54 protein-coding genes (1 of these 54 cut by a window edge) are annotated in these 56,126 nt (G+C 66.0%); 29 read left to right on the plus strand and 25 right to left on the minus strand.

The window, feature by feature from the left end:
- A protein-coding gene (locus AC07SZ_RS09275; protein ID WP_494914016.1) for an alpha/beta fold hydrolase crosses the window boundary here: on the plus strand, positions 1-496 show its 3' portion. Its footprint begins 266 nt before the window's first position; 496 of the gene's 762 nt are visible here — the last part of the coding sequence; the start codon falls outside the window, past its left edge; its stop codon occupies positions 494-496.
- Between the two features lie 21 nt (positions 497-517).
- Here the strand turns inward: AC07SZ_RS09275 and AC07SZ_RS09280 are convergent, their stop codons facing one another.
- The 4 genes from AC07SZ_RS09280 to AC07SZ_RS09295 all read right to left on the minus strand — a co-directional run bounded on the left by AC07SZ_RS09280 (position 518) and on the right by AC07SZ_RS09295 (position 4,286).
- A complete protein-coding gene (locus AC07SZ_RS09280) occupies positions 518-1,447 on the minus strand; it encodes a sigma-70 family RNA polymerase sigma factor (RefSeq protein ID WP_172372969.1) in 930 nt (309 codons plus the stop codon).
- Between the two features lie 205 nt (positions 1,448-1,652).
- The gene (locus tag AC07SZ_RS09285; protein WP_494914017.1) at positions 1,653-2,594 is read right to left on the minus strand and encodes an alpha/beta hydrolase; all 942 of its coding nucleotides are present in this window, start codon (positions 2,592-2,594) and stop codon (positions 1,653-1,655) included.
- 104 nt (positions 2,595-2,698) lie between these two features.
- Positions 2,699-3,580, minus strand: a complete 882-nt coding sequence (locus AC07SZ_RS09290; RefSeq protein ID WP_494914018.1) for an SDR family oxidoreductase — start codon at positions 3,578-3,580, stop codon at positions 2,699-2,701.
- A gap of 118 nt (positions 3,581-3,698) precedes the next feature.
- Positions 3,699-4,286, minus strand: coding sequence for a dihydrofolate reductase family protein (locus AC07SZ_RS09295; RefSeq protein ID WP_494914019.1), 588 nt, complete (start codon positions 4,284-4,286; stop codon positions 3,699-3,701).
- A gap of 107 nt (positions 4,287-4,393) precedes the next feature.
- Here AC07SZ_RS09295 and AC07SZ_RS09300 point away from each other — a divergent pair, with 107 nt between their 5' ends.
- Positions 4,394-4,810 carry a winged helix-turn-helix transcriptional regulator gene (locus AC07SZ_RS09300; RefSeq protein ID WP_494914020.1) on the plus strand — a complete coding sequence of 139 codons (417 nt, stop codon included), beginning with the start codon at positions 4,394-4,396 and terminating at the stop codon, positions 4,808-4,810.
- Between the two features lie 117 nt (positions 4,811-4,927).
- Entirely contained in the window at positions 4,928-6,175 is a 1,248-nt protein-coding gene (dinB, locus tag AC07SZ_RS09305; protein WP_172372961.1) for a DNA polymerase IV, read from the plus strand.
- 64 nt (positions 6,176-6,239) lie between these two features.
- Here dinB and AC07SZ_RS09310 read toward each other — a convergent pair whose 3' ends face one another.
- Both AC07SZ_RS09310 and AC07SZ_RS09315 read right to left on the minus strand, forming a co-directional pair.
- Positions 6,240-6,977, minus strand: a complete 738-nt coding sequence (locus AC07SZ_RS09310) for a DUF6602 domain-containing protein (protein ID WP_494914021.1) — start codon at positions 6,975-6,977, stop codon at positions 6,240-6,242.
- A 147-nt stretch (positions 6,978-7,124) separates the two neighbouring features.
- Positions 7,125-7,967 carry a TIR domain-containing protein gene (locus AC07SZ_RS09315; protein ID WP_056571360.1) on the minus strand — a complete coding sequence of 281 codons (843 nt, stop codon included), beginning with the start codon at positions 7,965-7,967 and terminating at the stop codon, positions 7,125-7,127.
- Positions 7,968-8,282: 315 nt separating this feature from the next.
- On the opposite strand from AC07SZ_RS09315, the gene rsgA reads away from it, so the two are divergent.
- Positions 8,283-9,317 (plus strand): ribosome small subunit-dependent GTPase A, encoded by a 1,035-nt coding sequence (gene rsgA, locus AC07SZ_RS09320; protein ID WP_244494078.1) that lies wholly within the window; start codon positions 8,283-8,285, stop codon positions 9,315-9,317.
- 42 nt (positions 9,318-9,359) lie between these two features.
- Here rsgA and AC07SZ_RS09325 read toward each other — a convergent pair whose 3' ends face one another.
- A complete protein-coding gene (locus AC07SZ_RS09325; RefSeq protein WP_056571356.1) occupies positions 9,360-9,890 on the minus strand; it encodes a sterol desaturase family protein in 531 nt (176 codons plus the stop codon).
- 189 nt (positions 9,891-10,079) lie between these two features.
- Here AC07SZ_RS09325 and AC07SZ_RS09330 point away from each other — a divergent pair, with 189 nt between their 5' ends.
- Positions 10,080-10,544 (plus strand): NUDIX hydrolase, encoded by a 465-nt coding sequence (locus AC07SZ_RS09330; protein ID WP_056571354.1) that lies wholly within the window; start codon positions 10,080-10,082, stop codon positions 10,542-10,544.
- Positions 10,545-10,575: 31 nt separating this feature from the next.
- Here the strand turns inward: AC07SZ_RS09330 and AC07SZ_RS09335 are convergent, their stop codons facing one another.
- Positions 10,576-11,763 carry a Gfo/Idh/MocA family protein gene (locus AC07SZ_RS09335; RefSeq protein WP_056572115.1) on the minus strand — a complete coding sequence of 396 codons (1,188 nt, stop codon included), beginning with the start codon at positions 11,761-11,763 and terminating at the stop codon, positions 10,576-10,578.
- 119 nt (positions 11,764-11,882) lie between these two features.
- Between AC07SZ_RS09335 and AC07SZ_RS09340 the strand changes: the two genes are divergently transcribed.
- From AC07SZ_RS09340 to AC07SZ_RS09380, 9 genes are all read left to right on the plus strand, one after another.
- Positions 11,883-12,776, plus strand: a complete 894-nt coding sequence (locus AC07SZ_RS09340) for a MurR/RpiR family transcriptional regulator (RefSeq protein WP_056571352.1) — start codon at positions 11,883-11,885, stop codon at positions 12,774-12,776.
- Positions 12,777-12,854: 78 nt separating this feature from the next.
- Positions 12,855-13,637, plus strand: a complete 783-nt coding sequence (locus AC07SZ_RS09345; RefSeq protein WP_056571349.1) for an SDR family oxidoreductase — start codon at positions 12,855-12,857, stop codon at positions 13,635-13,637.
- Entirely contained in the window at positions 13,634-15,178 is a 1,545-nt protein-coding gene (locus AC07SZ_RS09350) for a mannitol dehydrogenase family protein (RefSeq protein ID WP_494914022.1), read from the plus strand. Before AC07SZ_RS09345 ends, AC07SZ_RS09350 begins: the two co-directional genes overlap by 4 nt.
- Before the next feature lie 23 nt (positions 15,179-15,201).
- A complete protein-coding gene (locus tag AC07SZ_RS09355) occupies positions 15,202-16,116 on the plus strand; it encodes a sugar phosphate isomerase/epimerase family protein (RefSeq protein WP_056572113.1) in 915 nt (304 codons plus the stop codon).
- An 88-nt stretch (positions 16,117-16,204) separates the two neighbouring features.
- Positions 16,205-17,239 carry an ABC transporter substrate-binding protein gene (locus AC07SZ_RS09360; protein ID WP_056571345.1) on the plus strand — a complete coding sequence of 345 codons (1,035 nt, stop codon included), beginning with the start codon at positions 16,205-16,207 and terminating at the stop codon, positions 17,237-17,239.
- A 241-nt stretch (positions 17,240-17,480) separates the two neighbouring features.
- Positions 17,481-19,031, plus strand: coding sequence for a sugar ABC transporter ATP-binding protein (locus AC07SZ_RS09365; protein WP_056571343.1), 1,551 nt, complete (start codon positions 17,481-17,483; stop codon positions 19,029-19,031).
- Entirely contained in the window at positions 19,028-20,002 is a 975-nt protein-coding gene (locus AC07SZ_RS09370) for an ABC transporter permease (protein ID WP_056571341.1), read from the plus strand. The genes AC07SZ_RS09365 and AC07SZ_RS09370 overlap by 4 nt, the downstream gene beginning before the upstream one ends.
- Positions 19,999-20,985 carry an ABC transporter permease gene (locus AC07SZ_RS09375; RefSeq protein ID WP_056571339.1) on the plus strand — a complete coding sequence of 329 codons (987 nt, stop codon included), beginning with the start codon at positions 19,999-20,001 and terminating at the stop codon, positions 20,983-20,985. Before AC07SZ_RS09370 ends, AC07SZ_RS09375 begins: the two co-directional genes overlap by 4 nt.
- A 28-nt stretch (positions 20,986-21,013) precedes the next feature.
- The gene (locus AC07SZ_RS09380; RefSeq protein WP_056571336.1) at positions 21,014-21,340 is read left to right on the plus strand and encodes a DUF1294 domain-containing protein; all 327 of its coding nucleotides are present in this window, start codon (positions 21,014-21,016) and stop codon (positions 21,338-21,340) included.
- A 58-nt stretch (positions 21,341-21,398) separates the two neighbouring features.
- On the opposite strand, the gene AC07SZ_RS09385 is transcribed toward AC07SZ_RS09380, so the two are convergent.
- A complete protein-coding gene (locus AC07SZ_RS09385; protein WP_494914023.1) occupies positions 21,399-22,832 on the minus strand; it encodes a cryptochrome/photolyase family protein in 1,434 nt (477 codons plus the stop codon).
- Positions 22,805-22,936, minus strand: coding sequence for a hypothetical protein (locus AC07SZ_RS09390; RefSeq protein WP_274534574.1), 132 nt, complete (start codon positions 22,934-22,936; stop codon positions 22,805-22,807). The genes AC07SZ_RS09385 and AC07SZ_RS09390 overlap by 28 nt, the downstream gene beginning before the upstream one ends.
- Positions 22,937-23,829: 893 nt before the next feature.
- Here AC07SZ_RS09390 and AC07SZ_RS09395 point away from each other — a divergent pair.
- Entirely contained in the window at positions 23,830-24,888 is a 1,059-nt protein-coding gene (locus AC07SZ_RS09395; RefSeq protein ID WP_494914024.1) for an aminopeptidase, read from the plus strand.
- 81 nt (positions 24,889-24,969) lie between these two features.
- Here the strand turns inward: AC07SZ_RS09395 and AC07SZ_RS09400 are convergent, their stop codons facing one another.
- Positions 24,970-26,514, minus strand: a complete 1,545-nt coding sequence (locus AC07SZ_RS09400; RefSeq protein ID WP_056571328.1) for a bifunctional AfsR/SARP family transcriptional regulator/alpha/beta hydrolase — start codon at positions 26,512-26,514, stop codon at positions 24,970-24,972.
- 209 nt (positions 26,515-26,723) lie between these two features.
- Here AC07SZ_RS09400 and AC07SZ_RS09405 point away from each other — a divergent pair, with 209 nt between their 5' ends.
- Entirely contained in the window at positions 26,724-27,368 is a 645-nt protein-coding gene (locus tag AC07SZ_RS09405) for a class I SAM-dependent methyltransferase (protein WP_494914025.1), read from the plus strand.
- A gap of 40 nt (positions 27,369-27,408) precedes the next feature.
- Here AC07SZ_RS09405 and AC07SZ_RS09410 read toward each other — a convergent pair whose 3' ends face one another.
- The 3 genes from AC07SZ_RS09410 to AC07SZ_RS09420 all read right to left on the minus strand — a co-directional run bounded on the left by AC07SZ_RS09410 (position 27,409) and on the right by AC07SZ_RS09420 (position 30,714).
- Positions 27,409-28,227 carry a hypothetical protein gene (locus tag AC07SZ_RS09410; protein ID WP_494914026.1) on the minus strand — a complete coding sequence of 273 codons (819 nt, stop codon included), beginning with the start codon at positions 28,225-28,227 and terminating at the stop codon, positions 27,409-27,411.
- A 7-nt stretch (positions 28,228-28,234) separates the two neighbouring features.
- Positions 28,235-29,737, minus strand: a complete 1,503-nt coding sequence (locus AC07SZ_RS09415) for a helicase HerA domain-containing protein (protein WP_494914027.1) — start codon at positions 29,735-29,737, stop codon at positions 28,235-28,237.
- Between the two features lie 317 nt (positions 29,738-30,054).
- Positions 30,055-30,714: a glutathione S-transferase family protein gene (locus AC07SZ_RS09420; RefSeq protein ID WP_494914171.1), complete on the minus strand. Its 660-nt coding sequence runs from the start codon at positions 30,712-30,714 to the stop codon at positions 30,055-30,057.
- Positions 30,715-30,889: 175 nt separating this feature from the next.
- Between AC07SZ_RS09420 and AC07SZ_RS09425 the strand changes: the two genes are divergently transcribed.
- Both AC07SZ_RS09425 and AC07SZ_RS09430 read left to right on the plus strand, forming a co-directional pair.
- Positions 30,890-31,198 (plus strand): hypothetical protein, encoded by a 309-nt coding sequence (locus AC07SZ_RS09425; RefSeq protein ID WP_056571320.1) that lies wholly within the window; start codon positions 30,890-30,892, stop codon positions 31,196-31,198.
- 589 nt (positions 31,199-31,787) lie between these two features.
- Positions 31,788-33,899: an alpha/beta fold hydrolase gene (locus AC07SZ_RS09430; protein WP_494914028.1), complete on the plus strand. Its 2,112-nt coding sequence runs from the start codon at positions 31,788-31,790 to the stop codon at positions 33,897-33,899.
- Here the strand turns inward: AC07SZ_RS09430 and AC07SZ_RS09435 are convergent.
- The 3 genes from AC07SZ_RS09435 to AC07SZ_RS09445 form a co-directional block, all read right to left on the minus strand.
- The gene (locus AC07SZ_RS09435) at positions 33,877-34,707 is read right to left on the minus strand and encodes an aldo/keto reductase (RefSeq protein WP_494914029.1); all 831 of its coding nucleotides are present in this window, start codon (positions 34,705-34,707) and stop codon (positions 33,877-33,879) included. The genes AC07SZ_RS09430 and AC07SZ_RS09435 overlap by 23 nt on opposite strands.
- Positions 34,708-34,850: 143 nt before the next feature.
- Positions 34,851-35,483, minus strand: coding sequence for a Vgb family protein (locus tag AC07SZ_RS09440; RefSeq protein WP_056571316.1), 633 nt, complete (start codon positions 35,481-35,483; stop codon positions 34,851-34,853).
- Between the two features lie 36 nt (positions 35,484-35,519).
- Entirely contained in the window at positions 35,520-36,740 is a 1,221-nt protein-coding gene (locus AC07SZ_RS09445; RefSeq protein ID WP_494914030.1) for a helix-turn-helix domain-containing protein, read from the minus strand.
- A 313-nt stretch (positions 36,741-37,053) separates the two neighbouring features.
- Between AC07SZ_RS09445 and AC07SZ_RS09450 the strand changes: the two genes are divergently transcribed.
- From AC07SZ_RS09450 to AC07SZ_RS09465, 4 genes are all read left to right on the plus strand, one after another.
- Positions 37,054-37,806, plus strand: coding sequence for a DUF899 domain-containing protein (locus tag AC07SZ_RS09450; protein ID WP_494914031.1), 753 nt, complete (start codon positions 37,054-37,056; stop codon positions 37,804-37,806).
- A 109-nt stretch (positions 37,807-37,915) separates the two neighbouring features.
- Positions 37,916-38,173 (plus strand): hypothetical protein, encoded by a 258-nt coding sequence (locus tag AC07SZ_RS09455; RefSeq protein WP_494914032.1) that lies wholly within the window; start codon positions 37,916-37,918, stop codon positions 38,171-38,173.
- 79 nt (positions 38,174-38,252) lie between these two features.
- Positions 38,253-39,257, plus strand: a complete 1,005-nt coding sequence (locus AC07SZ_RS09460) for a zinc-dependent alcohol dehydrogenase family protein (protein ID WP_494914033.1) — start codon at positions 38,253-38,255, stop codon at positions 39,255-39,257.
- 122 nt (positions 39,258-39,379) lie between these two features.
- Positions 39,380-39,652: a hypothetical protein gene (locus AC07SZ_RS09465; RefSeq protein ID WP_494914034.1), complete on the plus strand. Its 273-nt coding sequence runs from the start codon at positions 39,380-39,382 to the stop codon at positions 39,650-39,652.
- A gap of 305 nt (positions 39,653-39,957) precedes the next feature.
- On the opposite strand, the gene AC07SZ_RS09470 is transcribed toward AC07SZ_RS09465, so the two are convergent.
- Complete coding sequence (locus tag AC07SZ_RS09470) at positions 39,958-40,140, minus strand: hypothetical protein (protein WP_494914035.1); 183 nt, start codon at positions 40,138-40,140, stop codon at positions 39,958-39,960.
- Positions 40,141-40,244: 104 nt separating this feature from the next.
- Positions 40,245-40,862 (minus strand): TetR/AcrR family transcriptional regulator, encoded by a 618-nt coding sequence (locus tag AC07SZ_RS09475; protein WP_056572109.1) that lies wholly within the window; start codon positions 40,860-40,862, stop codon positions 40,245-40,247.
- A gap of 285 nt (positions 40,863-41,147) precedes the next feature.
- Here AC07SZ_RS09475 and AC07SZ_RS09480 point away from each other — a divergent pair, with 285 nt between their 5' ends.
- From AC07SZ_RS09480 to AC07SZ_RS09505, 6 genes are all read left to right on the plus strand, one after another.
- Positions 41,148-41,645, plus strand: coding sequence for a (2Fe-2S)-binding protein (locus AC07SZ_RS09480; protein WP_056571303.1), 498 nt, complete (start codon positions 41,148-41,150; stop codon positions 41,643-41,645).
- Positions 41,642-42,700 carry an FAD binding domain-containing protein gene (locus AC07SZ_RS09485; protein ID WP_494914036.1) on the plus strand — a complete coding sequence of 353 codons (1,059 nt, stop codon included), beginning with the start codon at positions 41,642-41,644 and terminating at the stop codon, positions 42,698-42,700. The genes AC07SZ_RS09480 and AC07SZ_RS09485 overlap by 4 nt, the downstream gene beginning before the upstream one ends.
- Positions 42,690-44,948 (plus strand): xanthine dehydrogenase family protein molybdopterin-binding subunit, encoded by a 2,259-nt coding sequence (locus tag AC07SZ_RS09490; RefSeq protein WP_494914037.1) that lies wholly within the window; start codon positions 42,690-42,692, stop codon positions 44,946-44,948. Before AC07SZ_RS09485 ends, AC07SZ_RS09490 begins: the two co-directional genes overlap by 11 nt.
- Before the next feature lie 105 nt (positions 44,949-45,053).
- Positions 45,054-45,527: a (2Fe-2S)-binding protein gene (locus AC07SZ_RS09495; RefSeq protein ID WP_056571296.1), complete on the plus strand. Its 474-nt coding sequence runs from the start codon at positions 45,054-45,056 to the stop codon at positions 45,525-45,527.
- The gene (locus AC07SZ_RS09500) at positions 45,524-46,507 is read left to right on the plus strand and encodes an FAD binding domain-containing protein (RefSeq protein ID WP_494914038.1); all 984 of its coding nucleotides are present in this window, start codon (positions 45,524-45,526) and stop codon (positions 46,505-46,507) included. Before AC07SZ_RS09495 ends, AC07SZ_RS09500 begins: the two co-directional genes overlap by 4 nt.
- Positions 46,504-48,798 carry a xanthine dehydrogenase family protein molybdopterin-binding subunit gene (locus AC07SZ_RS09505; protein WP_494914039.1) on the plus strand — a complete coding sequence of 765 codons (2,295 nt, stop codon included), beginning with the start codon at positions 46,504-46,506 and terminating at the stop codon, positions 48,796-48,798. Before AC07SZ_RS09500 ends, AC07SZ_RS09505 begins: the two co-directional genes overlap by 4 nt.
- Before the next feature lie 163 nt (positions 48,799-48,961).
- Here the strand turns inward: AC07SZ_RS09505 and AC07SZ_RS09510 are convergent, their stop codons facing one another.
- A complete protein-coding gene (locus AC07SZ_RS09510) occupies positions 48,962-49,972 on the minus strand; it encodes a zinc-dependent alcohol dehydrogenase family protein (protein ID WP_494914040.1) in 1,011 nt (336 codons plus the stop codon).
- Positions 49,973-50,070: 98 nt separating this feature from the next.
- Between AC07SZ_RS09510 and AC07SZ_RS09515 the strand changes: the two genes are divergently transcribed.
- Entirely contained in the window at positions 50,071-51,000 is a 930-nt protein-coding gene (locus AC07SZ_RS09515; protein ID WP_494914041.1) for a LysR family transcriptional regulator, read from the plus strand.
- A 172-nt stretch (positions 51,001-51,172) separates the two neighbouring features.
- Here the strand turns inward: AC07SZ_RS09515 and AC07SZ_RS09520 are convergent, their stop codons facing one another.
- From AC07SZ_RS09520 to AC07SZ_RS09540, 5 genes are all read right to left on the minus strand, one after another.
- Positions 51,173-51,931 carry a slipin family protein gene (locus AC07SZ_RS09520; RefSeq protein ID WP_494914042.1) on the minus strand — a complete coding sequence of 253 codons (759 nt, stop codon included), beginning with the start codon at positions 51,929-51,931 and terminating at the stop codon, positions 51,173-51,175.
- Complete coding sequence (locus AC07SZ_RS09525; RefSeq protein WP_494914043.1) at positions 51,928-53,313, minus strand: NfeD family protein; 1,386 nt, start codon at positions 53,311-53,313, stop codon at positions 51,928-51,930. The genes AC07SZ_RS09520 and AC07SZ_RS09525 overlap by 4 nt, the downstream gene beginning before the upstream one ends.
- Positions 53,314-53,458: 145 nt before the next feature.
- Positions 53,459-54,163 (minus strand): outer membrane protein, encoded by a 705-nt coding sequence (locus AC07SZ_RS09530; RefSeq protein ID WP_056571284.1) that lies wholly within the window; start codon positions 54,161-54,163, stop codon positions 53,459-53,461.
- Positions 54,164-54,415: 252 nt separating this feature from the next.
- On the minus strand, positions 54,416-55,297 hold the full coding sequence (locus tag AC07SZ_RS09535) for an EamA family transporter (protein WP_494914044.1): 882 nt from the start codon (positions 55,295-55,297) through the stop codon (positions 54,416-54,418).
- A gap of 138 nt (positions 55,298-55,435) precedes the next feature.
- Entirely contained in the window at positions 55,436-56,122 is a 687-nt protein-coding gene (locus AC07SZ_RS09540) for an aspartyl/asparaginyl beta-hydroxylase domain-containing protein (protein WP_172372952.1), read from the minus strand.
- Between the last annotated feature and the right edge of the window lie 4 nt (positions 56,123-56,126).

Below are 56,126 nucleotides of genomic sequence, written 5' to 3' on the forward strand. Positions count from 1 at the left end.
CGGCCATTCCTGGGGCGGTGTCGTCATCAGTCAGGCGGGCGTGAACGACAAGGTCAAGGCGCTGGTCTACGTCGCCGCCTTCGCGCCGCCAAAGGGCGTGTCGGTGAACGATCTTGGCAAGGGGCAGCCGCCGCTGCCCTGGGCAAGCGCCCTGGAAGCCGATAGCGGCGGCTATGTCAGGCTAAGCGCCGAAGGCGTCGCCAAATATTTCGCGCAGGACCTGCCGCCGAGCGAAATCAGCCTGATCGCAGCCACGCAAGGTCCGCCCTTTGCCGGTATCTTCGACGAGAAGCTGACGGCCGCCGCCTACGAGACCAGGCCGAGCTTCTACATCGTCGCCAGCCACGACGGCATGATACCGCCGGCGGCTGAAGCTGCGATGGCCAAGGCGATCGGCGCCGAGGTGACCGAGCTTGCGACCAGCCACGTTCCGATGCTCTCCAAGCCGCGCGAGGTGGCCGATGTCATTCTGGCGGCCGCCGACTCGATGAAATAGGGCGCGGGCCGGATCGGTCCGTCATCCGTCCGCGAAGACCATCTCCAGGATCCAGGGGCAGGCATAATAGTCTGCGATGCGATCGATGACGCCGCCATCGGCATGGATACGCACCAGATAGGCCGGCCGCCATGCCTGGCCCCGCGGCCTGTCGACGACCAGAACGGCCTCCCCTTGGATCGCATCTTGCCGCATGCGCCAGGGCTCGCCGCGCTCGTATTCGATGAAATAGGGCGAGCGCGAGAGCAGGCCATTGTAGCAGTCCGAAACCCGCAGCCGGGCATCGGCGCTGGTCAGCGCCCGCACCCCGTCCCAGTCCCTGGCATTGAAGAGTTCGACATAGCGGCCGAGCAGCCGCTCCAGTTCCGGGTCGTGCGCGGGTGCCGCGACCGGTTGCGCCGGAAGAGCGGCGAGCTTGGCGCGGCCGCGATTGAGCGCCGACTTGACGCCGCCCGATGTCGAGCCGACCAGGTCGGCGATCTCCTCCAGCGAATGGTCGAGGACATCCTTGAGCAGCACGCAGGCGCGCTCCTTCGGCGGCAGGTGCACCACCAGCCGCTCGATGGCGCGGCCGGCGCCCGCACCGGCGGGCTCGACCGGCAGCACGATCTCATCGCTGGCATAGGAGGCTTCGGCCTTGAGCCGCGTGCGGCGGTTGCGGATGAAGTCGATGCACCTGTTATGGGCGATACGAAACAGCCATGGCCGCAATGCCTGTGCATCGTCGAGCAGCGCGATCTTGCGGTAGGCCTCGAACAGCGCCTCCTGCATGATGTCCTCGCCGTCGAGAGCCGAGCCGGTCATGCGCGCGCAGTAGCGGTGGAGACGGACGCGCAAATGCGAGACCGTCTCCAGGAATGCCCTGTAGCGCAGGTCGAACAGGCCTTCGGGATCGAGGCGCGGCTCGATGCCTTGCCTCGTTTCACGGGATGCGCGGATCTGCTGGTTCATCGCGGCACGTCGCTTAGAGCAATTCCAGGAAAAGTGTGTAGCGGTTTTCCCGGGACAAGCGCGTAGCGCTTGCCCTTGGGAATTGCGTCAAGACAAAGAGTTAGAGCAGTTCGCCGTTTCCGTGAAACGGTGTACTGCTCTAACGTCATGGCAACATCGCGCAAGCGCGGCACTTCCACAAGCGCCAAGCCCAGCCGGCGCATGGTCACGCCGCCCTTTCGCCGGTCGCCATGGCGACGGCATCCGGCAGGCCCAGCCTCGGCCGCACCCAGGCGGCGAAGCGGCCGATCGCGTCATCGGCCTCCGGCGCCCGGCCGGCCATCATCTGGAAGGAGTGCAGCATGCCGTCGAAGACATCGAGGCGCGTCTCGATGCCCGCCTGCCGTGCGCGCTCGGCGAACATGCGGCTTTCGTCGACCAGCGCCTCGTCGGCACCGGCCTGCAGGAACACTGGCGGAAAGCCGCTCAAGTCGGCGTAGAGCGCGCTGACCTCCGGATCGAGCCGGTCGCGGTCGCCGATGAAGTTGGTCACCAGCCAGTCGACGGCCTCCCTGGCGAAGGCCGGATCCTTCTTCCGGTTGGTCTCGTAGCTGGCGCCGGTCAGTGCCATGTCGAACCAGCCGGAGATGATCAGCGTGGCGGCTGGCAACGGCCGGCCTTGCGAACGCAGCCGCTGCAGCACGCCATAGGTCAGCACCGCTCCGCAGGAATCGCCGGCAAGCGCGATCGATTTTGCGTCGACGCCCTGGTCGATGAGCCAGTTCCAGGCGGCCATCGCCGCCTCGAGCTGCGCCGGGTGCTTGGCCTGATGCGCCAGTGGATAATCGTAGGCCAGTGCCCGGCAGCCGACGGCCTTGGCCAGATGGCCGACCAGCTTGCGGTGCGTGTAGATCGAACCGCCGATGAAGCCGCCGCCATGGGCGTAGAACAGCACGCGCCGCGCGTCGGCGTCCTTCGGCACGATCCACAGCGCCGGCACGCCGCCGGCATCCACCTCGCTATAGTCGACACCGCCCGGCTCGCCGGTCAGCGCCGTCCAATGCGTGTCGTTGTAGTCGATGATCGCCTGCGGGCTGGTCAGCTTGCCCGCATTGGCTGCGATCGCCGCGTAGTGGTTCCTGTTTGCCTCGCTCTCAGTGCTCGCCATGATGGTCTCCCGGGGTTGCCGATCGCCGACTGCGACCTTCGAGAAGCAGAGACGGACGGGCGGGCAAAAAGGATACGCCGCCGATGCTTTTTCCCGAAGTTCGGCTAAGCCTCGCCTCTGAACATGGCCGCGTGGCGTTGGGCGAATTCGACGAACGGCGTCGGCCGCACGCCGAACATGTCGTGAGTCGCCAGATGCACCCGCGATTTCGGCCGCCGCAGCCGCTCGGCCAGTTGCTCGTCCAGCGCATCGGCGAAACCGGCCGGAATGCCGGCGGCCAGCAAATTGCGCCGCCGCTCCGCGGGGCTGATATCGACATAGCGGACCGGCTTGCCGATCGCCTGCGATATGCGCGCCGCGATGCCGGTCATGGTCAGCGCTTCCGGTCCGGTCATGTCGAGGCTCTCGCCTTCATGGCCGCCATCGCGCAGCAGCCGGAAGGCTACCTTGGCGATATCCTCGACGTCGACGGGCGACAGTTCGGTGTCGCCGAGCGCGAGGTGGAAAGCCCCCTCGGCGGCAATGGTCGGCGCGTCGCGCAGGTACACCTGCATGAACTGGCTGGGGCGCAGATGCGTCCAGGCCATGCCGGCCGCTTCCAGATAGCGCTCGACCTCCTCATGCATGCGCGTGAAGCGGAACTTCGTGGCGTCGTAGCCGATGTTGGATTCGGCACCGGAGAACTTCACCACATGCGCGACACCGGCCTGCCGGCAGGCATCGATGAAACGGCACTGCGTCTCCCTCATGTCTTCGGCGGCGGTCGAAATCATCAGGACGCGGTCGACGCCGTCGAGTGCCGCGCCCAGCGTTTCCGCCCGGCGCATGTCGCCCTCGACCAGTTCGACGCCGGCAAGTCCGCCGAGCCCCGCCATGGACGCCCGCTTCGGGTCGCGAACCAGCGCCCTCACCTCGTGTTTTTGCCGCGCGAACTCGCGCACGATCGCTTTGCCGTTCAGGCCCGTGGCGCCTGTCACCAGGATCATCGTCTTCTCCGTCTGGGATTGAGGCGGCCGCCACGCCGGCAACCGCACCTTGAAGACGAACAGGCGAGGGCAAAGGATTCTGGCCAAACGGTTTTTTTAGGAACCTCGCCGTACCCGATCACCGCGCCGGGGCGTAGCGGTTGACCACCATGCCGCAGGCATAGGCCTTCGAGCCGAGCAGGAGCAGGTTCTGGAAACCGCCCTGCTCGAAAATGCGGCGTCCCGCACCCAGCACCGCCGGGTTGATGAACAGCTGGAACTCGTCGACCAGCCCGGCCGCGATCAGCGCCGACGCAAAGCCGGCACCACCGAAGACGGCCATGTCGCCGCCCTCGCCCGCCTTCAGCGCGGATACTTCGCGCGGCAGGTCGCCGCTGACCACCGTCGTGCGCTCCCAGCGCGAGGTTTTCAGCCTGCCGCTCGGCACCACCTTCCGGGCCTCCACGATGCGCTGGGCGAAGGCGTGGAACGGATCGGCCGGAAACCTCTTCGCCGCATTGCCCCAATGGGTCAGATACCCCTCCTCGGCCATCTTGCGGCTGAGCAGGATTGTGTCGATCCCGGCGAAGATGGTGTTGAAGTCGCGCTTCAGCTCCTCGTCCCAGGCGCTGTCGTCGCCCCATTCCCAGAGCTGCCAGCCATGATCCTCATAGGCGCCGACGAAACCGTCGACCGACATCTGCATCTGAAGGATGAGCTTCTTCATCGTCGTCTCCCCGCGGGATCAAAAGAAAATTGCTTTACTTTTGGAACCATTGACGCGAGCCAAAAATGATGTCAATAGTAAAGTGATTTAAAAATGGAAGCATAGAGATGTCGACGCGTGAAAGATCCGGCTGTCCGATCAGCCTGTCGCTGGAACTGCTCGGCGACCGCTGGACGCTGCTCATCATCCGCGACCTGGCCTTCGCCGGAAAAAGGCATTTTCGCGAGTTCCTGCAGTCCGATGAGGGCATCTCCTCGCGCACGCTGGCGGAGCGGTTGCAGACGCTGCAGGACGAAGGCATCCTCACCCGCAGCGACGACCCGAGCCATGGGTTGAAGGCGATCTACCGGCTGACCGAGGCCGGCATCGACCTTTTGCCGGTGCTGGCCACGCTCGGCGCCTGGGGCAGCAAGCACCGCAAGGCCGACGGCCACCTGGCCCGGATTGCCGACGAACTGGCGGTCGGCGGCGAGCCGGCGCTGGAACGGATGAAGGCCGCGCTGCGGGCCGAGCATATTGTCTAGGCGCCGCCCCTCCTTCCCTCATCGGAACGGGTTTCAGCAAACGGTTTCCCTTGACAGAAATCACCTTTTGTTCTCTATTCGTTCGCATCTATCAGCAACTGCGGATGAGCGGTCGGGATGGAAACGACAGCCACCATCCTGCATGCCGATCTCGACGCGTTCTATGCCTCGGTCGAGCAGCTGCTCGATCCATCGCTGCGCGGCAAGCCGATCGCGGTCGGCGGCGGTGTGGTGCTCGCCGCCTCCTATGAAGCGCGCGCCTTTGGTGTGCGTGGCGGCATGCCGGGGCGCAAGGCCCGCGAGCTTTGCCCGCAACTGATCTTCGTCGGCGGCAATTTCAGCCACTACCAGCGGCTGGGCGACGCGGCGATCAAGGTGCTCGACGATTTCACGCCGGTGGTCGAGCGCATTTCCATCGACGAGGCCTTCGCCGATGTCGCCGGCTGCACGCATCTGTTCGGGCAACCGGCAGAGATCGCCACGGCGATCCGCCACCGCGTGCGCACGGAACTTGGCCTGCCGATCTCGATCGGCGTGGCCCGCACCAAGCATCTGGCCAAGATCGCCTCGCAGGTCGCCAAGCCCGACGGGCTGGTGGTGGTCGATCCCGGCACCGAGCTCGCCTTCCTGCATGATTTGCCGGTTTCCCTGATGTGGGGCGTCGGCCCGGCGACCAAAGCGCGGCTGGCCGAGATCGGCGTGGAGACCATCGGCCAGCTGGCCAGGACGCATAGCGGCGCGCTGACGCGGCTGCTCGGCCCCGCCGCCGGCGAAAAGCTTGCCGCCCTGTCGTGGAATCGCGATCCGAGAAAACTGGAGACCAGGCGCCGGGCACACTCGGCAGGCGCGCAATCGGCGCTTGGCCAGAAACCCGCCGTGGCGCGGGTGATCGTGCCCACCTTGCTCCACCTGGCCGACCGCGTCGCCAGCCGCCTGCGCGCCAAGGCGCGGCCCGGCCGCACGGTGACGGTGCGCGTGCGCTTTGCCGATCTCAGCGCCGTCACGCGCTCGATCACGCTAAAGCAGCCGATCTCCGCGACCACCATGCTGGCCGAGATCGCACAGGACCTGGTGCGCGGCGTGCTCGCCGATCATCCCCGGGAAAAGACGATCTCGCTGCTGGCGATCTCGGTTTCGCATCTGGAGGAGAGCGCCGAACTGCAGCTCGACCTGCCGCTCGGCCTCGCCGACGAGAAGCGCCGGCCGGGCAGCAAAAAAGGCCTTGCCCGCTTCGGCGCCGACCGCGCCATCGACAAGATCCGCGAGCGCTTCGGCAAACAGGCCGTCGGCTACGGCACCGTGGCGTTGGAAGCGGCGCGCTCCGTGCCCGACGAATTCAGGGAACTGGCGGAGAAGGAACTGTGAGCAGAAGAAAGCTCCAACGTCAGCTACGGTAGGTGGCCGACGCTAGATGTCAGCAATCTCAAAACTACATAGTTAGCAGTATTTGATCTCCTGAGCGATGAGGCGGAGAAAGCGCATCGGCGACCTTGGGAGTTGCGGCATAATTCGCGCCATTGAATGTTGAGTAGATTAAACGACCAGTAAATTCATATAGAAGAGAGATCGCAAGCCAAACGGATTGTTCGCCAAATTCCGCTAAGCTACCAAACTCTGATGAGGTAGCAAAAATTCCATGTTCGACAATCAAAATCGCGTCAATAGCACTATTATCAACTAATTTCTGCCTGACAATATCTGCACGCGACCATCCCTTGAAACCAATAGCTATAAAAGGAATGCGAGGCGATGGTCGAGATCCTATTATTAAGCCAGAGGGAGAGCTCCTTTTTATTTTTGAAAGCGAGTTCGCAGTGTGAATAACTTCTTTCCATTGCGCCTGTATATCGGATTTTATTTCGAGGGTCGCGGCAACAGTTTCAGCAAGATAGAGTCGATGATGCGGACTGCCAACAGCGGGCAGTGATGGCCCGAGGGGAAACTCTACAACGACATCTATTTGACCTGATTGATTGCCTTCCAAGTCCACGACATCGCCAGAACCAAATCTGTAAATTGGTGGAAATACATCCTTAAGAAATCCATCTACAAAGGTTTCGCGCTCACGCCCTTTCGTAGCAGCAGACATAGGTGCACTTGCTTCGTAGCTGGCCATCAACTGCTTTCTAATACCACCGAGGCGACGCAAGACATTATCAACGGGCACACCAGCCTCCAGACAGTTGACAGGATTGAGTGTCGAAATTTCACAATGGAAATAGACCGCCTGACAGGTAAATCATCTTGCAGCCGGATAATGAGATATCGTACGTTCCGATTTACAGTTTATGCTCACTTAATTCATTCAGATTGGCTACAGCGCCTTGTTAAGATCGATCAAATATCCAGCCGCCTTCAGTTCCTTCGCAAGTAAAACCTTCCAAATTCCGGAATCGTCAACCTTCGTGTAGATCACACCATCGAAATCACTCGGGGTTTCGACATCACCTCTTACTAGGGCAGCCACATTGGAGGGCCCCAATCGGCCAAGAAAGAAGCCCAATTCGAGGATTACATTTTGGCGGGCGCGTTTCATTCCCGATACCAGCTCATCGTCCGGTGACATAAGGACAATAGCGAACCCAATACTGTCCGCTTCGTCTCGAAATTTCTCAATTATGGTCCGCCCTTTATTGGCCTGCTCGTGGAGAATGATAGGCTCATAACCAAGTCTCGTCACAAAACGGGCGACAGATTCCTTCGTTCCGTTATCATGGCCATGGACGATAAAGATCTTGTTTGACCGATTCCCATCGAATACAGCCTTCTGAAGCCGCTCCCCACCAGATAGATCCGCCGCCTCCTCTATTCTTTCATCAAGTAGACGGATTGCCGCCTGCAGCAATTGAATAGAACGATTTCGATCTTCCGCAACATGCTTTACCTTGTCATGGTAAGCAACATCACCTCCCAATATAAGCGGCCAATCGAACTTAGAAGCCGGGAAATACCGATTATACTCGATACTTCCTTTTCCAAAGGTCTCGTCAAGAGCGGTTTCTACCGACGTCGACAATGGTCGCACTGTGGCCCAAGGGTCATTTTGATCAAGGGTCTTGGGATCGAATTCCGTAACCTCGGCCAGGCGCTTCTCCAGGCGGCGCTTTCCACGTCGCATGTCGTCGGGGGTTAGGTGAGCAGACTTTGGAGCGTCCATGCTAGGTTTTCGTACCACTACCGAATCCTTCGAAAAACAGATGAACTCGAAGCAGAGAAAGCAAAGATGTCACGCTGAGGCAACAGACCTCGCCCTGCCAAAAGCGTAGTACACTGGATTAAGTTATCGCGGGGCACCAGAAAAGGTGATGACACGACCACCCAAGCCCGGCCGTCGCCGTGAAATGCTTGCCAAACCGCGCCATGCCGCCCATACAGCCTCTCGGGCGGATCGCGCATCCTGAGAGGTCCTCGCCTCTCCCATCTCGCCGGGATACTGTCCGATGTCCGCGACGCCGTACCCTTGGTCGAAGCCTTGACGGCCTCCTCCCCAGCCTCGTCACCATCGCTTGTCCACCTTGGCTGGTCGGATTTCTTCGCCGATCAGCTTGAACTGGGCGAGGCAAGCCTGATCCCGACCCGCATCGCCATGGTCCACCGTGACCGGCTGAGCGGCCTGTCCCAGGCAGGGCAAACCGACCTGACGCTGGCGCCGCAGGCCACCACCGGAGACTATGCCGTCGGCGACTGGGTGCTCGTCGAGCCGCATGATCAGCTTGTGAAGCGTCGCCTGACCCGCAAGACGGTTCTGGAGCGCCGCACCCAGGGCGGCCGGGTGCCGCAGCTGGCCGCGGCCAATGTCGACACGCTGTTCATCGTCACCTCCTGCAATGCCGACTTCAACATCGCGCGGCTCGAGCGCTATCTGGCGCTGGCCAACGAGGCCGGAACGACACCCGTCATCCTGCTGACCAAGGCCGACACGGCTGAAGACGCCGAGGCGTATCAGCGCCAAGCCGCCGCGCTGCAGCGCGGATTGACCGCGGTGACGCTGAACCCGCGCATAGCGGGTGCCGCGACCGCCCTCGCCGCCTGGTGCGGCGCGGGGCACACGGTGGCGCTGATCGGTTCCTCCGGCGTCGGCAAATCGACGCTGGTCAACACGTTGGCCGGATCAGCGCGGCAATCGCCGCAGCAGACCGGAGCCGTTCGCGAACACGACGACAAGGGACGCCACACCACCACGGCACGGTCGCTGCATGCCATTGCCGGCGGCGGCTGGGTGATCGACACGCCGGGCATGCGCACGCTGCAGGTCAGCGACGTCGGCTACGGCATCGACACGCTGTTTGCCGAGATCACCGAGCTTGCCCCACTTTGCAAGTTCCGCGACTGCACCCATGTGCACGAACCGGGCTGCGCGGTGCAGGCTGCCATCAAGGCCGGCACGCTCGATCCCGAGCGCCTGGCCCGCTGGCGCAAACTGTCCGGTGAAAACCAGCACAACACGCCGGTGCGGACAGGACCACGCGGCGCCAAGTCCTCCGCCGGCCGCGGCAAGCGGCGCTGAACGGCCGCCCTACTGCCCTACTGCCCTACTGCCCTACTGCCCTCAAAGCCGGGCCGTGCCGAAAACCCTGTCCCAGAAAATCGACGTCACACCGAAATTGGCGGTGTCGTCGATATGGTGGTGCACGGCATGGCGGCGCTTGAGCGTGTAGAGGTAGCTCGGATGCGAGGGATGCCAGTGATGGATCATGTGATGAACGCTGATGTACCAGAGATAGCCCAGCATCAGCCCGCAACCGACCGCGCTGGCGATCGCGAAATCCGAGAGCATCCAAACGGGCAGTACGATCAACGCATGCACACCGAGACTGAGCCAGGTCGGCGTGCCCACAGAACTGCGCTCCTCGACATGATGACGATCGTGCAGATCCCTGATGTAGGGAACGTGATGAAGGACGAAGCGGTGCAGGACGTATTCGATCAGCGTCCACAGGCCCAGGCAGATAAGCACCGTGCCGATCCAGTCCGGGGCGCTCTCTTCGCCTGCCTCGATCAGCCCGGCGATCCCCAGTACGGCGATCACCAGCGGATAAACCACGAAATCGCTGTAGTAGCCGATCAGACCCAGTTGCATTTCGGACGTCCCACCTGACTTCGACGCAACCCAAACCATGCTGTCAGATTGCAAGCCCCCGCAATGGGGTGCAATGCGGATGCACCTGACATAACGTCGCAATCTCCCGGCGCAAGACCGGCGCCCATGATCCACGCAGAATCAGGTGAGCGCCGACTTCGCACCGGCGCCGCAAACGGACACACAAAAATGGCAAAACGCAGTGCAGGCCTGCTGATTTATCGCCGAGGCGATGGCGATGTCAGCGTGCTTCTGGTTCATCCCGGCGGCCCGTTCTGGGCGAAGAAGGACGACGGCGCCTGGTCGATCCCGAAGGGGCTGGTCGGCGAAGACGAGGACGAACTCGCCGCGGCGCAACGCGAGACCGCGGAAGAGCTAGGCATCAAGGTCGGCGGACCTTTCACGCGCCTCGGCGACTACAGGCAGCCGGGCGGCAAGATCGTCATCGCCTGGTCCGTCGAGACCACAACCGGGATCGATGTGGCCGCCATCAGCAGCAATACCTTCACCATGGAATGGCCGCCGCGATCCGGGTCGATGAAGGAATTTCCCGAGGTCGACAGAGCCGGCTGGTTCAGCCTGCCCGAGGCCGAGGTGAAAATCCTTGCCGGGCAGCGCCCGATGCTGGCTGACTTGGCGAAGCAACTGGGCTGAGTGATCTCCCCGCTTGTCGAGAGATCCGCTGTCATCCTCCAAACCGTGCCGCCGTCCAGGCCCCGCCTGCGGCATTCGACTCCACCGCCGCCGCGACAAACTTCACTCCCCGTGCGCCATCGACCACGTCGGGCACCTGTGCCGCGCGTGCCGGATCGACCGTACCGCCAGAGCGATGGGCGCGGATGATATCAGCGGCGTCGCGATAGAAATTGGCGAAGGCCTCGATATAGCCTTCCGGGTGCGCCGCCGGCATGCGCGACACGCGCCGCGCCTCCGCCGTCGATCCGTGGCCGCCGCGCACCAGCGTGCGGGTTTCCTCGCCATAGGGCGAAAAGCGCAATTCCTCCGGCCGCCCACCCGACCATTCGAGCCCGGCCTTGTCGCCATGGATGCGCACGGAGAGATCATTGTAGTGGCCAGGCGAGGTCTGGCTGGCCAGGATCGTGCCGCGCGCCCCGTCCGTCCAGCGCACCAGCACATGCGCGTTGTCGTCGAGCCGGCGCCCGGGCACGGCGGTGAACAGGTCGGCCGAGACCGCCTCGGCCTCGCGCCCGGAGATGAAGCTCGCCAGGTTGAAGGCATGCACGCCGATATCGGCCAGGACGGCGGACTGCCCTGCCCTTGCCGGATCGGTGCGCCACTCCGCCTGCTTCTGGCCCTCGGCGTCGATCGGCTTGGTCAGCCAGTCTTGGATATAGGCGCCATGCACCGACACGATCCGGCCGAGCTCGCCCGCCATCACCATTTCGCGCGCCTGGCGCACCATGGCGTAGCCGGTGTTGTTCAGCGTGACGACGAAGCGGCGTTTTTTCGCCTTCGCCAGCGCCACCAGCGCCTCGGCATCGCCGAGCGTCGTCGACAGCGGCTTGTCGCAGATGACGTCGATGCCGGCCTCGAGGAAGGCGGTGGCGATCGGCGCATGCAGATGGTTGGGCGTGACGATGACCACCGCCTCGATACCGTCCGGCCGCGCGGCTTCGGCCTTGGCCATGGCATGGTAGTCGGCATAGCTGCGTTCCGGCGCGATGCCGATCTCGGCGGCCGAAGCGGCGGCGTTCTCCGGGTCGGACGACAGCGCGCCGGCCACCAGCGCGATCTGGTCGTCGAGGCGCATCGCCAGCCGGTGCACCGCGCCGATGAAGGCATTGCGGCCGCCGCCGACCATGCCGACCCTCAGGCGCTTGCCCGCCGACCCATCCGATGTTGCGTAGACCATGTTATTTCCTCCGGGCAGATCATTGGCGACGCGCCAAGCCTCAAGCTCGGCTACCACTTTCGAACATAATTTCCAATTTCCATATTGTAATACGATCGTGCCGCGCTAGCCTGAACATCATGAGTGGGGCGGGCAAATCATCGGGACGGTCTCTCAGCGACGAGGCGGCGACGCGCAAGCGCGGGCGCTCGCTGGCGGCATTGGGCTATATCCAGCCGCAGACCTATGAGGAGCTGCGCGCGGTGCTGTCGTCCGGTACCGTGCATTTCCCCAAGCGCCTGCGCCAGGTGGCGATTTTCCTTTGGCAGCATCCGAGCGATGTCGCGCTCGGCACCATCGCCCAGGTGGCCGCACAGGCCGGCGTGCAGCCGTCGACCCTGGTGCGCTTCGCGCAGATCTTCGGCTATTCCGGTTTTTCCGATTTCCAGGGCCTGTTCAAGGAGCACATCAAGGGGTCGTGGCCGGATGGGCGCGGCGAGCCTCGGACCGAGGCCGAACCCAATGCTCTCCTGCATTTCCTGCATGGCATGGTCGGCGCCTCGCAGGCCTCGCTTGGCCGCGTCGAGGCGGGCTTCGACGTCGGGAGTTTCGAGAAGATGGTGGAGGTGCTGGCGGCCGCCGACCTGATCTATGTCATCGGCTCCAAGCGCGCCTTCCCTGTCACCACCTATCTGTCGCTGACGCTCTCCCAGCAGGGCGTGCGCAACGTGCTGGTCGACAATGTCGGCTCCACCGCGCTCGACCAGGTCGGCTGCATCGGCGGCCGGGATGCGGTGCTGGCGGTGTCCTTCAGCCCTTACAATTCGATCACGCCCGACCTCGTCGCGGTGGCGCATGAGCGCAAGGCCCGCATCGTCACCATCACCGACAGCACGTTCAGCCCGCTGATCCGGCTGTCGGACAGCTGGCTGGAGGTGGTGGAATCCGACTTCGCCGGCTTCCGCTCGCTGGCGGCGTCGCTGGCCGTCGGCATGGCGCTGGTCCAAGGCGTCGCGGCAAAGCGCGGCACATGAGGTGGTGCTGGCACAATTGACTATCGGGAATTGTCGTTCCATATTTCAAAAAATAGAAACTTTGTTCCGGGAGGAGGAATGGAGATCAGGCTCGACGGCAAGGTGATATTGGTCACCGGGTCGACGCAAGGCATCGGCCGCGCCATCGCCGAGACGCTGGCGCGCTCCGGCGCGGCCGGGCTGCTGGTCACCGGCCGCGAGAAGTCGCGTGGCGATGCGGTGGCGGCCGAGCTTTCGCGGCTGGGCACGCCGGCAGTCTTCGTCGCCGCCGACCTCGGAGACCCGGCGACCCCTGCCCTTTTGGCGCGGGCCTGCGTCGAGCGCTTCGGCCGCATCGACGGTCTCGTCAACGCGGCGGGGCTGACCGACCGCGCCTCCTTCCTCGATGCCAGCCTCGACGATTGGGCCTCGCTGTTCGCCGTCAACGCGCGCGCGCCCTTCTTCCTGATGCAGGCGGCCATCGCCGACATGAAGAAGCGCGGCGAGCGCGGCGCCATCGTCAACATCCTGTCGATCAATGCCCATTGCGGCTCGCCCGAGCTTGCCGTCTATTCCGCCACCAAGGGCGCGCTGGCGACGCTGACCAAGAATGCCGCCAACGCGCATCGTTTCGACCGCATCCGCGTCAACGGCATCAATGTCGGCTGGACCGACACGCCGGCCGAACGCACCATGCAGTCCGAAACGCTCGGCCATGGACCGGGCTGGCTCGACGCCGCCAACGCCGCGCAGCCTTTCGGCAGGCTGCTCGAGCCGGGCGATATCGCCAGCCTCGCGGTCTTCCTGCTTTCCGACGCGGCCGGGCCGATGACCGGCGCCGTCATCGATCAGGAGCAGTCGGTGATCGGGGCGAACCGGTGAACGCTGCTCCCAACTCGCCGGAAACGCTCGGGCCGGCCTTGCTTGACCGGCTTCCGTCCGCGGTCCAGACACCGTCCTATGACCGGGCGGCGTTGACGCCCGGCATCGCGCATCTCGGCGTTGGCGCCTTCCACCGCTGCCACCAGGCCGAATACACGGACGACCTGCTCTCGCTCCAGTTCGACCGCTGGGGCATCGTCGGCATCAACATCCGCCCGCCCCGCCTTGCCGACACGCTTGGCCGTCAGGGCGGGCTCTATACGCGGCTGATCCGCGAGAACAGCCATGTCGAGGCACGCGTCATCGGCAGCATCGTCGAAGTGGTCGACAGCCAGGACAGCGCCGCGCCGGCGCTCGACGTGCTGGCCTCCCCCGACATCGAACTGGTGACGATGACGGTGACGGAAAAGGGCTATTGCCACATCCCGTCCAGCGGCGCGCTCGATCTCGGCCATCCCGATATCGTCCATGATCTCGCCAACCCGCAAGCACCGCGCAGCGTGCCCGGCATATTGACGCGGGCGCTGGAACTGCGCCGCGCCACGCATGGCCGGAAGCTGACGCTGCTCTCCTGCGACAACATCCCGACCAATGGCGTCATCCTCGAAAATGTCGTGCGGACCTTTGCCGAACGGCGCGGCAATGGCCTGGCCGACTGGATAGCGGCCAACGCCGCCTTCCCTTCGGCCATGGTCGACCGCATCGCACCGGCGGTGACCCAGGACGATCTCGACAGCGTCGAACAATGGTTCGGTTACCGCGATGCCGCCGTTGCCGTCGGCGAGCCGTTCCGGCAATGGGTGATCGAGAAGAAATTCGCCGGCCGCATGCCGCGCTGGGATCTGGCCGGCGCGACCTTCGTCGAAGACGTGACGCCGTTCGAACATCTCAAGATGCGGGTGCTGAACGGCGCCCAGACGACGCTTGCGACCCTCGGCGTGCTGGCCGGACTTGAACACACATTCGATGCCGTCGCCGACCCGCTGCTGTCGGTCTTCGTGCACCGCATGCTCGTCGAGGAAACGCTGCCGACGCTGATGCCGGTACCCGGCATGGAGCCGCTGGCTTATGTCGAGCAAAGCCTTGGCCGGCTGAGGAACACGGCGATCCGCCACCGCAACCACCAGATCGCCACCGACGGCTCGCAGAAGATCGTGCAGCGTCTGCTCAACCCGATCCGCGACCGCTTGCGGCAGGGCCAGGGCATCGGCCTTCTGTCGGTGCCGGTCGCCGGCTGGATGGCTTACCTCGTCCAGGCCTCGGCCCGCTTCGGCAAGCGCTGGCCGGTGTCGGACCCCTATGCCGGCAAGGTCGCCGAGATCGCGGACATGACCGGGCGCGATGCACCGGCGCTGGCCTGCGCCATTCTCGCGATCGACACGATTTTCGACCCTGGCCTCGCCGCGAACGCTACCTTCCGCGAGGCCGTGACCTCGGCGCTTGGCGCGTTGCTGTCGGACGATCCGATGGCGGGTGTCAGGCACAGTCTTGAACAAGATGAGATCGCGAGGTTGAAGCGATCCAAACAATCGGCATTATAGGCACTGGCTTTAGGGGAGGCATGATGAAACTTGGTGTGCTTACGGCACCGTTCGCGCAGACGCCGCTTGGCGAGGTTGCCGGCTGGGCGAATTCCGTCGGCTTCGAGGCGCTGGAGATCGCCTGCTGGCCGAAAACATCTGGCGCGACCCGCCGCTATGCCGGCACCAGCCACATCGACGCGGATGGCACCTCCCCCGCGCAGGCCAAGGAAATCGTTGCCTCGCTGGCGCAGAAGAACCTCACTGTCTCGGGCCTCGGCTACTATCCCAACCCGCTGCATCCGGATGCCGCGCACCGCGAGGCGGTCATCGGCCATCTGAAGAAGGTGATCGTGCTGGCCGCCAATATGGGCGTGCCGGTCGTCAACACCTTCTGCGGCGGCGATGCGTCCAAGACGGTCGACGTCAACTGGCAGGACGCGCTGAAGATCTGGCCCGAAATCGTCGCCTATGCGCGCGGGCACGGCGTCAAGCTCGCTTTCGAGAACTGCCCGATGATCTTCAGCCATGACGAATGGCCGGGCGGGCACAACATCGCCTATTCGCCGCAGGTCTGGCGCCGCATCCTGGAGACCTGGGGCGGCGATGTCGGCATGAATTTCGACCCCTCGCACCTGGTCTGGCAGATGATCGACCAGGCCCGCTTCATCAGGGAGTTCGGCCCCTACATGCTGCATGTCCACGCCAAGGACCTGATGATTGATCATGATGGTTTGTACGAGCGCGGAATCCTTTCGGCTGGCATAGGCTGGCAGGTGCCGCGCATGCCGGGGCTGGGCGATGTCGACTGGAGCGGCTTCTTCTCCGGCCTTTACCGCGCCGGTTATGATGGATCCGTCATCATCGAACACGAGGACAGGCGATTTGAAGGCAGCGACGACCAGGTGAAGCGCGGTTTCCTGCTCGCCCGCGACGTGCTGCGCCCCTTCGTCAAATGAATGAGAGCGCGCCGCATGACTCACTTTGTCAGCGGCGTGTTCCAACAGGTTGAAACTGAAACTGAAAACAATGTGGAGGAGTATTGAAATGAAGAAAATCCTGACCATGGTCCCGCTACTGGCGGGCGCGGCCTTGCTGGCCTCGGTGGGCGTCTCGTCGGCCGCCGGCAAATACACGATCGGCATTTCCAACACCGTGCAGGGCAATGGCTGGCGCGAGGAGATGGTCTGCGCCATGAAGGCGCAGGCGCTGGCTTCGGGCGAAGTCGCCAAGCTCAACATCGCCCACCGCAACACCGACGCCGCCGGCCAGTTGGAAGATATCCGCAACCTGATCAGCGCCAAGGTCGACGCCATCGTCGTCAACCCCGCCGATCCGGCCGGCATCAAGGCGGGCCTGGAGGAAGCCACCAAGGCCGGCATCGTCGTCGTCGCCGTCGACCAGGCGGTCACCGAACCGTCGGCCTACATCATCTCCAACAACCAGGAGCAGTATGCCTATCTCGGCGCCAAGTGGCTGTTCCAGCAGATGGGCGGCAAGGGCGAGGTGTTCTACATGCGCGGCGCCGCCGGCGCTTCCGCCGACTCTGATCGCGACAAGGGCTTCAAGAAGGCGCTGGCCGAATTCCCCGATGTGAAGGTCGCGCAGGAAGTCTTCACCGGCTGGCAGCAGGACCAGGCCAAGCAGCAGATGCTGTCTTTCCTCGCCACCGGCACGCCGTTCAACGGCGTCTGGACGTCGGGCATCGACAACGTCATCGTCGACGCGCTGGTTGAATCGCAGGCGCCTTTGGTACCGGTGGTCGGCGCCGACAATGCCGGCTTCGTCGGCCAGTTGAGCTCGGTCAAGGGCCTCGTCGGCGCTGCCGTCACCAACCCCGGTTCGATCGGCGGCGCGGGTGTGACGCTGGCCTTGCAAATCCTCGACGGCAAGAAGCCGGCACAGCAGACCGTGCTGGTCGACCCGCAGCTGTGGGAAAACGCCACCGAAGAAGGCAAGGCCAAGCTGAAGGCCGCCGCCGACCCCTCGCTCAGCCCCGAATGGCCGGTCTCGATCTCCATCCCGGACTGGACGACGTACACGAAGGACCAGATCGTGGCGTGCAAGGGTCCGGGCGAGTAAGGGCTGCGCCTCTGCCTTCTCCCCTTGTGGGAGAAGGTGGATCGGCGCGCTAGCGCCGAGACGGATGAGGGGTGTTCCAGGGAACGCCGACGCCTCACTCCGCTGGAACACCCCTCATCCGTCGCCTTCGGCGACAGCTTCTCCCACAAGGGGAGAAGGTGGAGCTTTTCAGCAGTACGCCGCGCACAAGCCTGGCGTACTGGTGCATTGAGCAGATCCCATAAATCGAGACCCGAACCATTTGACCACCAGCCCCCTCCTCGACGCGTCAGGCGTCGCCAAGAATTACGGCGCGGTCGCCGCATTGCGCAACGCATCGCTCTCCGTGCTACCGGGCGAGGTGCATGCGCTGATGGGCGCCAATGGCGCCGGCAAGTCGACGCTGGTGAAGATCCTGACCGGTGCTATCCAGGCCAATGCCGGGCGCATCCTGATCCGGGGCGAGGCGCGTGACATACGCTCGCCCGCCGCCGCCCGCCGCGCCGGACTGCTGCCGGTCTACCAGGAGCCGTCGCTGATCCCCGATCTCGACGTTCTATCCAATCTGCGGCTCACCGGCACGCCGGTGGAGCCGTTCCGCGCCTGGGTGCGCGAGCTCGGCATAGCCGACCTCGACCTGCGCGACACCGCGCGCGACATTCCGCTGGCCGTGCTGCGCGTGCTTGACCTTGCCCGCGCGCTGGCCGTCGAGCCCGATGTGCTGCTGCTCGACGAGATGACGGCCGCGCTCCCGGCCAACCTCGCCGAAAAGGTGCTCGAAGTGGTGCGCCGCCAGGGCGACGCCGGCCGCGCCGTGATCTTCATCTCGCACCGCTTCGTCGAGATATCGGCGCTCTGCGACCGCGCCACGGTGCTGCGCGACGGCGAGACCGTCGGCGTCGTCGACATCGTGCCGGGCATCGAGGAGAAGATCGTCGAGCTGATGCTCGGCACCCGCATCGTCAAGACCCATGTCGCCGCCCGCAGCGCCGCCGAGAAGGCCGCGCCCGCCCCTGCCCAACCGCGCATCGCCGTGAAGAACCTGCGCGTCGGCACCAAGCTCAACGACGTCTCCTTCGATCTTGGGGATGGCGAGGTCGCCGGCGTGGTGGCGCTGGAAGGCCAGGGCCAGGACGAATTGTTTTCCGCCCTTGCCGGTTCGATCCGGCCCTCCGGCGGCACGATCGAGGTCGACGGCCATCAGGTGAAATTCTCGCATCCGATCGACGCCATCCGCTCGGGGATCGCCTATGTGCCGGGCGACCGTTCCGAGGCGCTCGCCATGCAGCGTTCGGTGCGTGAGAACATCGCCCTGCCCTTCAGCGCCGCGCTGCGCAACTGGGGCCCCATTCCCATGCGCCGCGAGCGCGCCAAGGTGCTCAGCGCCATCGAGCGGCTGCAGATCGACACCCGCGCGCAAGGCGAGGTGCAGCGCCTGTCGGGCGGCAACCAGCAGAAGGTGACCATCGCCCGCTGGATCGCGGCCGACGCCCGCACCATCCTGTGCTTCGACCCGACGCGCGGCATCGATGTCGGCACCAAGCAGGAGATCTACAAGCTGCTGCGCGAACTTGCCGGCCACGGCAAGTCGGTGCTGTTCTACACCTCGGAACTCGAAGAGGTGCAGCGCGTCTGCGACCGCGTCATCGTCATCTTCGGCGGCCGCCTGGTCGACATCTTCCCGGTCGAGGAGGCCGACGAACCGGCGCTGATGCGCGCCGCCTACGGCCTGCCGCGCGGCGCCAAGGCCGATGTCGGCATCCTGGCGGCCCCCACCGCCAATGCCTCCGATGCGCCGGAGGCGAAGCCATGAGCCATTTCCTGCGCCGCCAGGGCTGGGTCATCGGCCTGTTCGCCCTCCTCGTCGTCCTGTTCATCGCCACCAAGCTGATCCAGCCCGGCTATGGCAGCGGCGATTTCGGCTCGCTGGCGCGGGCCGTGCTGCCCTACGCCTTCGCCGTCGCCGCGCAGACGGTGGTGGTCATCGCCGGCGGCATCGACCTGTCGGTCGCCGCCATGATGGCGCTGACCAGCGTCACCGCCGCCTCGATGATGGCGGGCGCGTCGGAAGAATACGCGCTGTTCGTCGTGCCCTTCGTGCTCGCCATGGGTTTCGTGCTCGGCGCGCTCAACGGCCTGTTGATCGTCGTCACCCGCGTGCCCGACATCGTCGTCACGCTCGCCATGCTGTTCGTGCTGCAGGGCGCGGCCCTCCTGGTGCTCGATGCGCCGGGCGGCGCCGCCGCCGAATGGCTGAAGGCGCTGATCTCCGGCACCGTGCCGATCCCAGGCCTGCCCGACGCCATCGACGCCTGGCTGCCCAAGGCGCTGCTGGTGCTCATCGTCTGCCTCGCCATCATCTGGATACCGCTGCGGCGCTCGCGCCTCGGCCTCTCCATCTACGCCATCGGCTCGAGCGAGCTGGCCGCGTTCCGCTCAGGCGTGCCGGTCAAGCGCACCCGCATCATCGCCTATGCGCTGTCGGGCCTCTTCGCCGCCTTCGGCGGGCTGGCGCTGACCATGAGTACCGGCATCGGCGCGCCCATCCCCGGCCCCTATCTCCTGGCCAGCGTCGCGGCGGTGGTGCTGGGCGGCGTGGCGCTCGGCGGCGGCAAGGGCGGCCTGCTCGGCCCGATCATCGCCGTCTTCGTGCTGCGCCTGGTGCGCACGGATCTCACGCTGCTAGCCATCGACCCCAACGTCACCGCCATCATCGAAGGCGCCATCATGGTCGCCGTCGTGATGTTCGGCGCGTTCATCACCATGCGGAGCCGGCAACAATGAGCAACGCCGCGACTGTTCCCCAAACCATCCCCTTCGGCCGCCGCCTGAAGCGCTTCATGGCCGACCGGCCGCTGGTGCCGCTGATCATCCTGCTCGTCATCCTGGTGGTGATCCTGCAGATCCTGCGCCCCGGCATCGTCAACGAGCGCTGGATCGCCAACACCATCAAATTCGCCATTCCGCTGGCGATCCTGGCCGGTTGCCAGACCATGACCATGCTGACCGGCGGCATCGACCTGTCGGTCGGCACGGTGGCGACGATGAGCGCCTTCATCATGGCGACGCAGATCGTCAACCAGGACCCTTCCATCGCCTTCCTGCTGGCGATGATGCCGGCCCTGCTGATCGGCCTCGTCAACGGCATCGGCGTCGGCGTCTTCCGCGTCCATCCGCTGATCATGACGCTGGGCACCAGCCTGATCGGTACCGGCTGCCTGCAGGTCTACCAGCGCACGGTGATCGCGTCGGGCGCCAAGATCCCCGACTTCCTGGCCTGGCTCGGCACCGGCGTCACCTACGGCTTCCCCAACGCCTTGCTGCTGTTCATACCGCTGGCTGCCCTCATCGTCTTCACGCTGGCCCGCACCGGCTTCGGCCGCCTGCTCTACGCCGTCGGCGACAATGAGCGCGCAACGCGCCTGTCGGGCGTGCGATACTGGCAGGTCATCACCGCGCTCTACATCACGTCAAGCGTGCTCGCCGGCATCACCGGCCTGCTCTATATCGGCCTGATCAAGGCCCCATCGCTCTCGCTGGCCGAACCCCTGGTCCTGCCCTCGGTCGCCGCCGCCGTCATCGGCGGCACCTCCATCTTCGGCGGCCGCGGCGGCTACACCGGCACCATCATCGGCGCCCTGATCCTCACCGTGCTGACGACGCTGCTGACGATCCTGCAGATGCCGGAGGGGGCGCGGCGGATCTTGTTCGGGCTGATCGTGCTGTTTGTCACGGCGGCTTATTTGCGGATTGTGGAGGAGCGGTGAGAGTTGATAAAGCCCGCAGAGGGAGCGCATGCCGGGCCAGTTCACAATCGGTGTCGTCGGCTACGTCCTGGCGGTAAACCTGCTGGCACACGCCGCCATGGCGTTCAACAAGTCCAGGGCCAGGAACGGTTTACAACGCATTCCCGAGGCGACGCTTCTGACCCTTGCCATGATCGGCGGCGGCATCGGAACCATGATCGCGCAGCAAACGATCCGGCACAAGACGCGCAAGGAGCCGTTCCGCTCCACGCTCGTTGTCATCGCCCTGCTCCAACTCCTCGCCCTGATCGCGCTTATAGTCGGATTGCTCACGACGGGATCGCCCGAAGCGCTCTGGCAATTCCTTACGTCGTGACGGCCGCTTATCCGCGGATTGTCGGGGCGCGGCATGTCCCGTTTCGACTTGATGCGCTTCAGCCTTCTCGCGTGCCGCGATACATTTCCAGGGCTCGGTCCCTGGCCATGGCGTGGTCCACGATCGGTGACGGATAGTCCTTTCCGAGGCAAAGCCCGCAATCCCTGAGGACGGCTGCCGGCGCTTCGAAGGGGCGATGGATGTAGCGGTCGGGCAGCCTGGCCAGTTCGGGAACATAGCGCCTGATGTAGCTGCCTTGCGGATCGAACTTTTCGCCCTGCAGCACGGGATTGAAGATGCGGAAATAGGGCGCGGCGTCGGCGCCCGATCCGGCCACCCATTGCCAGCTTGCCGGATTGCTGGCGGCGTCCGCGTCCACCAGCGTGTCCCAGAACCAGTCCTCGCCGGTGCGCCAGTCGATCAGCAGGTCCTTGACCAGGAAGGATGCCGCGATCATGCGCACGCGGTTGTGCATCCAGCCGGTCTGCCACAGCTCGCGCATGCCGGCATCGACGATCGGATAGCCGGTCAGTCCGCGCTGCCAGGCCTTCAGCGCAGCGGGCGCGCTTTGCCATTCGAAGGCTTCGAAGGCCGGGCGAAAATTCTCCTTGTGCAGGCGCGGCCGGTTGAACAGCAGATGGTAGGAGAACTCGCGCCAGCCGACTTCCTTGCGGAAGGTGTCGGCGTCCTTGCCGCGCCTGCGCCGCAGCGCCGCCATGATCTGGAAAGGCGTTATCTCGCCATGCGCCAGATGCGGCGACAGGCCCGACGTGCCATCAATGCCGGGCAGGTCGCGGTTCTCGGCGTAGTTGTGGAGGCCATCCTCGACAAACCGCGCCAGCCTTTCCCGCGCGCCCTGTTCGCCGGGCTGCCAGCGTTGTGCGAGGCCCGACGACCAATCCGGATTCCTTGGCAGAAACCCGAACGCGTCGAGCCTGTCGGAGGCAAGCTTGCCCTTCCATCCCGTGAGCGAGGCCGGCGCATCGATCGGATCGCGCACATCGTCCTCGGCCAGCCTTCTGTAGAAGGGCGTGAACACCTTGTAGAAATCGCCGGATTGCGTGGCGAGGCGTGACGGCTCGTGCAGCAGGAACCCGTCATGGCTTTTCGCTTCCAGCCCTTGCTCGCGCAGGCCGGACTTCAGCGCCTTGTCGGCATCGATGCCGGCTGGAGAATACCGGCGATTCCAGTACACGGCGCCCGACCCCGTCTCCTTGACGGCCTCGGCCACGATCTTCTCAGTCGCCCCCCGCCGCAGGAAAAGCTTGCCGCCAAGCTGCTCCAGCGACCGCTCCAGCGCCGCAAGCGAATGGTGCAGCCACCAACGGCTGGCTCCCCCAAGCGGCCGCGCGTCCTGCCCGCTCTCATCCAAAATGAAAAGCGGCACGACCGGCCTGCCCGTAGCGCCCGCCGCCGCCAGCGCCCCATTGTCCGCAACACGCAGATCGTCCCTGAACAGGACGATTATCGGGCCTGCTTGATTTCGCTCCAAACCTGCTCCTTCCAGACAAAAGAAATGGCAACCAGCGATGCGAGGCAGCCCTGCGACAGCCACCGGCTTGAAAACATGCCGGCGTCGTCGATGTCCTTCATCATCTAGAGCGCCGGCCGGTCAGTGACCAGCACGATTGCGGTGTGGGAGGTTTCGGCGGGCGCTGTGTCGAGACGGGGGAGAAGGCCGTGGTGGGCGGCGCGTCCATCTAAGCTGCTGCGCCAGCTTTTGCCCGTACCGGCGAAGGTGGCCACTGCGATAAAGATAGGGATCATCGAATAGATATGTCGTTAGCGCTGCGTAGTGGACGATCGCCGCTCCCAAGCCTCATTTCCCTGCCGGAATGTCTTCCGAACCACGACATGCCGTCAATGGTGCCAGTGAACAGAGCGGGCAGCTACCAAGCTCAGTGAAATCTTGCGATGGTACGTTGCCATCGTAACGCCGCCGAAAAGCGTCGGTTGAAGCAAAGAATTACGTGACCAAATTACGGTGACAGACAGCGCACTCTTTACGTCGCCTGTCGGCCAATCACCCACCCCGCACCATCCCCCAATCCCCGCCACCAACACCCCCTGCTCACCCACCCAGAACCAGTGGTCCTCCGCCTCCACCTCGACAAACCGCGCCTCGGCTATCCTGCCCGCCAGATACCGCCGGGCTTCCACCCGCACCGCCCGGTCACCTCTGCGGTGCAGCACCAGCGTCTTGGCCGAGACTTTTGACAGCAGCGGGCGGACATTGGCGTCGCGCAGCGCTTGCGGCAGGCAGGCGACTGCGCCGGAGCTGGAGGCGGCCCTAGGGAGGCGGAGCGCCAGGCGCGCCTGGCGGTCGGCGACGACGCCCGGCGCAAAAGTTTCGCCTGGCCGCCTGCCAGTCCTGCCAGTTCGAAAGTCCGACCTGTTGCCACCGCCAGCTCTTGACGAAAATCGGTGCGCCTGACACGAGGGCAAATGAGCATTCGCGCCATGGACGACAAGCAGGCGGTGGGCAAGCTGTGAAGCGCTTTTTTCGATTGCTTGCCGCTGTGGTGACGGCGTCCGGCGTGGCCGGGTGCACCAGCGTTTCCTACTACGCGCAGTCGCTGGAAGGCCATGTGCGGATCATGGCGGCGCGCGAAAATGTCGGCAGGCTGATCCACGATCCATCGACGCCGGAGGCATTGCGCGCCAAGTTGACGTCGGCGAGCGCCATACGCCGCTTTGCCACGGACGAGCTGGCGCTGCCCGACAACAGCAGCTATCGAAGCTATGTCGACATCGGCCGGGACAATGTGACCTTTGCCGTTTTTGCCGCGCCGCAATTCTCGCTCACGCCCATGACATGGTGCTTTCCGGTCTTCGGCTGCGTTCCGTACCGGGGTTACTTTTCCCAGAAATCAGCGGCTGAAAGCGCCGGCGACCTGCGGCGGAAGGGGCTGGACGTTTACGTTTCGGGCGTCACCGCCTATTCCACGCTGGGCTGGTTCAGCGACCCGCTGCTCAGCACCATGCTGCGTCAGGACGACACCTATATTGCGAGCCTCATCTTCCATGAGCTGGCGCATCAGAAAATCTATGTGAACAACGACTCCGCGTTCAACGAGGCGTTCGCGGTCGCCGTCGAAACCAGCGGCGTCCGAAAATGGCTGCGGGTCACCGGCAATCGCGCCGGATTGCGCCGCTACGAAGCCGGCCGCAAGCGCAGCGCGGATTTTCTCGGACTGATCGCGCAAACGCGCGAAGAGTTGCGGCAGGTCTATGGAAGTCCCCGCGCGCCCCAACAGATGGCTGCCGCCAAGACAGCCACGATCGACAGGCTGCGGGTGCGCTACCGGCAGATGCGCGACGGGCGCTGGGCCGGATACCGCGGATACGACGCCTGGTTCAACAGCCCCATCAACAACGCAAAGCTCGCCGCGACGTCCGTCTATGGCGAGCAGGTCCCGGCGTTCCTTCGCCTGTATGATTTGTGCTCCGGCGACTATCCAATGTTCTACGCTTCCGTTCGGCGCATCGCGGAGTTGCCCGCGGCCGCGCGCGCCCAGGCGCTGAAGACCGCGACGACCTGTAATTGACGTCGGCGAATACGGCGGCCGGCCTCGCATACTCGGCCCCGACCCATGCCTGATATGGCCGACACGCGCGCAAGCGGGCCCTCACCGTCCGCCCGCCATCGCCGCGATCGTCTCCAGCAGCGCCCGCTGCTCCCCCACCCAGAACCAGTGATCCTCACCCTCCACCTCGACAAACCGGGCTCCCGCGATCCGCGCGGCCAGGTACCGCCCGGCCTCGATGCGCACGGCATGGTCGCCGGCGCGGTGCAGGACCAGCGTCCTGGCCGAGACTTTTGACAGCAGCGGCCGCACATCGGCATCGCGCAGCGCCCGCAGCAGGCCCGCCACCGCGCCGGGACTGGAGGCGGCCCTGAGCAGGCCGGCCCACCAGGCACGCGCCTGGCGGTCCTGGGCGACGCTGGGCGCGAAGGTCTCGATTTCCGCCGGGCCGCCCCAGCCGGCAAGCAGGCGCCGCTGCCACAGATCGTATTGCGCCGATGTCAGCGCGAAGGGGTAGTCCGGCGCGTGGCTGCCCTTGGCGAGCGAACCCCACAGAACCAGGCCGGTCAGGCGGTCGGGGTGGTCGACGGCAAAACGGATGCAGCCCGGCCCGCCCTCCGAGGCGCCGACCAGCAAGGCTTTGCGGCTGCCGGCCGCGTTCATCACCGCCAGAATGTCGCGCGCCGTCGCCTCGACGGTCGGGCGGGCGCCGACCCGGTCGGACAGGCCCATGCCGCGCCGGTCGAACAGGATCAGACGGCCGAGGCGCGACACCGCGCTGAGCCAGGCGCGGCAGCTCCTGTCTTCCCAGATCCGCTCGACATGCGAGATGAAGCCCGGCACCAGCACGATGTCGGCCGGGCCGCCGCCGACGGTCTGGTAGGCGACATGGATGCCGTCCACCTCGACATAGCGGGTCCTGGGCATCTCCAGTTCGGGGTCGGGCATCGGCGCGCGCAGCAGGGCGAGCGTGGCCGGGTCCGGCGCCACACCGAGTTCGTCGCGCAGCAGCCGCGTGCAGGTTTCGCCCTGGCGCTCGGCCGCCGCCCTGTCGCCGGCCGCCAGATGGGCGCGGATGAGGTGGCGGTGCGCGCTTTCGCTCAGCGGGTCGAGCGCGGCAAGCCGCGTGGCGTGCGGGACAGCGCCGCGCGCATCGCCGCCGGCGATCCTGGCTTCCACCAGCCGCTCCAGCGCCTGCACCAGCCGGCTGCGCAAGGCCTCGCGCCGGAAGAACACCCATTCCTCGAATTCGGGACAGTCCGGCAGCGAGAAGCCGGCGAGGTAGTCGCTGGTGTAGAGGCCGGCGGCCGCGTCGAGCAGTCCGGCGTCGCAAGCATGGTCGAAGGCCCGGGAATCGGCCTCGACCGAGAGCGCCGGGCGCAGGCTCAGCGATGCCGCGTTGGCGACGATGATCTCCTCACCGAAGGCGACGCGGATCTTGTAGAGCGTGCGCCGCAGGCGGGCGCGGGCGGCTTCCACGTCGGCCTCGGGCCACAGCAGCGTGGCGGCGACGTCGCGCGCCACCGGCCCACCGGCCTCGGCGAGGTAGATGACGAGCGCGGCCGCCTTGCGCAGGGCGAGCTCCACCCGCCGGCCGTCCAGCCGGAACTCCGGAAACCCCAGCAATCTGAGTTGTATCAGCTCCATCGATCCGCACGCGGCCGCGCAAGGATGCCGAGAGGACGTTGAGGGGACGCCGGCCATCTATCCATCCCCGCGACGTCGGGCCAATGGGGCCCGATCAGGAGACTCCCTTGGAGCGAGAAATGTCACCGGTCAATACGTCAAGCCATCGCATGTCGGAACCGCTTGCTGGCGGCGGCACCCCTGCCAACACCGGGCACGGAGGCTGAGCCATGTGCCAGACCTGCCTCTCCTGGTACGCGCGCTGCGTTGCTCCCTACCTCGTCCACGCCGGCTGTTCGGCCGGCGCCTTCGCGCGGATGCGCGGGCGCGTGATCCCGCGCGCAAAGGGGATTGTCGTCGAGGTTGGCTTCGGGTCCGGCCTCAACCTTCCCTATTACGACCCCACCAAGGTGGAATGGCTGATCGGCGTCGATCCCGACGGCACGATGCTCGGCCTTGCCGGTCCCAGGAGCCGTGCCTTGCCATTCCGGGTCGAGTGCCTGCGGGCGAGTGGCGAAAGCCTGCCACTGGCCGATGGCCTCGCCGACACGGTCGTCGTCACCTATGCCTTCTGCACCATCCCGGACCCCGAGGCGGCGCTCGGCGAAATCCGGCGTATCCTGAAGCCGACGGGCCAGCTGATCTTCATCGAGCACGGCCAGGCCGAAGGAAAGTGGTGCCGCAGCTGGCAACGGCGCCTCAACGGGCTGTGGGGGCGCCTCGCCGGCGGCTGTCACCTCGACCGCGATCCGCTCAGCCTGATCCGCGCCGCCGGCTTCAGCCTCACCGAACAGCAGCACGGGCGTTTCGCCCTGCCCTTCTGGCAATTGGGCAGCCATCACGCCGGCATTGCGGCGCCCCCCGCGGCGGCTTGATGGGCGGGTGACGTCAAGCTTGCCGGCGTCCGCCCACCTCTCACCAAAAACCCACCAGCGACCTCAGTATCGCCGCGGGACCAATCGCCTTCCGGCAGGTTTTGCGGAATCCGGCCCGGCCCGTCGCCTCGAGCACGTCATCGTCGATGTCGCGCAGGATGCGGCGCGCATTGCGCCATCCGATCCTGGCAAGCGCCGATGCCAGGTCCGCGCGCGCGGGATCGAACGGGCCCTGATTGGCGGCCGGATCGGCGGGCCGGTCGATGTCATTGCTTGCGCCAATCGCATAGCGGGGGACCGTCACCGGGGCGCCGGCGTCGAAAGGCGAGGCAAGATCGAGAAAACGCGACATCGAACTCAGGCAAAGGGCCGGCGTGGAAACGAGCTGCTCATAACAGACGAAATGCACCGGCGCGCCGGTGCGGCGCAGGGCTTCCATGGCGAAATAGAACTGGTTCCAGTAGTCGGCGGGCGTGCGGAACCTGTACTTCATCTGGCTCGGCTGCGTAAAATCCTGCCTGATTTCCAAAGGCCTGTTCAGGAACGGACCGAGATGTCTGGCAGGCCTGAAAATGCTGCCGTTCCTGGTGAAACGGAACCATGACAGAAGCTGGGTAATGGGGTCCTTGCTCATCACGATGATGGGCAAGCCGCCATATCCGAGCTCGCGCCCGCTCATCAGCGCTGGAAAGATGCCATGCTTCCAAAAGCCTTGGTCGAAGACGACTGGCACGCCGAGATGCGTTTCGACAAGGTGCTTGGCGAGATTTGTGCCGGATCTCGGCGTTCCCATGATGCGCACCCGGGCAGCATTGCCGCCAGGCTGCCTCTGTGATCCGTCGGGGGCTGAACGCGTCATGGTCGTCTCACAGTGCCAGGCTCCCCTGCTCCGCCTCCTCGGCATTGGGATCGCCGGGCGCCGTGGCCCAGGCGAGTTCGACCAGCGTCACCGTGCGCTTTCCCGTGCCGTCGAGCTGGCAGACGATGAGGCCCTGCTCCTCGATATAGGTCAGGAGGCGCCGGGCGCGGCGCAGCGAGTGCGAGCCATAGGCGCGCGCGATCGCGGCGTCGCTCGGGCACGGCCAGCCCTCCTTCGCCGCACGCGCGATCATCATGAACACGCCTTGCATGTCGTCGGGCAGCAGCGACGCGCGGACCGAAACGTCCCGCCACGCGTCATCCTGCGTCGTCTCGGAGCCGAGGCCGGCGCGCGCGCGCGTCAGCATGCGGCGGAACTCCGGCAGATCCGGCACCACCGAGGCGAGGCCCTCGATGCGGCAGCGCACCACGAATTCCTGGTAGAGCACGCCGATGACGCGGAAACCCGCGTCGGGTTGCGCAAGAATGGCGCTCAGCACGCGATCGACCCGTTCGCGCCGATCGGCCAGGTCCTCGGCGCTGATTTGCGGCTCCGCCGGTTCGGGGCGGATTTCCAGCGCCGCCGACTTCGCCGCCATCAGCTGGTCGAGCAGGTCCGGCGACGCCACACGGCGCGGCGCGCGTACCGCCTCGGGCGGCGGTGCCGCCAGGATAATGGCGCGGGCGTCCTCCAGTGCCGCTTCCGGCAGCGGCATCAGCCGCGGCGTGCCGTTGCGCGGGCTGGTGTCGGTCGGCCCGATACGCAGGCCGAGCGGCCGGCGCGACAGCGCCGGCCCCAGCGCCATGAACTGCCCGCGCTCCAGATCGCGAAAGGCTTCCGCCTGGCGCCGCTCCATGCCGAGCAGATCGGCGGCGCGCGCCATGTCGATGTCGAGGAAAGTCCGGCCCATGAGGAAATTCGACGCTTCCGCCGCGACGTTCTTGGCGAGCTTGGCCAGGCGCTGCGTGGCGATGATGCCGGCCAGCCCGCGCTTGCGGCCACGGCACATCAGATTGGTCATGGCGCCAAGCGAAAGCTTGCGCGCCTCGTCGGAAACCTCGCCGGCCACAGCCGGCGCGAACAGCTGCGCCTCGTCCACCACCACCAGCATCGGGTACCAATGGTCGCGGGCGACCTCGAACAACCCGCCGAGGAAGGCGGCGGCGCGCCGCATCTGGTTCTCCGCGTCGAGCCCTTCGAGGTTGAGCACGGTGGAGACGCGGTGGATGCGTGCCCGCTCGCCGGCCGCCTGCAGGCCGCGCTCGGTATGCTCCTCGGCATCGATCACCAGATGGCCATAGCGCTCGCCGAGCGAGACGAAGTCGCCTTCGGGATCGATGATGGTCTGCTGCACCCAGGGCGCGCTCTGTTCCAGGAGCCGGCGCAGGAGATGCGACTTGCCGGAACCGGAATTGCCCTGCACCAGAAGGCGGGTCGCCAGCAGTTCCTCGAGATCGAGGTTCGCTGGGGCGCCCGCCGTGGTGTGTCCCATCTCGATCGCAACGGTCATGTCTCGACTCAAAAAGGTCTCCTGCGCGGCATGGGGCTTACCAACCCAGGCGCCGCCCGTCGAGCACTGATGGCCCACTGCCCGGCGTTGCACACAGTTGCGAGAGACGGTGAAGGCCGGGCGAAGAGCGTGCCATCGCCCGGCCGGCCTGTGGATAGTAACCGCTCATTCACCATGGGCGGTCGTTCCGATTGAAGATGCCGGTCATCCGTCTAGCCTGACCCTGCATCGAGCCCCAACGAGATGCACCCAACGCCCCAAATGGCGGCCGGCGTCTTCAAGTTCCCTCTCTGTATGCGCCGGCCGTCGGTTTCACCTTACATCGTCACTTCCGCACCTTGCCCCGGCACCGGCGGCAATTCGGGCGCGTCGAGCCCGTTGAACGGATCACGCCAGGCCTCGATGCCTTCAAGCTGGCGATACCACCCGGCAAGCACGGGATAATCACCGAGCGGCAGCCCCCCGACATCGTTGAAGGGCAGGAACGTTGCCATGCGGAAGTCGGCGTAGGAGACCCGATCCCCGACCAGCCATTGCCGGCCCGCGAGTGCGGCCTGAAGGATCGCGGCCATCTTGTGGAACAGACCCAACCCCTCCTCGACCAGCTGATGGTCGATCGGGCCCAGATGATAGCGCTGCTTGGTGCCACGCTCGAAATGCACCATGTCGCAGGCCCTGGCGAAATTCTCCTTGCCCCAGCTCAGCCAGCGGATCATCTCCGGTTCGTCATCGCCGGAGCGCCAGAAATCCGAACGCATGTCGCGCGACAGCCGGCAGGCTATGGCGTCGGTCTCCCACAGGCTGCCGCCCGGCCAGGCCAGTATGGGAAGGGAAAGATTGGGATTGAGCGGCCGAAATCGTTCCGCTTGCCCCGGCGCGAAGGGCGACGCGAATTCGAAGGCCACCCCCGCCTTGAGGTGACGCGCCACCGCGACCGCCAGGCGCGGATTGGGGTTGCGGCTGAAATACAGTTGCATTTCGCCCGCGGCCGGCACCGGCTCGACCTTGTCACTCATGAATGCCTCTCCTTGTCCTGGCCAACGTCGCCAGACCAAGGACGAAAGCGGACGGTGCAATCCGACAAAGTTTGGGTTGACCGGCCCCGATGGCGAGGCGACACTTCCCATCGCACCAAAGGCAGGAGGAAATGCGATGGACGAGCCCGAACGGTGGCGCCACATGTCGACAGCGCCCAAGGACGGCAGCCGGATCCTGGTCACGGTGCGCCCCTCCGAACAGGGCCCGGCGGAAGTCGACCTCGCCTATTGGTCGCGCGGCGACCAGTTCGCCGGGGAAGGCTGGCGGGCGTCGGATTCCTCGCCCGGCCGCGTCGTCGAATATGCCGAGCCGGAGCTGAAATGCTGGATGCCCCTGCCCTCGGCCAATCTCAGCCGGGGCGGCTCGATGCCTGCCCCCTGGCAAGGCGACGATGCGCAACAGTTGGACGGTTCGGGGATTTGACGCCGCTTCATCGTCGCGATACCCCAGGGAGAAAGCGGGGAGCTTCGCCATCCACGTCAGGAGTGCAGCGGCGGTGCTGGCCTTCTTTCAAACGCCGGCCAAACAGGCGCACGACGATCCGCGCTGTCGATAGCACCAATGGCTCGAGGGCCTTCCCCCAATCAGTCCTGGATATCGCCAATGCCCGGCTGGCTTTTTGCCGTTCGAGGTAGCGTTCAAGCGCGATGCCGTGGCGCAACCGTGCTGGCGCGGGCGCCGGATAGAAGTCCGGCCGTGAGCCATCATCGAGCCGAAGCGGCCAATCAGTTGACCTTGAGGGCAGCATGGCATCCTCCCGAGGTTGCTCCCGTCGGCAAACTGTCGGCTGCCTGCGTGACGAAGCAGATGAAAGCCGCGTGATGGAATCGTGAAAAACGGCGCTCTTGGCAGATGGCGGTTGAAATAGAGGCCGCTACACCGGACAATCGCGTTCGACACGTGGCTGGGGCGGGATCCGATGACGGGGCCTCATCTTTATCTTCTGGGCGGTTTCGACTTTGCCGGTGTCGGGGCCGTGGTCCCGGCCTTCAGCCGCAAGGCGCGGGCGATGATGGCTTATCTCGCGCTGCAAGCGGGCCATTCGCAGTCGCGCGAGAAGCTCGCGACACTGCTTTGGAGCGCCAACAGCGAGGCACAGGCCCGGATGAGCCTCAGACAGGCGGTGTCGGCCACGAGGAAAGCCCTGCAGGCGTCCGGCGGCCGCCTCCTGACCGACGGTGACAACGTCGTCCTCCATCTCGATGAACTTGATTTCGATGTCGCCCGGTTCGAGGCACTGGCCGCCAGTTCAACGGCTGCGGATCTCGAACAGGCGCTTCTCGTCTATCGAGGCGACCTGCTCGAAGGATTTGGGCTGAAGGAAGAGCCCTTCGAAGACTGGCTGCGGGTCGAGCGCGAGGGCCTGAGGGCGATGGCGGTCGCGGCGCTGGACAGGCTCGTTGCGCACTACTCGGCGCTCGATCCGGCATCATGTGTACGTGCTGCAACGCGTTTGCTGACCATGGAGCCCCTGCGGGAAGACATCCACCGAGCCCTGATGCGAGCCCTTGCCGCTCAGGGCCGGACCAATCTTGCGCTGAAACAATATGAAGATTGCCGTCGTGTGCTGCAGCGCGAGCTCAATCTGCAGCCCGAGCCGGAAACCCGTTCCCTGTACGAAGAGCTGCGAAGGCGCCGGATGGCGCCGCAAGTTCAGTCCAGGACGGCAGGCCCGGCCTCGCCGGCCGGGGCGTCACCAGCGACGCATGCCGACGAGCGGCCGGCATTCGGCGGCGAGCAGCAGCAGGCCTCGACCCACTATGCCAAATCGGCCGGGATCAACATCGCCTATCAGGTAACCGGCGATGGACCGATCGACCTGATCTATGTTCCAGGGTGGGTGTCCAACCTCGATCTTGCCTGGTCGTCGCCGCGGCTTTCGCGTGTGCTTCATCGCCTCGGCACCTTTTCGCGCCTGATCCGCATGGACAAGCGCGGCACAGGATTGTCAGACCGCAGCGTTGGTTTGCCGACCCTTGAGGAACGTATGGAAGACATGCGGGCGGTGCTGGATGCGGTCGGCTCGAAGCGAACAGTTTTGTTCGGCAGTTCCGAAGGCGGACCCATGTGCATGCTGTTCGCGGCGACCTATCCGGAGCGCACCGCGGCACTCGTGCTCAACGGAACCTATGCCAGGGGCACGTGGTCGAGGGACTACCCATGGGCAAGGACGAGCGAGCAGGTGGAAGAAGACTTGGCCGCTGTCGAAAGACAATGGGGCGAGCCTGCGGACATGAGCAATGCGGCACCGAGCCTGATGAATGACAGCTTCGAGAAAGAATGGTTCGCCGCGTATCTCAGGAATTCAGCCTCGCCCGCCGACGCCATCGCGCTCTGGCGCTGGGGGACAGAAATCGACGTACGTGACATTCTGCCTGCCATTCATGTTCCAGCACTGATCGTGCAGACCACCGGCGACCGCTGGGTAAACCCTGAAGAAGGACGCTACCTGGCGACGCACATCGAAGGCGCCAGATACATCGAACTCGCCGGCCGCGATCACGTGATCTGGGGCGAGAATTCCGATCGTCTCGTCGACGAGATCCAGTCCTTCGTTACCGGCACCCTGCCGGCGGCGCCAGACGAACGGATCCTGGTGTCGGTGCTGTTGCTGGAGATGGGTAACCCACCCTACTGTGACGGCGTGGATCTTGTCGAACGCCATACTGAAGAGATCCGTGCCCAATTGCTCACTGCCGAAGGCAGGCAGATCAGGCACTCGGAAAATAGATTTCTCGCCGTGTTCCAGAGGCCGACCCAGTCGATCCAGTGCGCCATCGCGATCCGTCATCGCCTGCGACAATCCGGCGTCGATATCCGCTGCGCGGTCCATACCGGCGAATGCGAGGAGCGCGGCGACGATCTTACGGGGATCGCGATCGAGCTGGCATCGCGGCTGCTCGATCATGCCGAACCGGGTGATATCATCGCATCGCGAACCGTGCGCGATCTCGTGGTCGGCTCCAGCCTGATATTCCAGGAGCGGGGCGACATCGAAGCAAGCGGCCTGCCGGGCATACTTTCGTTTTTCAGGGTCAGCAAATCGCCTTCAGACCCTGGGGCAGGACGTGCCCTCCTCTGTGAGGGAGAGCACGCGATCGTCAGAACAAGAACGACGCCGTAGCCGGGTTCGGTCCGTCGCGGCCGTCGGCCGAATCCATGCCGGCGATCGTCTTCAGGTCCTCTGCGTCCAGTTCGAAATCGAAGACATCGAAATTGGCCGCGATGCGGTCCTGGTGGATCGACTTCGGGATGACGATCAGCCCTTGCTGGAGGTGCCAGCGGATGATCGTCTGCGCGGCGGATTTGCCGTGCTTGCCGGCAATGCCCGCTATGGTCGGGTCGCTGAGCAGCCGGCCGCTGCCGAGCGGGCTCCAGCTTTCGGTATGGATGTTATGCAGGGCATGGAAATCCCTGAGCGCACGCTGCTGGAAGCGCGGATGCAGTTCGATCTGGTTGGCCACCGGGACCACGCCGGTCTCGCCGATGATGCGCTCCAGGTGATCCCGGTTGAAATTCGAGACGCCGATCGATTTGATGCGGCCGGCTTGCTGCAGCTCGATCAGGGCCTTCCAGGCCTCGACATATTTGTCCTGGCTGGGTACCGGCCAGTGGATCAGGAACAGGTCGAGTTGCTCTATGCCGAGCTTCTTCATCGTGTCGTCGAAGGCGCGAAGGGCCGCATCGCGCTTATGCGCGCCGTTGCGCAGTTTCGAGGTGATGAACAGCTCGCTTCTCGGCACGCCGGCGGCGCGGATCGCCTCGCCGACGCCTTCCTCGTTCTGGTAGCCCTCGGCGGTGTCGATCAGCCGGTAGCCGGCCTTGATCGCCCAGCCCACCACTTGCGCGGTGATGCCGTGATCGACCTGCCAGACGCCAAGGCCAAGCTGCGGAATGGTGGCGCCGTCGTTCAGCGTGATCTGTTCGGGCATGGTCGATTCCTTTGCGAAGAGATGTCCGGGCGGTCGCCCAACGCAGCCTATCTAGGCGCGCGCCGGGGCGACGGCCAGTCACCGATGGACAAATTCGCGCGACTCGACTTCGCGGCCCTGATGCCTCCGTCAGAGAAAGCGCCTCACTTCGGCCGGCGCACCGCTCGCACCACCCCGTCGGACGTGCTGCCGCAGTAGAGGCGCTCGCCGCCATCCGATTCCATCCCCGAGACACCGATGCCATCGGGCATGTCGAGCGTCTCCAGGACCTTGCCGGTTCTTGGATCAACGCGGCGCAGATCGCTCTGATCGCCTTCCCAGGTGGCGTGCCACAGCTCGCCGTCCACCCAGGTCACGCCGGTGACGAAGCGGTTGGATTCGATGGTGCGCAGGATTTTCCCGGTCTCGGGATCGATCTGGTGGATTTTGCGCTCGCGGTACTGCCCCACCCAGAGCGTGCCTTCGGCCCAGGTCAGCCCGGAATCGCGGCCGCCGCCGGGCGCCGGGATCGTGGCGAGCACCTTGCCTGTATCGGGATCGATCTTCTGGATGCGATCATTGGCGAGCTGGAAGAAATGCCGGCCGTCAAAGGCGGTGCCGGCATGTGCGGCGACATCGATCGACCGCAGCGTCTGCCCGCTTTGCGGATCGAAGGCATTGAGTTTTTCGCCCGAGGCAAACCAGACGTTCTCACCGTCAAAGCTCACCCCATGCACCCGCTCCACACCGGGAAAGGGTCCGTATTCGCGCAGGATCTCGGCCGCTGCATGTTTCATGTCTCTCTCCTCGTGTGATGGTGGAATGACCCATTCCTAACCATTTGGCAGCGGCGCCGGGAGTAACAAGGTGGTCGTGAAACCGGCCACCGGCGGCGTCATCCAGCGGCGCGCCCGGCCATGGCCGAAGGACTGTACCTTGCCTGCCTCGGCAAGCGGCTCGAGCGCCCGCTGCACGCTGCGCTGGCCGGTGCCGAGCGCCAGCGCCAGCGCCGAGCTCGACCAGGCCTCGCCATCGGCGAGCAAGGCCAGCACCGCCGCGTGCCGTTCCTCGATCGGCCGCGCCAGCACCATAACCGCGCGCGAATGGCGCGGCGCCAGCGTGAAGCCGCGCTTGGTGGCGCTGATATCCGCCAGCGCGGCAAGTTCGGCGCGCAGCCGGCCGATTTCGACGCGCAGGCGCGCGCGGTGCGATTCATCGGCGTGCTTGCCGCCGAAGGCCCGCGCCACGAGATCCTCGCGCGATACATCCCCGGGCCACGCTTCGGCGAGCGCGCGCGCCAGCGCGAACAGCACCGGCCGGTTCGCCAGCGAGACGGTGCTGTCGCCAGCGCGCACGACATAGCGAATAGCGTCGACGACCAGCGCCGGCGATGCCTGCAGCGCCTCGACCTCTTCGAGCAGCAGCGGCCGCTCCGCACCTTGCGTGATCAGCCGCGCCGCCGGTGTTTCGAGCGCCAGCGATGCGCTGGCGACCTCCGCCATGAGGCCCGGAATGCCGGCCTGGCGGGCGGCGTTGCGTGCCCATTCCAGCGCCGCGCGCGCCGGCCGGATCCTGAGGCGCCGCATGGCGATGCCGGCGACAGCGAGCTCATGGGCGGCCCTCGCGGCCGGCGGCAGCGGCGTCGGGTCGAGCCCCGCCAGCACATGTTCGGCCTCATCGAGGCGGCCGATCAGCAACAGGCGCCGAACCTTGAGTTGGCCGGCATGCGCCGCGTTAAGCCGGTCGCCATGCTTTTCCAGCGCGGTCCGCGCCGCGTCGAGCGCCTTGGCCGGCCAGCCCAGATCGCGCGAGACCAGCGCGATCTCGGCCTCGGCGACGACGCATCTGGCGCGCGCGACGGCCTCTTTCGGGCTGAAGGCGCGCGTGGCCCGCCGCAACAAAAGCTTGGCGCGGTCGAAGTCGCCGAGTTGCGCCATGGCAATGCCGCGCAGCGCCAGCGCCGGCGCATCCTCGCGCAGCGCGACGCGGTCGAGCGCCGCGAGCGGATCGCCCGCCGCCAGCGCCAGTGCCGCCGCCGTGATCAGCGAGTCCATTCAAATCCCGTCACACTTGTAACTCCCACCTCGAAAAACACCGCCCTAACTTAAGTCACCACGGCCAAGCAGCAAGCCGCATCGGCAACGGGCGGCACACCAAGGAGAACGCGATGACTGTCTCAACCGACCTTGCTCTCGACGCACCGAACGACGCCACCGGGCATGCCCGGCGTCACCCCTGCTGCGCCGGACCGGACGATGCGGACCCAACCGCTTTCGCAACACCTGTCCCTCACCGCCCCACCCTGGCTCAGGATCCCCGGGCGATCACAGGCCGCGACGGCCCCATGACTGGCAAAGGAGAAGACCAATGACCAAGCACTTGACCATGAAGACCCCGCCGATCGTTTCGAGGCAGGAATGGGACGCCGCGCACGAGAAGATGCTGGTGAAGGAGAAGGCGACGCTGCGCGCCAAGGACGCGCTCGCCGCCGAACGCCGGCGCATGCCATGGATGGAAGTGGACAAGGCCTATGTGTTCGAGGGCCCCAACGGCAAGGCAAGCCTGCTCGAGCTGTTCGAAGGCCGCCGCCAGCTGATCGTCTACCGCGCCTTCTTCGAGCCCGGTGTCTATGGCTGGCCCGATCACGCCTGCCGCGGTTGCTCGCTCGGCGCCGACCAGGTTGGCCACCTCGCCCATCTCAATGCCCGCAACACCACGCTCGCCTACGCCTCGCGCGCCCCGCAGGCCGATATTGCGCGGCTGAAGAAGCGGATGGGCTGGGAAATGCCCTGGTACACCATCACCGACAGCTTCGACAAAGACTTCGGGGTCGACGAATGGCATGGCCACAACGTCTTCATCCATGACGGCGACCGCGTCTTCCGCACCTATTTCATCAACAGCCGCGGCGACGAGGCGATGGGCACGGTCTGGAGCTATCTCGACGCCACCCCGCTCGGCCGCCAGGAGATCTGGGAGGACTCGCCCGAAGGCTATCCCCAGACCCCGCTCTACAGCTGGTGGAACTGGCACGACAATTATGAAGCCGGTGCCGACAAGAAGTGGGCCGAAGTGGCCGCCGCCGGCGAAGCCGCCTTCCGCGACAAGGGCGAACAATAGGACCGGTGGATCGACGCCCCATCGAGCTTGGGTTCCTCTTCCCCACACCGTGGGGCGAAGAACCCAAGCCCTGGCCTCGTCACTGGCATGATCATCAGGGAAAAGGACCATGACCGACATCCATTCCGGCACCGGCGGCGCGACCCCCGAAAATACCGCCTCCCTTGGCGTCGCCGACTGGCTGTGTCTCGCGGCGGCACCGACCTTCGCCCTGATGGCCCTGCTCTCATGTCTTCAAGGTGGCGGCACGGCCATGCTGTGCATGGGCGGCTCGCCGCTGACCGGCATGGCGGCCATGTACCTGCTGATGAGCGCCTTCCATCTCGCACCCTGGCTCAGGCTGATCTCCGGCCGGCAGGTCCGATAGGCCTGGCTCGGTTAGACTTGGCTCACTTAGACCGGGCTCGCTGTCGCCATATCAAGACATCCACACATCGGAGAAGACAATGAAGCTGGTCAGGCTGAGAGCGCCGGGTGGCCTGGACAGGCTCGAACTGGTCGAGGAAGATCCTCCCCGGCCGGGGCCAGGTGACGTGCTGGTCAGGATCCGCGCCTGCTCGTTGAACATGCGCGACGATTTCGCGGTGCAGGGCAAGACACCGCTCGCCGACGGCCGCGTGCCGCTGTCCGACGGCGCGGGTGAAGTGATCGCCGTCGGCGGCGATGTCGATGCGCTCCGGCCGGGCGACAGCGTGGTCAGCGTTTTCTATCCCTGGTGGCTGGACGGAGACATGACGCCCGCCACCAGACGCGACATTCCGGGAGAGAATTTCGACGGCTTCGCCAGCGAATATGTGTGCATGCCGGCGCATGCCTTCACGAAAGCCCCGGCGGGTCATAGCCATTTGGAGGCGGCGGCGCTCACCTGCACCGGCGTCACCGCCTGGCGAGGCCTGGTGGTGCGCGGCAAGGTGAAGCCCGGCGACACGGTGCTGGTGCTGGGCACGGGCAGTGTTTCGCTGTTCGCGCTGCAATTCGCCAAGGCCGCCGGCGCCCGGGTCATCGCCACCTCGTCCGACGAGGAAAAGCTGGAGCGGCTCGCAAGCCTCGGTGCCGACGCGACCATCAACTACAAGGCCGCCCCGGATTGGGGCCGCAAGGCCCGGGAGTTGACCGACGGGTGCGGCGTCGATCACGTGATCGAGGTCGGCGGCCCCGCCACGCTGGCGCAATCCCTGGTCGCCTGCCGGACAGGCGGCCACATCGCCCTGATCGGCGTCCTGACCGGCTTTGCAGCTGATGTCTCGATCCCGGCCGTGTTTTCGAACCAGATCCGCATCAGCGGTATTTCGATCGGCAGCCGGGCGGACCAGGAGGACATGATCCGCGCGATAGAGGTCAACGGGTTGAAGCCCGTCATCGACCGCCGCTTCCCGCTGCGCGACATTGCCGCCGCCTTCACGCATTACGGAGCGCGAAAGCACTTCGGCAAGGTTTGCCTGGAGCTTTGAGCCATTCCATCAGCAATGGCTAATTGACAGCCTCCAGGAAACGGCGCTCAGTGCCTTGTACAGGTGGATCGCAGCATCAGGCGGGCGATTTCGGCCGCCGGCGTCACCCTGGGGAGGATGCCATGCCAACCGTAATCGGCCATCACAACATCTCGAAAGACAGCAAGCACTGGCTCGCTTCACCCAAGCGCAAGGAGCTTTTCGGCTCGCTGGGGATCACCAACATCCGCACCTTCGTCGATCCGCAGAACCCGAAACGGGTGGCCGTGATGATGGACGTGCCGGATATGGACAAGATGGCCGCGCTGATGCAGAGCAAGGCGGCCGCCGAAGCCATGTCGCACGATGGCGTGGTGCCGGAGTCCCTGGTGATCCTGGTCGAAGCCAAAGCGTAACCGCGCCAGGTCCGGCACTTCAGGTCGCGATGTCGTTGACCGGCAGCAAGGGCTTGGGGAGGTCAGTCTCGCCAAGCCCGGCGCGCAACTCGATCTCGATGTCGCGGCATATCCGCGAGATCGGAACGTCGTTGGCGTTGCCCTCGAACGGGTTGGCGCTGCTCTCGCCGACTGGTCGAGAGACATGTAGGCCAGCCAGCAGCGTGCTGAACGGATCGTCAGCCAGATGCCGATCGTGCCCAGCATGCCGCCAGGTTTGCCCATGTCGGCAAAGACCGGAACGACGCCGAACGGCAACAGCGAGATCATGACAAACATGGAACTGACGATGGGGTACTGGCGCGGATAGGGATTGTTCTTGATGCGGTCGCGGCGCGCCGCTGATCGCGGAAATCGCGGATCAGCTTCGTCAGTTCGCCATGGATCTGCGGGGGAATCGTGGCGTCCTTGAGCAGTGCGTTGACCTGGACCGATTGCATTTCGAGCAAGGTGATCGCCGGCTGCGATCAGATTGCAGGAACGGCCCACATATATCGGATCCCCTCAAAGATCGTGGATAGGCATGGTTGTCACCCGGCCGATATCCAGATCCTCAACCCGCGCTGTTTGCCCCGAACCGCAAGCCGTCCATCAACAGCTTGACCAGCCGACGCGAGCGGTCTCGCCACTCCGGCGTGTCGGGGGCGGAGTAGATTCCCGACAGCGCATGCAGCACGTCGGAGGCATCGACGTCGCCCCGGATCGTGCCGTCGGCCACCGCTGCCTCGACCAATTGCCGCAAGGCCTGGGAGACCCTGCCCGACGTGTCGGAAAACAGCGTCGAGTTGGTGGTGAGGAGGATGCGCAGGCTGGTTGCCAGGCCGCGCTTGGTGGCGATGTAGTCGACGAAGCGCCGCATCCATTCTTCCAGCGCGACATCGGACGGATGCTTTGCCGCAAGCTCGCCGGCGGCCGCGCACAGCGCCTCCGCCTCGCGGCGGTAGACCACCTCGACCAGATGCTCGCGCGTCGGAAAATGCCGGTAGAGCGTGCCGATGCCGACACCGGCGCGGCGCGCAATGTCCTCCAGCGAGGCATCGATGCCGCGTTCGGCGAAGACCGATGCGGCCACCTCGACCAGCCGGTCGCGGTTGCGTCGCGCGTCCGCGCGCAGCGGCTTGGTGTCCGCGGCGGTCTTCGTTTCGGCGATGACGGACGGCTCGACGGCCAATTTTTTCTCCACGGTCGAAATATGGGGGCTTGAACCCGGCCGGGCCAGCCCCCACGTAATAAACGGAGGCGCCTCCGCTTTAGTGGAGTGCTTTCATCATATAAGAAGGGGAACGCTTATGTCACGCCTTTCGAACCTGCAAGCCGACATCTCCCCTGCCCGCCTGTCTCCCCGGAGATCCGCTGTCACTTCCTCCAACACCTGACCAAGAATTTACCTTGCCGTTCTCCGGCAAGGCACCAGTTCACCTCCCATCCGCGTCAAGCAAACTGGAGCCAGACGCCCATGACCAGTCTTCCCATCACGCTTACCATCAACGGACACCGACACGAACTGGAAGTCGATCCGCGCGTAACCCTGCTCGACCTCCTCCGCGAGCGGCTTGACCTCACCGGCACCAAGAAGGGCTGCGACCGCGGCCAGTGCGGCGCCTGCACGGTGCTGGTCGACGGCAATCGCATCAACTCCTGCCTGGCGCTGGCGGTCAGCCATGACGGCGCCAATGTCTTGACCATCGAGGGCGTCGCCCGTGGCGAGGAGCTGCATCCGGTGCAGGCCGCCTTCATCGCCCATGACGGCTTCCAATGCGGTTTCTGCACACCGGGCCAGATCATGAGCACGCTCGGCCTGATCGCCGAAGGACAGGCCGGGGACGATCCCGAACGCATCCGCGAGGGGCTGAGCGGCAACATATGCCGCTGCGCGGCCTATGGCGGCATCGTCGAGGCCGTCCTGGAAGCTCAGGAGCAACTTGCCAAGGCCGACCGGAGGACCGCGGCATGAGGGACTTCGATTACGTCAGGCCCGCCACGATCCCGGACGCCATCGCGGCGGCCGCGCGGCCGGGTTCAGCCTATCTCGCCGGCGGCACCAATCTGCTCGACCTGATGAAGGGCGGCATAACCAGCCCCGAGCGCGTCGTCGACATCTCGCGGCTGCCGGAACTCAACCGCGTCGAACGGCTGGACGATGGCAGCCTGCGCATCGGCGCGCTGGTCCGCAACGCCGATCTCGCCCACGACACGGCATTCGCCAAGGCCTATCCGGCGGTGGCCGAGGCGCTGCTGTCGGGCGCCTCCGCGCAGCTTCGCAACGCCGCCACCGTCGGCGGCAATCTCCTGCAGCGCACGCGCTGCAGCTATTTTTACGACACCGCCAGCGCCTGCAACAGGCGCGAACCCGGCACCGGCTGCGACGCGATTGGCGGCGAAAACCGCCTGCACGCCGTGCTTGGCTGGAGCGATGCCTGCATCGCCACCCATCCGTCGGACTTCTGCGTGCCTCTGGTGGCGCTCGACGCCGTGGTCGAGATCGAGGGCAAGCAGGGCCGGCGCCATGTGACGCTGGAGGAATTCCACCGGCTTCCCGGCGAAACGCCGCATCGGGAGAATGTGCTGGAGCCCGGCGACCTGATCGTGGCGGTGCGGCTGCCGGCCGAGGCGGCCTCCTTCGCCGCCAACGCCCGTTACCTGAAAGTGCGCGAACGCACCTCCTTCGCTTTCGCCGTCGTCTCGGCCGCCGCGGCACTTGTCGTCGACAGCGGCAAGATCCGCGCCGCGAGGCTGGCACTGGGTGGCGTCGCGGCCAAACCGTGGCGGGCGCGCTCGGCGGAAGCCGTGCTGCTTGGCGCGGATGCCAACGAGGCGACCTTCGCCAGCGCGGCGGACGCGGCCCTGGCCGATGCCAGCCCCTCCGGCGACAATGCATTCAAGATCGAGCTTGCCCGCCGCATCGTGGTCAGGGCGCTGACGTCTGCCCTGGCGGGGACGCCCGAGCGGCTGCCGGCCCTTCCGGCTTCTCCCTTTTCCTCCATTCCCGGAGCGCGCCATGACGCTTGAACTCAGCCTCAACCAGCAACCCGCCCACGCGCGGCAAGGCTCCAGCATCGGCCAGCCGCTGACCCGCCGCGACGGCTTTCTGAAAGTCACCGGAGCCGCGCGCTACGCGGCCGACAACCATCCGCCCGGCATGCTCTACGCCGTGCTCGCCGTCTCCAGCATCGCGCGCGGCCGCGTTGCCTCACTGGATGTCGAGGCGGCCAAGGCGCACGAGGGCGTGGTCGAGGTGATGACGCCCTCGAACCGGCCGGCGCTCGCCGCCGATCCGGATGCCAAGGACCATCCCTTCATGTTCCGGCTCGACCTGTTGCAGAACGAAGAGGTCCGCTACCCCAACCAGAGCATCGCCGTGGTGATCGCCGAGACGCTGGAAGCGGCGACCGAAGGGGCGGCGCTGCTGTCGCCGCGCTATGAAGCACTGCCGGCGCGCGTCGGTCTCGACGGTGCCGAAAGCTTCGTGCCGCGCGGTGTCGGCGTCGGCGGTCCGGCGGTGCAGCACAAGGGCGATGTCGAGGCCGGCCTCAAATCGGCAAGGACGCGGATCGAGGCCACCTACGAGACGCCGGCCCAGTACCACAACGCCATGGAGCCGCACGCGATCGTCGCCGCCTGGGATGGCGACCGGCTGTCGATCGACACGCCGAGCCAGGGCCTTGCCATGGCGCAGGGCCGCATCGCCGGCCTGTTCGGCATCGCGCCGCAGGACATCCACATACGCAGCCCCTTCCTCGGCGGCGGCTTCGGTTCGAAAGGCATGATTTCGGGGCCGCAGGTGCTAGGCATCCTGGCGGCGCGCCTCGTCGGCCGTCCGGTCAAGCTGGTGCTGCGGCGCGAGCAGATGTACGGGCCGGTCGGCCACCGTGCTCCGACGCGCCAGACCTTGCGCATGGGCATGGATGGCGAGGGCCGGCTGACGGCGATCGACCATCACGCCAAGACCGCGTCGAGCACGTTCGACGACTTCTTCGAACCGGCGGCGGATGCCTCGCACACACTCTATGCCAGCCCGGCCATCGCCACCTCGCACGAGGTGGTCCGGCTCGACACCGGTACGCCGCTATTCATGCGGGCGCCAGGCGAAGCCACCGGCTCGATCGCGCTGGAGAGCGCCATCGACGAGGCGGCTCACGCCTGCGGCATCGACCCGCTGGAATTCCGGCTGCGGAACTATGCCGAGGTCGAGCCGATGACCGGCAAGCCGTTCTCCTCCAAGGCCCTGCGCGAATGCTACGCACAGGCGGCCGGGACGTTCGGCTGGGCGAGCCGCCCGCCGCGGCCGCGGCAGATGCGCGACGCCGATGGTTTCCTCACCGGCTGGGGCATGGGTACGGCGACGTTCCCCGCCCTGATGTTCCAGGCCGAGGCGCGTGCGGTGTTGAGGGCCGATGGCAGCGGCCTGATGGAGACCGGCGCGCAGGACATGGGACAAGGCGCCTGGACCGCCTTCGCCCAGATCGCCGCCGACGGGCTCGGGCTCGACATCGGCCAGGTCGATTTCAGGGCCGGCAGCTCCGACTTGCCCAATGCGGGCATTGCCGGCGGCTCCGGCCACACGGCGACGGCCGGCATGGCGATCCACAATGCGGGCGCCGACGTCATCGCCAGGCTGGCCGATCTCGCCACCGGCAACGAGGCCTCGCCATTGTTCGGCGCCGGCAATGAGGGCGTCGTGGCGCGCGGCGGCCGGCTGTACCGGCGCGACGATGAAAGCCGCGGCGAAAGCTATGCCGAGATCCTCACGCGCGCCGGCCTCACGGAGATCGAAGGCCGTGGCAAGGCCGCCCCGGACCCGACGTCCCAGGAGACCTATGCCAAGCATGCGCATGGCGCCGTCTTCGCCGAGGTCAAGGTCGATCCGGATTTCGGGCAGATCCGCGTCACCAGGCTGGTCGGCGCTTTCGCCGCCGGGCGGGTCATCAACCCCAGGCTGGTGCGCAGCCAGTATTATGGCGGCATGATCTGGGGCGTCTCCTTCGCGCTGCATGAAGAAGCCAGCACCGACCGGCGCTCGGGCCGGATCCAGAACGCCAATCTCGCCGAATACCATGTCCCGGTGAATGCCGACGTGCCGTCGGTCGAGGCGATCCTGGTCCATGAGGACGACCCCTACGTCAACGCACTCGGCATCAAGGGCGTCGGCGAAATCGGCATCACCGGCACGGCCGGCGCGGTTGCCAACGCGGTCTGGCATGCAACCGGCGTGCGGCCTCGCCGCTTTCCGATCCGCATCGAGGACCTGCTCGGGTGAGAAATGACGAACGCCCGCAGCGAAAGCGCCGGACGGACAGGTGGGCCTCCACCTGTCCGACATGAAATAATTCCACCAGCGTCAAGCAACTGGAGCCCGACGCCCATGACGAAAATCCCCATGCATCTCGACATTAACGGCACCCATCATCACCTGGAACTCGAACCCCGCGTGACGCTGCTCGATGCCTTGCGCGAGCGGCTCGGCCTGACCGGCACCAAGAAGGGCTGCGACCACGGCCAGTGTGGCGCCTGCACGGTGCATGTCGACGGCGAGCGCGTGCTGGCTTGTCTCACCCTGGCGGCGCAGGCCGAGGGCCGCGCCATCACCACCATAGAGGGGCTTGCACGGGAGGGCGAACTGCATCCCGTGCAGGCTGCCTTCCTCGAGCAGGACGCCTTCCAGTGCGGCTACTGCACGCCGGGCCAGATCATGTCGGCGGTCGCCTGCATCCGCGAGGGCCATACCGGCTCAGATGAGGAAATCCGCGAATACATGGCCGGAAATCTCTGCCGCTGCGGCGCCTATCCGCACATTGTCGCCGCTGTCCGCCAGGCAGCCCTGGAGGTCACATCATGAGGGATTTTTCCTATTTCCGCGCCGGCTCGCTTGATGCCGCACGCCAGGCAGCGGCCCTCCCCGGCGCCATGCTGCTTGCCGGCGGCACGACGCTGATCGATCTCGCCAAATGCGGCGTCGCCGAGCCCGACACGCTGGTCGACATCACCCACCTCAAGGGGCTCGACCGGATCGAAGTGGGCGAACACCGCGCCACCATCGGCGCGCTGGCCCGAATGAGCCATGTCGCCGATCACGCCGACATCAGGAGCCGCTTCCCCGCAATCTCCGAAGCGCTCTGGCAGGCGGCCTCGGCGCAGATCCGCAACATGGCGACCATCGGCGGCAATCTGATGCAGCGCACGCGCTGCCCCTATTTCCGCGATCCCGCGAATTTTTCCGCCTGCAACAAGCGTGAACCCGGCTCTGGCTGTTCGGCGATCGGCGGCGTTACCCGTGGTCACGCCGTGCTCGGCATCAGCGAGGCCTGCATCGCCATGTATCCCGGCGACCTCGCCACCGCTTTGGTTGCCTTCGACGCGACAGTCCATCTCGGCGAGCGCCGCATCCCGGTCGACGACTTCTTCCTGCTACCGGGAACTACGCCCGACAAGGAGCACGCGATCAAGCCGGGCGAGATGATCACCGCCATCGAGGTCCCCTCATCCGCCGCCGCGCACCGCTCGACCTATTTGAAGATCCGCGACCGGCAATCCTATGAATTCGCCGCCGCGAGTGCCGCAGTCGGTCTCGAACTGGAACCCGATGGGCGCACCATCCGCGACCTGCGCGTGGCGCTCGGCGGCGTCGCGACGAAGCCGTGGCGGGCGCGGGCCGTGGAGGCGGCGTTGATAGGCAAGGTGCTGGAACCGGACGCCGTCCGCGCGGCCAGCCTGCTTGCCGTCGAAGGCGCTGTCGACCACGGCGCCAACCACTACAAGATCGAGCTCGCGCCGCGCGTCGTCGCGCGGGCCATCCTCAAATTGGGAGAGACGGCATGACTGTTCACGCAAGACACGGCGACGCCTCGGATGGCGCGCTGGCGCAAGCCGTCGGCGGCCGGCTGTCGCGCGTCGACGGACCGGCCAAGATCACCGGCGCGGCCAAATACGCCGTCGAGCAGCAGCTCGAAGGCCTCGCCCATGCCGTGCTGGTCGAGAGCACGATTGCCTCCGGCAAGGTGCGCGCGATCGACACCGCGCGGGCGGAGGCAGCACCGGGCGTGCTCAAGGTGCTGACGCCGGACACCATCATCAGCCTGAGAACCGCGTCGGACTGGTTCGGCACGCCGCCGCCGGACAAGCCCTATTGCCCGCTGGCGCGCGACATCACCTTTTCAGGCCAGCATGTCGCCGCTGTCGTGGCCGAGACCTTCGAGCAGGCGGTCGCCGCCGCGGCGCTGGTCAAGGTCAGCTATGACGAGACGCCTTCCATCGTCGACCTCAGCGACGGCAAGGCCGGCGATGGCATCCCGATCGACGCCATGACCAAGGAATGGGGGGATGCGGCCACCGCCTTCGCCTCGGCGCCGGTGCGGATCTGCGCCGCCTACAACACGCCGCGCGAATACCAGGCGCCGATGGAGCCGCATGGCCTGATCGCGCGCTGGGAAGGCGATCGTCTGACCGTGTGGGAGCCCAGCCAGTGGCTGGACGGCATGGCCCGCACCTACGCCGAATGGTTCGAAGTGCCGTTCGAGAATGTGCGGCTGGTCTCGCCCTATATCGGCGGCGGCTTCGGCTCCAAGGCGCTGGCGCTCAGCCACGGCGCGATTGCCGCGAGTGCCGCCAGAATGCTGGGCCGGCCGGTGAAGCTGGTGATGACACGGCCGCAGACCTTTACCGGCTATGGCGGCCGCGCCGCAACCCGGCAGACGGTGACGATCGGCGCCGACCATGACGGCGTGATCCAGTCGATCGTGCATCGCGGCGTCAATGAAACCTCCATCGACGGCATGTGGGTCGAGCCGCTGGGATCGGTCACCTCGATCATGTACGCGACGCCGAATTTCTCCTCGAGGCAGAATGTCGTGCGGGTGAATTCCGTGGTGCCGGGCGCCATGCGCGCGCCTGGCGAAAACCCCTCGGCCTTCGGCATTGAAAGCGCCATCGACGAGCTCTCCTACGAGGTCGGCATCGATCCGCTGGAGATCCGGCTGCGCAACTATGCCGAACAGGACCCGGAAGCGAAAAAAGCCTGGTCGACCAGGCAGTTGCGCGAGGCTTTCGCAGCGGGTGCCGAACGCTTCGGCTGGGCCAGGCGCACGCCGGCGCCGCGCTCGATGCGCGACGGCAACCATTTGATCGGCTGGGGCGTCGCCGCCGGCACCTATCCGGTGCGGCGCGCCTACGGCGAGGCGGTCGTGCGCATCCTCGCCGATGGTTCGGTCGAGGTTGAAAGCTCCTCGATCGACATGGGCCAGGGCACCTACACCATCCTGGCGCAGACCGCCGCCGAAACGGTCGGCGTGAGCGCCGACGACGTGGTGGTGAAGCTCGGCGATTCCCGCTTTCCCCGCGCCGGCGTCACCGGCGGCTCGCGCCTTGCCGGCGTGATGACGGGTGCCGTCCACAAGGCGGCAACCGCGGCGCTCGACCAGCTGGTGGGCCTGGCGATCAGCGACCCGCGCTCGCCCTTCCACGCGCTGCAGGCGAACACCTTGGTGGTCGCCAATGGCCGCATCGGCTCGCCGCGCGGCGACCGCCCCGATGTCTCGATCGCCGACCTGCTCAAGAGCGTCGGGCGCGACCGCATCGAAGCGACCGGCGACACCATGCCTGCCAATTCGACCGCCGAGGACCGCTACAAGAACTACACCACCATCGCCATGGCGCTGCCGCACACCGAGGGCGACTATTCCCGCCACTCCTGGTGCGCGCATTTCATCGAGGTGCGCGTCGATGAGGATTTCGGCACGGTGCGTGTGTCACGCGTGGTGTCGGCGCTGGATTCCGGCCGGCTCTACAACCCGAAGCTCGCCGAGAGCCAGTGGAAGGGCGGCATCATCATGGGCATCGGCCAGGCCCTCCTCGAGGAAGGCATAGTCGACCGCCGCCATGGCCGCATCGTCAACAACAACCTCGCCGACTATCTGGTGCCGACCAATGCCGACATCCCTGACATAGATGTGATCTCGGTCGGCATCCCCGACCTGCATTCCTCGGTGCTCGGCGGCAAGGGCGTCGGGGAACTCGCCATCGTCGGCGTCGCGCCGGCGATCGCCAACGCGGTGTTCCATGCGACGGGAAAGAGGGTGCGGGATTTGCCGATCACGCTGGAGAAGCTGATCTGAGCGCGTAATCTCCCCCCTTGAGGGGGAGATGGCCGGCAGGCCGGAGGGGGTCGGTTCGACTGGGCGCGGCTTCCTTGCGACGATCGGAGCTTGCACTTCACGCGAGACGACCCCCTCTGTCGCCTTCGGCGACATCTCCCCCTCAAGGGGGGAGATCAGCTCCTCACCACTCCAGGCCGAACACCAGCTTGCCGAAATGCAGGCCGCCGGCGGCCATGTGGGCATAGGCTTCAGCCGCTTCGCCAGGTGAAAACACCTTGTCGACGACCGGCTCGATCCCCGCCGCGCCGACGGCGCGGGCGGCGTCGCGGAGGTCCGATACCGACCCGGTGTTGTTGCCGATCACCTTCAGCGCCTTGATGATGATCGGCAGCAGGTTGACCGTGGCCTCGGCGCCGGTGACGAAGCCGATGGTGAACAGCGTGCCGCCGGGCGCGGTAGCGTTGATGGCGCGGGCGAAGGTAGCGGTGCCGCCGGTCTCGACCACGAGGTCGGCGCCGAGGCCGTCGGTCAGCTCCAGCACCTTGCCGTCCCAATCAGGTGTCGCTCGGTAGTTGATGAGATGATCGGCGCCAAGTGCCTTAGCCCGCTCCAGCTTCTCGTCCGACGACGAGGTGATGATGACGGTGGCACCGGCGGCTTTCGCCAGCTGCAGGGTGAAGATCGAGACGCCGCCGGTGCCAACCAGCACCACGACCGAGCCCGGCCCGACATTGGCCACGCGGATGGCGTTCCAGGCGGTGGTGCCGGCGATCGGCAGCGTCGACGCCGCCTCGAAGGAAAGATGCGCCGGGACCGGCACGAGCGAATTGGCCGGCAGCGCGACATATTCGGCCAGCGACCCCGGCAGCGCGACGCCGCGCATCTGCGTCATCTCGTAAGGGCGCGGCGGGCCGCCGATCCAACGTGGCTTGGCGTGGGCGACGACGCGATCGCCCGTTTTGAATCTCGTGACGCCCTCACCCACCGCGACGATCTCGCCGGCACCGTCGGCGACGGGGATCAGCGGAAAGACCGGTCCGGGATAATTGCCGCTCGCCACCGCGACGTCGACGAAGTTGAGGCTCGCCGCACGCTGGCGGATCAGCACCTCGCCGCGTTGCGGCTCAGGGGTTGCAACGGTGGCGGCGCGGAAGGCGTCCAGCCTGGGTTGGCTGAGTTCGATGGCTTTCATGGTTTCACTCCGGTGGGACGATTGATGGGGTTGAGTGAACCTAGTTGCTGCGTTATTTCTGGATAATCCCGATCTTCTACATTTGAGTATTGCAAATCATGCAGCAATCCCATGAGCCGGCGGCCCTTGCCGAAATGGCTGCCTTCGCGGCCATTGCCGAGGCGCGCTCCTTCACCAAAGCGGCGGCGCGTGTCGGCCGCGACGCGACCATCCTGTCGCGGCGCCTGCAATCGCTGGAGGAGCGGCTGGGGGTAAGGCTGCTCTCCCGCACGACGCGCAGCGTCTCGCTGACCGAGGCGGGCGCCGAATTCCTGGTGCGCGTGCGCGCCATCCTCGCTTCCGTCGACGAGGCCGAGGCCGCCGCGTCGGCGCATGCCGGCGGCGGTCCGCGCGGCCTGCTCAGGCTGGCGCTGCCCGGCACGTTCGGGCGCATGTGGATCGGGCCGCTGCTGCCGCAATTCCTTGCCGAATTTCCCGATGTCCGCATCGAGGCCGAATTCTCCAACCGCTTCGCCGATCTGGTCGCCGAGAATTTCGACGTCGCCGTGCGGCTCGGCGCGCTGGAGGATTCGCGCCTGGTGGCGCGCAAGGTGGCGACGCGGCGCCGGCTGCTCTGCGCGGCCCCCTCCTATCTCGCCCGAAAGGGCCGGCCGGAAACACCGCGGGCGCTGCTCGGACATTCCTGCCTGGGCTTCAGTGGCTTCCAGACCTTTCCGGCCTGGGAGATGACCGACCGCGAGGGCCGGCGCGCGCGCGTCGAGGTTTCCGGACCATTGGTCAGTGACGATGCCGAGGTGCTGGTCGAGGCCGCCGTGCAGGGCGTCGGCCTGATGATGAGCACCGACTGGCTGGTCGGCCGCGAACTTGCCGACGGACGGCTGGTGCCTGTCCTGGAGGAGTGGACGCTGGCCGACGAAGGCGCGGTCTATGTCGTCATGCCCTCGGCCAAGGGCCAAGCCGCCAAGACCCGCGCCTTCGCCGACTGGATCGGCAAGCGCTTCGCGCCGGAACCGCCCTGGCGGCGGTGAAGCTGCCAATCTCCCTCCTTGAGGGGGAGATGGCCGGCAGGCCAGAGGGGGTCGCCTCGCGTGGAGCGCCGGCCTCCCCTGCCGAAGATAAGAGGTCGCGTCAGGACGCACCGACCCCCTCTGTCGCCTTCGGCGACATCCCCCTCGAGGGGGGAGATTACGTGCACGTCCCTCACTTCCCCTGCCCCTTCATGAACTGGCTGAGCAGATCCACCGGCAGCGGGAACACAACCGTCGACGAGCGCTCGCCGGCGATGTCGTGCAGGGCCTCGAAATAGCGCAACTGCATGGCCTGCGGCTCGGCCGCCAGCATGCGGCCCGCCTCGACCAGTTTCGCCGCCGCCTGCTGTTCGCCCTCGGCGTTGATCACCTTGGCGCGCCGCAGCCGCTCGGCTTCGGCCTGCTTGGCGATGGCGCGGACCATGTTCTCGTTGAGGTCGACATGCTTGATCTCGACATTGGACACCTTGATGCCCCACGCATCGGTGCGCTGGTCGAGGATCTCCTGGATGTCGCTGTTGAGCTTGTCGCGCTCGGCCAGCATCTCGTCCAGCTCATGTTTGCCGAGCACCGAGCGCAGCGTGGTCTGCGCCAGCTGGTTGGTGGCGGCCATGTAGTCCTCGACCTGGATCACCGCCCGCTCGGCGTCGACGATGCGGAAATAGAGCACCGCGTTGACCTTGACCGAGACATTGTCGCGCGAGATCACGTCCTGTGGCGGCACGTCCTGCACCACCACCCGCAGGTCGACCTTCACCATCTGCTGCACGAAGGGAACGAGGATGATGAGGCCTGGCCCCTTGACCCCGGTGAAGCGGCCGAGCGTGAAGACCACGCCGCGCTGATATTCCCTGAGGATGCGGATGGCCGAGGACAGGAACATGATCACGACCAGTGCGACGACCAGATAGGCGACATAACCAATCATCATTGTGTTGCTCCATTCCTTGCCGCGTCGCGCTTCCGCACCGTCAGCACGAGGTCGCTGATATCGGTGATCTCGACACTGTCGCCGGCCGCGATCGGTTCGTCGGCCCTCGCCCGCCAGCGCTCGCCCAGGGCCAGGACATGGCCCTCGGCGCCCTGCCAGTCGAGGATCTCGGCCGGCTGCCCGCGCATGGCTTCGCCGCCGACGCGCGGCGGGTTCTTGCGCGCCGCCCAGACATAGGTGCCGGTCAGCAGCGCCAGCCCGAGCGTCAGCGCCGCGGCGGGACCGATGACGGCCCAGGACATGGCAAAGCCCGGGCCCTCTACCCGCAGCAGCATGGCGGCGCCGAACAGAAAGGCGGCCACGCCGCCGAGCCCAAGCACGACGGTGGGATTGAAGGCCTCGATGACGAGGAAGGCGAGGCCGAGCAGCATCAGGGCAAGGCCGGTATAGTTGATCGGCAGGAGGTCGAGCGCATAGAGGCCGAGCACGAGGCAAAGCGTGCCGATGACGCCGGGCGCGACCGCTCCGGGGCTGGTGAACTCGAAGACGATGCCATAGACGCCGACCAGCATCAGGATGACGGCGACGTTCGGATCGGTGACGACGCCGAGCAGCCGGATGAACCAGCCGGGCTCCAGCGTCTCGACCGGCAGCCCCTTGGTCGCCAGCACCACTTTCTTGCCGGCGACATCGACGGTGCGCCCGTCGGCCAGTTGCAACAGTTCGGTGGTGTCGCGGGCGACGAAGTCGATGACATGCTCCTGCAGCGCCGCATTGGCCGACAGGCTCGCCGCCTCGCGCACCGCCTTCTCGCCCCAGTCGCCATTGCGCCCGCGCAATTCGGCAAGCGACCGGATCAGGGCGACCGCGTCATTGGTCACCTTGGCCATCATCGCGTCGCCGGCCGGCCGTCCGCCCTGGCTCTTCTGGTCGCTCTTGTCCTTCTGGTCGTCCTTCTCGCCGCCAGGAAGCGACGGCAGCCCGCCGATCTCGACCGGCGTCGCGGCGCCGAGATTGGTTCCCGGCGCCATCGCCGCGACATGGGTGGCATAGAGGATGTAGGTGCCGGCGCTGGCCGCATGGCCGCCGGCCGGCGCCACATAGCCGATGACGGGCACCGGCGAAGCCAGGATATCGGCGATCATCTCGCGCATCGAGGTGACCAGCCCGCCCGGCGTGTCGAGCTGCAGGATAAGAACCGAGGCGTCCCGCTTGGCGGCGGCATCGAGCGCTTCCTCGAGCTGCCTGCTGCTTGCCGGCCCGATGGCGCCGTCGATGGCGACGCTCAGCGCGACCCTCTCGCTCCCGGCCGAAGAGAAGGGACAAAAGACAGCCACGGCGACGAAGGCCGCGGCAAGAAGGGCCACCCGCGCGAAGGTCACGCTCAAAGCTCCATGGACTCAATATGGGTTGTATTTTGGCGAGTCCAAGAGGAGCCGAAGTCGGCGGCCGGCGAAGGCCGAAGCGACGACGGATTGCGGACCCGCGCCGGAAAGGTCGGCGCGGGGTATTGTTCGCTCTGGGGGATCAGAACTTGTAGCTGAGCCCTACCCGGACATCGTGCGTCTGCAGGTCGACCTTCGTCTCCGTGGGCAGGCCGGCCGCTATCGACAGATCCTGGCTGCCGAAATCGGAGTAGCGGTATTCGGCCCGCGCGATCCACCTGTCGGTGAAAGCGTGCTCGATGCCGGCGCCAACGGTCCAGCCGACATGGCTCTCGTCGTGGAACGGTATTTCGCCGCCGGGGCCGGCGCTGATCGCGGTCACTTCATATTTGGCCGCGGCCACGCCGGCGGTGATGTAGGGCAAGGTCCGGTCGAACGCATAGCCCGCCCGCAGCCGCGCCGATCCCTCCCATTTGAGTTCGCTCTTGAGCAATGTGGTGACGCCACCGCCGCCGGTGTCGACAGGTGTCAGTCCGTCGGCATTGCTGTAGGCGATGTCGGCCTCGGCGCCGATCACGAAGCTGTTCGCCATCTGGTAGTTGGCGCCGATATGGATGCCGCCGACAAAACCGTCCGGATCAAGCGGCACGTTGAGGTCGGATCCGCCGCCGAACCCGCCGCCGGCGATGAACAGATTGGATTTTCCGGCTGCGTAGCCCGCGTCGACGCCGGCATAGAGGCCGGACCAGTCGTAGCCGGCAACAGGCGAGACCTCATTGAGGTCGGCCGCGCACGCCATGCCGACAGGCGCCAGAATGAAGGCCGTCGCGAGAAGAATGATTTTCATTGTTTGTCTGCCGCCCCATATGTTGTGGTCCTCGCCACGAAAATACTCCGTGGCGATCCAGGTGTGGTCGAGGCCCCCGGTGTTGCATTGTCCGCCGGCTGCGTCTTGGGCTGGGTCGCACCGGAATTGTCCGGGAAAGCGACACACCGCTTTCCCGATCGGTGTGACCATTCAGCCGCAGTCGATCGGCGCGAACGCGGCATTGGCCGCCGTGACACCGAAGGCACCGGCGAGGACGGCGCTGTGGTACCCCTACTCCAGCGACGGCACCGGTGGCTTCGAGGTCAGCGCCGTGCCGGCGGCCGCCGCGATGACGGCGGCGATACCGGCCAGTTGCGCCGGGCTCAGGCTTTCATGCAGGAACAGGAAGCCGGCGAGCGCGCCGAGCCCCGGCTCCAGGCAGGTCAGCGTGCCGTAGATGCGGGCCGGCATCCGGGTCAGCGCCACCATCTCCAGGAAGAACGGCAGCGCGCTGGAAAACAGGCCGACGAGCAGGGCGCCGACCAGGATCGACGGCGCCAGCAGCCCCGTGCCGGCCTCGGCGATACCGAAGGGCAGCACCAGCACGGCGGCGATCGCCATGCCATAGGCGGTGGTGCGGGTGCCAAGCTCGGCGCCCGTCTTCTGGGCGAGCACGATGTAGAGCGCCCAGAAGCCGCCGGCCGCCAGCGCCAGCATAACCCCGGTCGGGTCAAGCGGCTGCTGAGAATGGATGAAGGGCGACAGAAGGATGATGCCTGCCACCGCCAGCGCGATCCAGGCAAAGTCGCTGGCGCGCCGCGACGTCAGTGTCGCCACCAGCAGCGGCCCGGAAAATTCGAGCGCCACGGCGACGCCGAGCGGGATCCTGGCAAGAGCCGCGTAAAACAGGAGGTTGAGCGCGCAGAGCGTCACTCCATAGGCGACGAGCCAGGGCAAGTTGGCGCGCGTCGGCCGCATCTGCCACGGACGCAGCACCGCGATCAGCATCAGCGCGCCGACGACCAGCCGCAGCGTCGTCGTGCCTTGCGCACCGATCACCGGAAACAGGGTCTTGGCGAAGGTGGCGCCGATCTGGATCGACACCATCGCGCCCATCAGCGCCGCGACGGGCAAGGGTGCCGCTTCGCGACTTGCAACCGGTATCGATGTCACTTGGTGCTATCCTCCGCGCCGCCGGGCAGAAGCCCTCTGGCGGCATCGGGATAGGCCGAACCGGCCCGCCTGTCGTGAGACAGCGCGCGGCGCTTGATGGGACACGGCCGTCGCACGGCGCTGTCGCCCGCCGCCGGCTCAGCCGCCGAACGACACGCCCCTGCGCCGCATTCCCGCCTGCACGCCGCGCACGATCAGCCTGGACAGGACTTCCATGTCCCAGGGCATTCCCGGACGCCAGACATCCAGCAGAAGGGCTATGCGGGCTTCATCGGCATTGTTCATCACCTCGTGCGGATAGGTGTCGTCCCACAGCATGCCTTCGCCGTCGCTGATCCGCTTCTCCTGATGGTCGATCATCATGACGGTTGCCGGGCGGCCATCGGCCTGTCGCGGGATGACCAGGCCGAGGTGGAACCGCATGATGCCGCGAAAGGGTCCGCGATGGCTGGGAATGTGCTTGCGCGGCGCGAGGAACGAGATAGCCGCCGATTTGACTTCCGGGCATTCGGCAAGCAACCGGCTGAGAACCGGCATCCGCGCAAGGTTCTCCGGAACCGCCATGTCATAGGCCTTGAGCACGAACATGCGCCAGTCGAGGCCGTCATTGGCCGAGATTTCGGCCTGCTCGGGCATGATGTCGTGAAAACGCGGCACCTTGCCCAGATGCACGCCCAGCGCTTCGCCGCGGATTTCACGCCACGCGTCGATGAATTTCGCCGCGTTGGGAAATTCGATAGCGGTATCGAGGATCGCCGGCGCCTCTATCCGCCTTTCATAGACACGCCGGATCACATCGGATGCAAGATCATAAGTGCGCGACATCTCA

It is taken from the genome of Mesorhizobium sp. GW821-FHT07A06, from assembly GCF_059419085.1.

Bases quoted from the DNA above. Each gene is read 5' to 3' on its own strand.
- AC07SZ_RS09280 (WP_172372969.1), bottom strand. From the start codon at position 1,447: ATGAACCAGCAGATCCGCGCATCCCGTGAAACGAGGCAAGGCATCGAG.
- AC07SZ_RS09285 (WP_494914017.1), bottom strand. From the start codon at position 2,594: ATGGCGAGCACTGAGAGCGAGGCAAACAGGAACCACTACGCGGCGATC.
- AC07SZ_RS09290 (WP_494914018.1), bottom strand. From the start codon at position 3,580: ATGATCCTGGTGACAGGCGCCACGGGCCTGAACGGCAAAGCGATCGTG.
- AC07SZ_RS09295 (WP_494914019.1), bottom strand. From the start codon at position 4,286: ATGAAGAAGCTCATCCTTCAGATGCAGATGTCGGTCGACGGTTTCGTC.
- AC07SZ_RS09300 (WP_494914020.1), top strand. From the start codon at position 4,394: ATGTCGACGCGTGAAAGATCCGGCTGTCCGATCAGCCTGTCGCTGGAA.
- dinB (WP_172372961.1), top strand. From the start codon at position 4,928: ATGGAAACGACAGCCACCATCCTGCATGCCGATCTCGACGCGTTCTAT.
- AC07SZ_RS09315 (WP_056571360.1), bottom strand. From the start codon at position 7,967: ATGGACGCTCCAAAGTCTGCTCACCTAACCCCCGACGACATGCGACGT.
- AC07SZ_RS09325 (WP_056571356.1), bottom strand. From the start codon at position 9,890: ATGCAACTGGGTCTGATCGGCTACTACAGCGATTTCGTGGTTTATCCG.
- AC07SZ_RS09330 (WP_056571354.1), top strand. From the start codon at position 10,080: ATGGCAAAACGCAGTGCAGGCCTGCTGATTTATCGCCGAGGCGATGGC.
- AC07SZ_RS09335 (WP_056572115.1), bottom strand. From the start codon at position 11,763: ATGGTCTACGCAACATCGGATGGGTCGGCGGGCAAGCGCCTGAGGGTC.
- AC07SZ_RS09340 (WP_056571352.1), top strand. From the start codon at position 11,883: ATGAGTGGGGCGGGCAAATCATCGGGACGGTCTCTCAGCGACGAGGCG.
- AC07SZ_RS09345 (WP_056571349.1), top strand. From the start codon at position 12,855: ATGGAGATCAGGCTCGACGGCAAGGTGATATTGGTCACCGGGTCGACG.
- AC07SZ_RS09355 (WP_056572113.1), top strand. From the start codon at position 15,202: ATGAAACTTGGTGTGCTTACGGCACCGTTCGCGCAGACGCCGCTTGGC.
- AC07SZ_RS09360 (WP_056571345.1), top strand. From the start codon at position 16,205: ATGAAGAAAATCCTGACCATGGTCCCGCTACTGGCGGGCGCGGCCTTG.
- AC07SZ_RS09370 (WP_056571341.1), top strand. From the start codon at position 19,028: ATGAGCCATTTCCTGCGCCGCCAGGGCTGGGTCATCGGCCTGTTCGCC.
- AC07SZ_RS09375 (WP_056571339.1), top strand. From the start codon at position 19,999: ATGAGCAACGCCGCGACTGTTCCCCAAACCATCCCCTTCGGCCGCCGC.
- AC07SZ_RS09380 (WP_056571336.1), top strand. From the start codon at position 21,014: ATGCCGGGCCAGTTCACAATCGGTGTCGTCGGCTACGTCCTGGCGGTA.
- AC07SZ_RS09390 (WP_274534574.1), bottom strand. From the start codon at position 22,936: ATGATGAAGGACATCGACGACGCCGGCATGTTTTCAAGCCGGTGGCTG.
- AC07SZ_RS09400 (WP_056571328.1), bottom strand. From the start codon at position 26,514: ATGGAGCTGATACAACTCAGATTGCTGGGGTTTCCGGAGTTCCGGCTG.
- AC07SZ_RS09405 (WP_494914025.1), top strand. From the start codon at position 26,724: ATGTGCCAGACCTGCCTCTCCTGGTACGCGCGCTGCGTTGCTCCCTAC.
- AC07SZ_RS09410 (WP_494914026.1), bottom strand. From the start codon at position 28,227: ATGACGCGTTCAGCCCCCGACGGATCACAGAGGCAGCCTGGCGGCAAT.
- AC07SZ_RS09415 (WP_494914027.1), bottom strand. From the start codon at position 29,737: ATGACCGTTGCGATCGAGATGGGACACACCACGGCGGGCGCCCCAGCG.
- AC07SZ_RS09420 (WP_494914171.1), bottom strand. From the start codon at position 30,714: ATGCAACTGTATTTCAGCCGCAACCCCAATCCGCGCCTGGCGGTCGCG.
- AC07SZ_RS09425 (WP_056571320.1), top strand. From the start codon at position 30,890: ATGGACGAGCCCGAACGGTGGCGCCACATGTCGACAGCGCCCAAGGAC.
- AC07SZ_RS09430 (WP_494914028.1), top strand. From the start codon at position 31,788: ATGGCTTATCTCGCGCTGCAAGCGGGCCATTCGCAGTCGCGCGAGAAG.
- AC07SZ_RS09435 (WP_494914029.1), bottom strand. From the start codon at position 34,707: ATGCCCGAACAGATCACGCTGAACGACGGCGCCACCATTCCGCAGCTT.
- AC07SZ_RS09440 (WP_056571316.1), bottom strand. From the start codon at position 35,483: ATGAAACATGCAGCGGCCGAGATCCTGCGCGAATACGGACCCTTTCCC.
- AC07SZ_RS09445 (WP_494914030.1), bottom strand. From the start codon at position 36,740: ATGGACTCGCTGATCACGGCGGCGGCACTGGCGCTGGCGGCGGGCGAT.
- AC07SZ_RS09450 (WP_494914031.1), top strand. From the start codon at position 37,054: ATGACCAAGCACTTGACCATGAAGACCCCGCCGATCGTTTCGAGGCAG.
- AC07SZ_RS09455 (WP_494914032.1), top strand. From the start codon at position 37,916: ATGACCGACATCCATTCCGGCACCGGCGGCGCGACCCCCGAAAATACC.
- AC07SZ_RS09460 (WP_494914033.1), top strand. From the start codon at position 38,253: ATGAAGCTGGTCAGGCTGAGAGCGCCGGGTGGCCTGGACAGGCTCGAA.
- AC07SZ_RS09465 (WP_494914034.1), top strand. From the start codon at position 39,380: ATGCCAACCGTAATCGGCCATCACAACATCTCGAAAGACAGCAAGCAC.
- AC07SZ_RS09480 (WP_056571303.1), top strand. From the start codon at position 41,148: ATGACCAGTCTTCCCATCACGCTTACCATCAACGGACACCGACACGAA.
- AC07SZ_RS09485 (WP_494914036.1), top strand. From the start codon at position 41,642: ATGAGGGACTTCGATTACGTCAGGCCCGCCACGATCCCGGACGCCATC.
- AC07SZ_RS09490 (WP_494914037.1), top strand. From the start codon at position 42,690: ATGACGCTTGAACTCAGCCTCAACCAGCAACCCGCCCACGCGCGGCAA.
- AC07SZ_RS09495 (WP_056571296.1), top strand. From the start codon at position 45,054: ATGACGAAAATCCCCATGCATCTCGACATTAACGGCACCCATCATCAC.
- AC07SZ_RS09500 (WP_494914038.1), top strand. From the start codon at position 45,524: ATGAGGGATTTTTCCTATTTCCGCGCCGGCTCGCTTGATGCCGCACGC.
- AC07SZ_RS09505 (WP_494914039.1), top strand. From the start codon at position 46,504: ATGACTGTTCACGCAAGACACGGCGACGCCTCGGATGGCGCGCTGGCG.
- AC07SZ_RS09510 (WP_494914040.1), bottom strand. From the start codon at position 49,972: ATGAAAGCCATCGAACTCAGCCAACCCAGGCTGGACGCCTTCCGCGCC.
- AC07SZ_RS09515 (WP_494914041.1), top strand. From the start codon at position 50,071: ATGCAGCAATCCCATGAGCCGGCGGCCCTTGCCGAAATGGCTGCCTTC.
- AC07SZ_RS09520 (WP_494914042.1), bottom strand. From the start codon at position 51,931: ATGATGATTGGTTATGTCGCCTATCTGGTCGTCGCACTGGTCGTGATC.
- AC07SZ_RS09530 (WP_056571284.1), bottom strand. From the start codon at position 54,163: ATGAAAATCATTCTTCTCGCGACGGCCTTCATTCTGGCGCCTGTCGGC.
- AC07SZ_RS09540 (WP_172372952.1), bottom strand. From the start codon at position 56,122: ATGTCGCGCACTTATGATCTTGCATCCGATGTGATCCGGCGTGTCTAT.